This window comes from Prochlorococcus marinus str. MIT 9314, assembly GCF_000760035.1.
GTDB lineage: Bacteria > Cyanobacteriota > Cyanobacteriia > PCC-6307 > Cyanobiaceae > Prochlorococcus_A > Prochlorococcus_A marinus_B.
The window spans coordinates 1-56,875 of the sequence record NZ_JNAO01000008.1 but is presented as its reverse complement, the minus strand read 5'-3'; the positions used below and the strand labels follow the sequence as shown (position 1 = coordinate 56,875).

Below are 56,875 nucleotides of genomic sequence, written 5' to 3'. Positions count from 1 at the left end.
TTTACCCCGTATGCTCCTGATCCTAGATAAATATTATTTAAATATAATTTTAAAATTTGATTTTTGTTATATCTAAATTCAAGTATGAGTGATATAAATATTTCTTTGATTTTTCTTTGAAAACTTAAATCATTATTTAGAAAAAGTAATCTAGCAACTTGTTGTGTAATCGTACTTCCTCCCTCTTTAACATAACCACTTCTAATATTTTGAATAAGGGCTCGTGAAATACTTTTTAAATCTATTCCATTATGTTTATAAAATTTTTTATCCTCAGAAGATATAAAAGAATTTTTAAGAAAAAATGGAATTTTATGATAAGTATCATCTATTTCAAATTTGCGGCTTAATTTGCTTAGTATCTTATTATCAGAAGATGATATTACATAAGAATATTTGGTTTCCCGAAACTTTTTATTTTTAGATAAGTCAAACTTTAACGTGTTAAATAATAAGCTAAAAAGATAAAAAGATATTCCAGAAAAAATTAATATTGGAATTATTAAAACAAAAGATTTGAATTTAATCTTTTGCACCTTAAGCAACTAAAAAACTATGTCCTATCGCTAAAGCTGTAACTAACATTCCAGTTATAAGGAACGGCTGGGCACTGGCTTGATATTTGACATCAAACTTTAGGGGATCTCTTAGTAACCACATATCTTGAAATGTAATTTGTGGAATTACCAATAAAACCAAAATTACAGAGGCTAAATGTTGACCAATAATGACTAATACTACAACCATTGCTAATTGAAAAATGTCAATCAGTCCTGCACTTATTCTACTTGCATTTTTAATTCCAAATACTACTGGTAGAGAATTTAAGCCTAGCTTCGAGTCTCCTTCAACACTTTTGAAATCATTAATAACAGCAATTCCAAGTCCTGAGAGACTATAAGCAAGTGTTAGTATCGCAGTTACGATAGTTAATTTCCCAAACAAGGCTTGTCCTGCCCACCAAGGTAAAGCTATATAAGATGCTCCTAATGCATAATTCCCAAGCCAACCATTCTGTTTTAATTTGAGTGGCGGAGCCGAATATATATAACTAACAAAGGAACCTCCTGATGCCAAAAGTAAGACTGAGGGGAAGCTGTGCTTAGCATATAAATCTAATAGAAAAGCAACTACTAAACCCGCAATAAGTAATACCCAGATTTGTATTTTTACATCTTTAATTGAAATTTTCCCAGAAGGAATTGGTCTATTTGGTTCATTAATTGCATCAATTTCTTTATCAAAAAAATCATTTATGGTTTGGGTATAACCAGCCAGAAGTGGTCCACTCATAAGCATACATGCTAACGAAGCTAGAACATTACTAAATGTCCATTCAAAATTCCCACTTGCAGCTGCTCCACATATAACTCCCCATATCAAAGGGATCCACGTTATGGGTTTCATTAACTGTATACGGAGTTTCCATATACTTGATGTCTCTGAGGCGCCCTTAATTCCTAATAGTTGTTTTGGATCATTCACTTTACTCTTAACCTTTCTCAATTTCTTCTGGGAAAAACCAATTTTGCTCACCATTCTGAAATTTTGCGGTGATTCCAATACTTCTTCCGTCTGTCATTTTATAGCCTGTTATTACGGCTTTAGGATTCGAGGATATTTGATCGATTAATTTAGCTGGTAGTCTATCTTTTACTTTGTTAATGTTAATTTTGATTTTACTACCGATTTTAGGTAATAATTTTGTTTCAGCCATAAGAGGTAAAATGGAAGCTATTATGCAAGATTAACAGCATTTGGACAATTTTTACTAAAATGGTAGCTCTTCGTTTAATTCCTTGTTTAGATGTCGCCCATGGCAGAGTGGTTAAAGGTGTAAATTTTGTTAACTTGAGAGACTCAGGAGATCCTGTTGAATTGGCTTGTAGGTATTCTGATGAGGGCGCAGATGAATTAGTATTTTTAGATATTAGAGCTAGTGTAGAAAATAGAAATACATTAGTTGACCTTGTTTCTAGGACCGCAAAATCAGTAAAAATCCCGTTTACAGTAGGTGGAGGAATAGATTCTGTTTCTTCAATTAATGATCTTTTAAGAGCTGGAGCGGACAAAGTGAGTTTGAATTCTTCTGCTGTTAGAAATCCAGATTTAATTTCTAAAAGTTCTAGAGAATTTGGTAATCAATGTATCGTGATAGCAATTGATGCTAAAAGAAAAGTTAATAAAACTGATGAATGGGAGGTGTATGTAAAAGGAGGGAGGGAAAATACTGGAATAGATGTATTAAGTTGGGCAAAGAAAGTTGAGGAGTTAGGTGCAGGGGAAATTTTGCTTACTTCAATGGATGGTGATGGCACGCAGAATGGATATGATTTACATCTGACTGAATCTGTTACCAATATTGTTAACATCCCAGTGATTGCTTCTGGAGGAGCAGGTAGTTTAGAAGATATCTATGATGTTTTCAATGAAGGCAGGGCATCTGCAGCACTTTTAGCATCATTACTGCATGATCAGAAACTTTCTTTAAGAGAAATAAAGACTTTCCTCCTCGAAAAAAAACTTCCAATTAGACCATATGAATAAAAAATTAAATTTAATACCAAAAAGTAAAAAGTTAAAAATTTAAAAATGAAATTCACAAAAACTATCGAAGTCAAAAATATATTTAATAAAATTTCTCATAAATATGACTTTTTAAATAATCTATTAAGTTTTGGGCTGCACAGATTATGGAAAAGAAAATTAGTTAATTTATTGGAACCTTTAAATGGTGAAGATTGGGCTGATTTATGCTGTGGAACTGGAGATTTAGCATTTTTAATTTCTGAGAGAGTTAGTCCAAGGGGTTCAATTACTGGGATTGACAGTGCAGAGAATATCGTAAATATTGCAAAAAAAAAATCAGAGCTTAAAAAAAATAAATTTATTAAGTGGGAAATTAAAGATGTATTAGAAATTAATGATTATTCAAAAAAATTTGATGGGATTTGCATGTCATATGGACTTAGAAACTTGAATAATGTTGAAGAAGGAATAAAAAAAGTTTTTGATCTTTTGAAGGATAAGGGAAGGGCAGGATTTTTGGATTTTAATCACTCAACAAGAAACTCTTTATCCAATATTTTTCAGAAAATTTATTTGAGATTAATAGTAGTAACCATTTCGCGGCTTTTTAATTTAAGTCCAGAGTACGCATATATTGAAAAAAGTATTAGAAATTTTCCAAAAAAAAATATGCTTATAAATATTGCTAAGGAAGTTGGATTTAAAAAAGCTGAATATAGGACTATTGGGGGGGGGCAAATGGGAATACTAATTTTAACTAAATAAAGAATTTAGTTTTTTATTTTTCTCCAACAAAAAGAACACTTTCCCCATCTTTTGATTTCGCCCTCAGGAGTAGGGGAATTACAGAGAGTACAAATGCACATATTATTTTGATGAATTCTGCTTGGATGCTTTGCCCAAACTATCTTTGCATTACTAGCTTTGATATTTTTATTTTTAATTTCATAATTTTGTATTATTTTTATCTCATTCAAAGTTATTCCAATTTTCTCGATTCTCTCTTTTAATTTATGCTTGTTATAGATTAAAGCTTGGCGCCACTGTGGATGATTTACTGCAATAGTAAGTATTTTTTGTTCGATATTTAATGGTTTGCATTCTTGAAATAGTTCCAATCCGATTAAGTTCTTCCAATTTTCGTTGATTTTAGAAAGTTTATCTAAGTCTCCGAAGGATTTTTTGAAATTATCAAGACAATTTTTTAATGGATGTGGATTCCTTCTATTCACTATTGGCAAATACTGTTTGTCCAATTTGTAAAATTTACTTATTAAGACTAAAGTTAATCTAATCTTCAAAAAGATGCTCGTTGTTTTAATAAAGAATTTGTGAAAGTTTTTGGATCTGCAGCTAAGACAGTTTTTTGTTTAAAAAAAATTCAGGGTCAATATCCAACCTGGAGACTTCATTACAAAATAAAATGTAAAAGTACCGAAAATGAGCTCACAAACTTGCTTGAATATTCTGAAATAAAGAAAAACCAGCCAGTAGCGATAATCGCTAGAGAGCAGTTCTCAGGGGTTGGCCAAAATTCAAAAACTTGGGTTTCTCCAAAAGGCGGGATTTGGTTAAGTGCAGCTTACCCAATATTTTCAAAAGAATTTGCATGTCAAATATTTAATTTGTCTTTAGGGATTAAGTTATGTGAAATGCTTAGACAAGAGAATATAAATGTTTGTTTGAAATGGCCAAATGATATTTTTTTTGGTTCAAAAAAGTTGATTGGATTTTTACCAAGGGTAATAACAAGAGGCAAAGAAATTATCTATGTAAGAATAGGACTTGGCATGAATTTTTTAAATTACACTCCATCAGAAGGTATTTCACTATCAAAAATACTTCAAACTAAAAATATTAATCATCATTATTGGACAGCCAAAGTTCTTAAAGCTTTTAATGATGCAATTGAATGTAATAAGAAAAAAGAATATGTGATTAAATCTGCAAATAAGTTTCTTACTAAAAGTTTTTTACCTAGTGGTTATTGTCCTCATTCATGGATGATTAGAGATATTGACTCGAATGGGAATTTAAGAATTGAAAATGAAACTCAACTGAAGGTAATTAGAAGATTTTGAATTTAATTAACTTTTAATTCAACTATTCTTCCATCCTTAAATCTGGCTATTTTTTTTGCGCGATTTGCAACTTCATCTTCATGCGTAACTAAAACTATAGTTATTCCAGATTCATGCAGCTTGTCAAAAAGATCTAATACATCTTCAGTGGTTTTTGAATCTAGTGCTCCAGTAGGTTCGTCTGCTAACAAAATTGCGGGGTTATTGATAATAGCCCTCGCAATAGCAACTCGTTGTTGTTGACCTCCGGATAATTGGTTTGGGCGATTATTCATTCTTTCTGAAAGGCCAACTTTTTTTAAGGCATTCTTACCGCGCTCTAATCGTTTTTCAGGATCAATCCCAGCATAAATCATCGGCAAAGTTACGTTTTCAAGTGCAGTTGCGTCTGAAAGAAGATGAAATTGTTGAAAAACGAAGCCCAATTTTTGGTTACGTATTTCCGCAAGCTCATCATCAGATAAATTCTCAACAGGAATACCATTTAATTTATAAATACCTTCAGATGGTCTATCTAGACATCCAATAATATTCATAGCTGTACTTTTGCCTGAGCCACTAGCTCCCATTACAGCTAAATAATCACCTTTATAAATTTCTAAGTTTATGCTGTCTAAGGCTTTAACTGTTAGATCCTCTTTTCCATATGTTTTAGATATATTTTCTAAACTAGCAACTTTCTTAGACATTTATCGAAGAATTCTTCTATGTAATATTGTTTGCTGTCGCAATAATATCTTGTAAGAAAGGAGTTTCTGAAACTGCTGTATTAGCTAATTTAAAAAGAGGATTAGAAAGGATTCCTCCAAGAGCAGTTACTGCGACGCAAGTATAAAGTGCAATTCTCAAGGGAGGTAATCCTACAATTCCCCAATTAATTTCAGGATATGATTTGACTATTTCGGAAGCTTCCTGTGGCTCTTTAACTACCATCATCTTTATCACTGAAATGTAGTAATAAATAGATATTACTGAAGTTACTAATCCAATTATTACTAATAGATATTGATGATTTGCCCAACCTGCAAAGAACAAGTATATCTTTCCAAAAAATCCTAACATTGGAGGTAAACCTCCAAGAGATAAAAGACAAAGGCTTAAGCCTAATGTAATGAGAGGATCTTTTTGGTAAAGTCCTGAGTAATCAAGAATTCTGTCAGAACCAGTTCTTAGTGAGAAAAGAATTACACAAGAAAATGCACCCAAATTCATAAATAAATATGCAGCCAAATATAAAACAGCTGCTGATAAACCATCTTGTGTGCCAGATACTATTCCAATCATTACAAACCCGGCTTGCCCAATAGAACTGTAAGCTAGCATCCTTTTCATTGAGGTTTGAGCTAGAGCTACAACATTTCCTAGAGCCATGCTCAATATGGCCAAAATGGTAAATAAAAGTTTCCATTCTTCATCAAAAGAAGAGAAAGTTGTGCTTAATATTCTTATTGCAAATGCAAAGCCCGCTGTTTTTGAGCCGACAGATAAAAAAGCTACTACGGGTGTAGGTGAACCCTCATATACATCAGGAGTCCATTGATGAAAGGGAACAGCAGCAATTTTAAATGCAACTGTTGATAAAACAAATACAAGAGCCAGTGACGTAATAAAAGATGGCTTATTTATTATCTCTAAACCTATTGTCGCTAAGTTTGTTGAACCACTTAATCCATAAAGAAAAGAGGATCCATATAAGTAGACAGCAGCAGCAGCTGATCCAACAAGGAGGTATTTTAAGGCTGCTTCTGAACTTCTTGGATCTCTCTTGAGATAACCAGAAAGTAAGTAGCTTGCTACAGATAAAGTCTCTAAAGATATAAATACACTAATAAGGTCAGTAGATCCACACAAAAGCATTGCTCCAAGGGTGGCCGAAAGAACTATCGCAGCAAACTCGCCAATTGGGCTACCACTTTGTTCTGTATATCGCCAGCTTATAAGTAAAGAAACTAAGGTTGATAAAGAAATTATTGCTCTAAATGCGATTGCCAAATTATCTGAATTAAAAGAACCAAGGAATGCGCTTCCTACTGGATTACTCCATTGCAATGCCAAACCTACAAGAGAGCTTCCAATTGATAAGTAGCAAATTATTGGTGCCCATTTTGATGCAGTTTTTTCTCCAGCTAAATCTACAAGAAGTGTTCCAACAATACCTAGTAAAATAAAAGCCTCTGGAATAATGGCTTGTGCATTTAAATTAATTGTAAAGATTTCGTTGGGCACTTTATTAAATTGGATTAAATTAGATGTTTGATTGTAAGGGTCTAAGAGTTAATCTTAACTTGATTATAATTTGTGGGTATGAATTTTGAAATTTTCAGAAGAAATTACTTGAAAAAACTTCAAATAATCATAATATGCCCTAACTGAACAAAAACACCAATTTTTGAAATAAACCTTGGATCACACACTTGTTATTGTTGAAAGTCCCACCAAAGCAAAAACTATAAGAAAGTTTTTGCCTTCTAATTATGAAGTTCTAGCTTCAATGGGACACGTAAGAGATCTTCCAAAAGGAGCTGCTGAAATACCTGCGGCGGTTAAAAAGGAAAAATGGTCAAGGATAGGAGTTAATACAACAGAAGATTTTGAACCACTTTATATAGTTCCAAAAGATAAGAAAAAGGTTGTTAAAGAGTTAAAAGATGCATTGAAAGGTGCGACCCAGCTATTACTGGCAACTGATGAAGATAGAGAAGGAGAGAGTATTAGCTGGCATCTCCTGCAAATACTTAAGCCTAAAATACCAACTAAGAGAATGGTTTTTCATGAAATTACGAAAAAGGCAATTAATAAAGCTTTAGACCAAACAAGAGAAATTGATATGGAACTTGTTCAGGCTCAAGAAACAAGAAGAATCCTGGACAGGCTTTTTGGATATGAATTATCTCCTTTACTTTGGAAGAAGGTAGCCCCACGATTATCTGCTGGTCGAGTTCAATCAGTTTCTGTAAGACTTCTTGTTAGGAGAGAAAGAGAAAGAAGATCCTTTAAAAAAGCTAGTTACTGGGGAATTAAAGCTTCCCTAGTAAAAGATAATGTTACTTTCGAAACTAAATTGTTCAGTTTAAACGGTCAAAGAATTTCTAATGGTTCAGATTTCGATGAACAGACGGGCAAATTAAAACAAGGCAACAAATCTTTAATAATTGGAGAAGAAAAAGTAAATGATTTATTGAAGACTTTTTCCTCAGAAGATTGGTTAGTCTCAAAAATCGAAAAAAAGCCATCCATTCGTAAGCCAGTTCCTCCATTTACAACTAGCACATTACAGCAAGAAGCGAACAGGAAGCTTCGTTTGTCTGCAAGAGAAACTATGAGATGTGCACAAGGTCTATATGAGAGAGGTTTCATAACATATATGAGAACTGATTCGGTTCATCTTTCCGAACAAGCGACAAGAGCTGCAAGAGAATGTGTCAGTTCTATGTATGGAAAAGAATATTTATCTGACTCACCAAGACAATTTAGTTCAACTGCAAGAAATGCTCAAGAAGCACATGAAGCTATTAGACCGGCAGGCGAGGCATTTAAAACACCTAAGGAAACTAATCTAACTGGTAGAGACTTATCTCTTTACGATTTAATTTGGAAAAGAACTGTAGCTAGTCAAATGGCGGAAGCTAGGCTAACAATGATTAATGCTGAAATTAGCGTGGGGGACGGATTATTTAAATCGAGCGGGAAAAGTATTGATTTCGCAGGATTCTTCAGAGCTTATGTAGAGGGAAGTGATGACCCAAGTTCATCCCTTGAACAACAAGAAATTATTCTCCCGAACTTAACAACTGGAACATGTCTTGTAGTTTCTAATAAGGAATCTACTTTTCATGAAACTAAACCTCCTGCAAGATATACAGAGGCGGCATTAGTTAAAGTACTTGAAAAAGAAGGGATTGGAAGACCTTCTACCTATGCAAGCATTATTGGGACAATAGTGGATAGAGGTTATGCGAATATATCCTCCAATACTTTGGCTCCAACGTTTACAGCTTTTGCGGTTACTGCTTTATTAGAAGAACATTTTCCTGATCTGGTTGATACTACATTTACCGCAAAAATGGAATCTTCATTGGATGAAATATCTTCAGGTAATCTTGAGTGGCTACCATACCTCGAAACTTTCTATAAAGGTAAAAATGGTTTGGAGGTAAAAGTTCAGAAAACAGAGGGTGATATTGATGGTAAAGCTTATAGACAAGTTGATTTCGAAGACCTTCCTTGCGTAGTCAGAATAGGCTCTAACGGACCTTGGCTTGAGGGAACAAAAATTGATGAATCTGGTAATGAAATTCAGGCGAAAGGTAATCTTCCAATGGATATTACTCCTGGAGATTTAGATATAAAGCAAGTTGATCAAATTTTAAGTGGCCCATCAGATCTTGGAACTGATCCAAAAACTGGGGAGAAAGTTTTTTTAAGATTTGGCCCCTATGGACCTTACGTGCAATTGGGGAATAATGATCAAGATAAAGCTAAACCAAGAAGAGCTTCATTACCTAAAGAGTTGAAAACTGATGATCTAACTCTAGATGAAGCTCTTGTACTTTTAAGTTTGCCCAGATTGTTAGGAGTACATCCTGCAGGAGGAGTTGTTGAGGCTGATAGAGGAAGATTTGGCCCTTATATCAAATGGATTAAAAATGAAAATGAATCTGAAAACAGATCCTTAAAGAAAGAGGATGATGTTTTTACAGTTGATATAAATCGAGCATTAGAAATTCTTGCGATGCCAAAAATGGGTAGAGGTGGTCAAGAGGTACTTAAAGACTTTGGAAAGCCTAAAGAATTTAAAGAAAAAATTCAAATATTAAATGGAAGATATGGGGTCTATTTAAAATGTGGCAAAACTAATGTTTCGCTTGCAAAAGATACTGACTTAGAAAAATTCACCATAGATGATGCTATATCTCTTTTAGAAGAAAAACTAAAAGATAAAAAAGGCCCAATTTTAAAAAAAACAAAGATAACTAATAAAAAAACTAAAAGGAAAACGAAAAGTTAGAAAAACATGATTTTAAAAAAAAAAGATATTTTTTTATTTATTTTTTTAATTGTCTTACAATCGTGCTCTGGAGGGAGGATTGGAAATTTTCTTGATAGTAGTTTCAATGATTTAGAAAAAATAAGCAAAGATGAAGATTTACAAAATAATTTAGTAAATAAAAAAATATTAGTAAAAGAGAAAAAAGAGATTAATGATAAAAAAAACAAAAAAATAAAGAAAGTAGAAAAGCCAAAAACTTTTTCAGAAAATAAAAAAATATTAGTAAAAGAGAATAAAGAGATTAATGATAAAAAAAACAAAAAAATAAAGAAGGAAGAAAAGCTAGAAAATTTTATCGAAAATAAAAAAAATATAAATTCAGAAAAAATACCAAAACAAAAAAGTAATAAAATTAAGAATTCTTCAAAAAAAAGAAATATTGATCTTCAATCTTACAAAATAATATTCATCTTAAAAGATGTAGATCCAAAAGATCCTACTGAAGAATTAAGTTCCATATTAAGTAATTCTGAGGTAAATTTTGAAATAGAAAAGATTGAACGTATCGTAGATTCAAAAAATAAAAGTATGAATAAAAATTAACTAAAAATATTCAACAAAAAATGAAAATAACCACAAAAACTGAAGCATTAAATATTGTCGAGACCTCATATTTAGCATCTCTTTCGTCTTTATTGTGGGTGGCATTATATTATTTGCCAATAGGGGGAGCTTTATTAAGGTTGATTTTACCCCTCCCAATCATCCTGTTGCACTTGAGAAGAGGAACTAAAACTGCATTGGAAGGACTCCTAATACAATTTCTACTTTTATTCATAATTATGGGTCCTGTTAGAGGAACTTTATTTTTATTTCCATATGGGAGCTTGGCTTTTTGGTTGGGCTGGTGTTGGTTTAGAGAAAAAAGTTGGAGTTTTAGTTTAACTTTCGGAGTTATTATTGGAACACTTGGCTTTTTCCTACGAGTAATTGCATTATCTACGTTGGTTGGCGATAATCTTTGGGTTTTAATTACAAGAGCAAGTTATGGTCTAATAGAAAAGTTCATTGGATTATTAAATTTACCTTTTTCCCCCTCAATTTTAAGTATCCAATTAGGTGCAATTTTTTTAATAATTTTTCAAGAAATAGTTTATGTTTTAACAGTACATGTAGTTGCTTATTCTCTGTTTCCAAGATTTAAATTAAATATCCCAGATCCTCCAAGATTATTAAATAGCTTAATTGATTTAAGTAATTGAACAAAGTAAAAATGTATAGTACAGAATTAGGGATAAATTTATTTGGCAATGAATCCAATAAAAAAAGACAGCTAAATAAGATAGAAATACTGAGAAAAAATATTAATAACTTTAAAATATTTCTTTTAATTGCAGGTACTAATACATCTCAAATTCCAGGAATTTCCGCTGCAGGTATTAATGCAAAATCAAGGAGAACAACTGCGCTTGCAGATGCCGAATTTTTGCTTGAGGGTGCTTCAAAACATAATGAATATAAATTACCACTCCTCAATGCAGGAGTAACTCCGGCACTAATAAGTCATGTTTGTTCAAAGCTTATAAATATTTATCCAATTGTTGTTCCTCTGGGTATAGGAGCAAAGCCTTGTTTTAATCATTTGGTTGTAGAAGATAAAGATTTGGGCCCATCAAATTGTCTTACTACTGGTAAATCGATGACTAAAGAGAGAGTTTTAAATCTTTATGAAAAAGGTCTTGCGATAGGAAAATCATTAAAACAACCAGTTTTAATTTCTGAATCTGTACCAGGGGGCACCACAACTGCTCAGGCAGTAATGGAAGCTTTTGGTTTGCAGGTGTCTAATTTAGTAGGGAGTAGTTTATTTAAAGCTCCAAGAGAACTGAGAAGAAAAGTAGTTAAAAGAGGACTTTTCAATGCAAATTTCAAGACTGATTTCGACTCTTTTGATGTTTTAGCTGCGGTAGGTGATCCTTTCCAAGCTTTCTCAATGGGTCTATTAATTGGTGCCAGGTTAGCAAATCAGCCTGTCTTATTGTCTGGAGGAAGTCAGATGCTAGCGGTCATTTTACTTGCATTAGAATTCTTAGATGAAAAAAATAAAGATGACTTTATTGAAGATATTTTGATTGCGACTACTGGGTGGCTTTTGAAAGATAATTCTCTAAATGATTTATTAAATCTGATAAATGAAAAATATGATGTTAAATTATTAGGCTTAGGAAGTCCTTTAAATTTCAAATCTTCAAAATACAAAGAATTGAAGGATTATGAATTAGGTCATGTAAAAGAAGGTGTAGGCGCAGGTGGAATATCATTGCTTGCTTTCTTAGATGGATTTAAAAATGAAGAAATAGTTTCATTGTGTCAACAAAATCTGGAAATAATGAAGGGCCTAGGTCAAATTTCTTTAGAGAAGGATTGCTGAATGTTTTCAAAATTTGGAACAAGAAGAGAATTTTTAAATTATGGTAAGCTTTCGCTTTTATTTCTCTTAAACTCTTGCAGTAATCTTCCTAATAAAGTAAAAATTGCACTTCAAAATTCTTTTTATCCAGAATCTTTTAAAGATTCGATTCCAAAAGATTGGAAGCAGGAAAAAATTAATTTTGAAAATACCCAGCTACAAAAGAATAGAAACGCAATTTTAAATTCTGACTTTACTTTAATAAACGATGGATGGATTACTAGTCTAGATTTTGCAGAATTTAAAAAAATAAATGAATATCCATTGATCGAAAATTTGGATAAGAGATCGATAGATTTTTTGGCAAGTTTTAATCAAAGTCAGAGAAGTAAATTATTCCCTATCGGCGTAGTACCTTTTACAATTGTCATTAAAAATAATAAAGAATTAATAAATTCCGCCAGAACTTCTTGGGATTTTCTTCTTTCAAAAAAATTAACTGGGAAAATAATTTTTCCGCAAAGTCCCAGAATAATATTGTCAATTTCTCAAAAAATTAATTCATCTAATTCTTTAAAAAAACTCAAAAGCCAAGCAATGTTATTTGATGATAAAAATATGCTTAATTGGTTGATTAATTCTGATGCTTGTGTCGCAATAGTTCCTTATAGTATTTGCTCAAAATATTTAAAAATAGATCCAAGGCTTTCTTTAGTTTTCCCAAGCCAAGGCGTACCTTTGATGTGGCATTTCCTACTTAGTCGATCAAAACTAAATAATGCAATATTAATTAAATGGATTAAATCTTTAGAAAATAAATCAATAGTAGATAAATTAGTAAGCCAGGGTTGGTATCTACCCTTCAATAGTGATTATTTACAAAGTAAATATAAATCTGAGATGTTCCCCAACTCAGGCCCTTCAGAAAAATGTTGGGAAAATAGTTGGTCTTTCCCCGTCCTAACAAATGAACAAAAAATTAAACTTAAAAATTCATGGAATAAGTCTTTAACCCCATAATCTTTTTGTAGGAGTTTCAATTAATAAGTTGTGAGTTTCTTTTAATAAATTTGGTATATCTAATTGACTAGGACATTTAGGCAAACATTCATTACATGCTTTACAAAATGAGGAATTTTTTTCTTCCCACCAGTGGCCAGCTTTTCCTATTAGATTGTATCTTTCTTTTGAAAATTCTAATTGGCCATAACCAATAGATATATTCCTCAAACGAAGAATCTCTGGAATAGGTATTTCATTTGGGCATGGAAGACAAGATCTGCATTGTTCACATTTGGTTGAGCTTAATTTTTTATTAGCAACTTCCTCAATTTTATTCAGGGCACTTTTTTCAAGTTTTGTAAGCTTCTCGAATGAGTTTCTAAGTTTATTCGCAAATTCAAAATCTTTTTTATTTGTCGCCCCTAAGGATAAAGTCGTAATACCTTTTGCTAAGAGAAATCGATAGGCTAATTCTAATGGATGAAAAGGCTTAGAGGCCTCTAACAAAATATCACTTGGAGAATATAATCTACCGCCTTTATCCGCAGGCGATATTGCTAATACTCCCATACCTTTTTTTATAGCTTCCTCTGCCAAAGTAATTTTAGATTGATCTAAATAATGTAAATGTAGACTACAAAAACTAAAAACTTCACAGTTAATTGCTTCTTTAATTAATGAAAAACTTCCGTGTGAACTAAAACCAATTTGATCAACTAGTTCCTTCTCAAGTATCCATGATATGAATTTCTTACCCTCACCAGCTAGAACCCAATCTAGATGTTGTTTTAAGTTGAGACCGTGAATTGCAAGATTATTAATTTTCTTACGATTCAAATTTTTAAGAGACTTTTTAAAATTATTTTTTAAAAAGTCAAAATCACCATTTGGTAAAACTTTGGAAGTAATAACCCAATTTTTTTCTTCTATATTCTCCTCTATTGCAAGTTTTTTTATTGAATTTCCAATGAGTGATTCAGCATTACCATAAGAAGGCGCTGTTTCTATGTGGTTAATTCCTACATAATATGCATTTTTTATTACGCTATACATTTTTTCAAGACTTTCAGTTGCTCTCATTGTCCCTAAAGTGAATAAACTCACTTTCTCCCCTTTACCAAATGATCTTTTTTGTGAATTAATAATCATTTAAATATGATCAATTTCTTTTTATTTATTCTTTAATTTATTTATAGTTGAAAATCATTTAAAGTAAATTAAAGTAAATACAAAATTTTGCAAAAATTTTTTTCTTAAATCTATGTTCACAGGAATAATTCAATCAATTGGAAAACTAAAACAAGAAAAAAATATTTTAGAAATTGAAATTTTAGATAATTTGTTTGACATGGCAATCGGCGATAGCATAGCTGTTGATGGAATTTGTTTGACAGTTAAAGAGATTTTTCAAAATAAATTTACTGTTGATGTTAGTGAGGAAACATTAAAAAAAACAACTTTAGGAGTAAAGTCGAACCTATCTCAGATTGTTAATTTGGAGCCCGCTCTTAGAGTGTCTGACCGTCTAGGAGGGCATATAGTCAGTGGACATGTTGATGGCCTTGGAACAGTTGAGAATATAGAAAAATTAGAGAAATCCTGGCTTTTATCTATAAAGTGGAAAAATAATAATTTTTCGAAATATGTAGTTAATAAAGGCAGTATTTGTGTAAATGGTATTAGTCTTACAATTGCAAAATATGAGCAGGAAGGAGAAATATTTACTATTGCGATAATTCCTCATACTTGGCACAATACAAATCTGAATAAATTAAATGTCGGTGACTGCGTAAACCTTGAGGCAGATGCATTAATTAAATATGTGGAGAAATTACTTTTATTTAATAAAAATAGTAATCAAGATTTATCTTCAAAAAATATTTCTTCGGAATGGCTTAAAGAAAACGGTTGGTAAAAATATATTTTTTAATTTAATGGAATCAAATAAATTTTTTTTGAATCTTTTTTAAGATCGATTTTAAATTCCTGACCAGGTTTTAGACCTAATTTTTTGGTGTAGGCATTACCAATTAATAGGTTCCCATTGCCATGAACTTTAGTTTTGAATTCTGTTTGTCGGCCTCTTGAAGCTCTATTACCATTTTTCCCCTGGCGTCCATTAACTACCTTAAAACCCTTAGCTTCGATAAGCGCCCTATAAAAACTTTTTCTTAAGATTCTTCCGCTAGGACCTACGTACCCACAACCTTTTGCTATCTTATCTTCAGATTTTTTACTTAATAATTTTGCTTTTTCAAGAAGTTCTTTTCCTTCTAGCATTATCTGACAAATTTCTAACTATATATTCTTACTAAAAAGGAGAACTGTGGCAATATAAATTAATAAAAAATATATTTAATTTTTTAAAATTAATTTTTTATAAAAGATACAGAATAATAAATAAAATAACCCATATTCCATCTACAAAATGCCAGTACAATTCAACAGCTTCCAATGGAAACATATTTTGACTAGTTAATCTTCCACCATTGATTCTCGATTGCCAAGCAATAATTAAAATCATTAAAGTGCCTAAAGTGACATGTAATCCATGAAAACCAGTAAGAGCATAAAAAGTACTTGCAAATAAATTATCAGTTAATCCAAAAGGTAAATGAAAATATTCAAATAATTGACATATTAAAAATATAATTCCAAGAAAAGCAGTAAAAAATAACCATTTTTGGGAATCAGAATTTTTATCTTTTAAAAGTGCTTTACCTGCTTTATGGAAAGTTGCACTACTAACAAGTAATAAGATTGTATTGAGTGTAGGTATTGGAAGTTCTAATTCATAAATAGCACCATCAGGTAATGGATTTACTGCTTTATAAGTTAGATAAGCAGCGAAGAATCCTGCAAAAGTCATTCCGTCAGCAATTAGGAATGTTATAAGACCAAACATTCTGAAGTCTTCATGTGTTTCATTGACTTCAGAATTATTTTTTTGAATTTCTTTTGAGCTATCTAGTGTAGTCATATGTTTTTATTTCTGTTCAGAAATTTCTTTACCATAACCATATGGTTCTTCAACTAATGGAGCTTCTCCTTCCCAATTTTCAACTGGAGGTGGAGAAGATGTTAACCATTCAGGTGTAAGAGCATTCCAAGGGTTATCTCCAGCATTTTCTCCATTTCTAACACTAAGGAATACGTTAATTAAAAAAGGAATTGTACTTATAGCCATCAAAAGAGCTCCAAGGCTACTAATTTGATTAACTAACTGGAATTGAGGATCATATTCTGCAACTCTTCTTGGCATTCCATTTAAACCAAGCCAATGTTGAGGTGCAAAGCACAAGTTAAATCCAATAAAAGTTATGATAAAGTGTAAAATTCCTAATTTTTCATTGAGCATTTTCCCAGTCACTTTGGGGAACCAATGATAAATGGAAGAGAAAATAATAAAAACAGTCCCTCCATAAACTATGTAATGAAAATGAGCTACAACGAAATAGGTATCATGTACGTGAATATCGAAAGGTACCTGTGCCAACGCAACTCCTGTAATACCTCCAAAAACAAAATTTATAATAAATCCGCAAGAGAATAACATTGCACTATTAATGGAAATTTTACCTCCCCATAATGTTGCAACCCAATTGAAAAATTTTATGCCTGTTGGAACAGCAATAAATGCTGTGGCGATAGTAAAGAATAATCTCATCCAAGGGGGCGTTCCACTCGTAAACATGTGATGCGCCCAAACAACTAAACCTAAAACTACTATCCCCATTATTGAAAAAACCATTGTTGTATATCCAAACAGTGGTTTTCTAGCATGTACAGGAAGTATTTCGCTAACTAAACCAAAGGCAGGAAGGACCATAATGTATACAGCTGGGTGAGAATAAAACCAAAATAAATGCTGATAAACTACGACATTACCACCTAAAACAGGATTAAAAAAACCTGTATTAGCGATGATATCGAAACTAAGTAGAATTAAAGTGCCTGCTAAAACAGGAGTTGACAAAACAACTAATAGACTTGTTCCAAGCATTGCCCAACAATACATTGGCAATTGCATAAGTTTTAATCCTGGCCTTCTTAGTTTGATAATGGTCGCGATAAAGTTTATTCCACCAAATATAGAACTGCCTCCAAGTAATAGAACGCTCAGAATCCAAATAATTTGTCCCGATTGAGGAGTAGTTATGCTCAAAGGGGGATAAGCCGTCCATCCAGCTTGAGCAGCACCCTCAACAAAATAGCTTGCTACCAGCATCAAACCTGAAGGGGGAATTAACCAAAAAGCAACGGCATTTAATCTTGGGAATGCCATATCTCTCGCACCTACATAAAATGGAATTAAATAATTTCCAAAAGCACCATTAACTACAGGCACTATCCAAAGGAATATCATTATTGTTCCGTGTAGAGTTAAAACTTGGTTATAAACATCTCTCGGCATAAAGTCAGACATTGGACTAGCTAGTTCAATTCTTATAGCGCTCGCTAAGGTTCCTCCTATTAAATAGAAAAGAAAACCGCAGACTAAGTATTGTATCCCAATTACTTTATGATCAAGGCTAAAACTAAAGTATCTAAGCCAGCCTTTAGGTTGAAGGTTTTCATTATTAGTTTTTTGTGGATCAATTGATATTGTCATAAATTTACCTCTGGTTTTTTATTTTTGTTAAACCATTCGTTGTAATCAGATTCTTCTTCAACAATTATGGAGGCTCTCATTCCTCCATGATATGGGCCACATAATTCTGCGCAAATTATCGGATATTTTCCTACTTTTGTAGGAGTGAAATTTAGAATAGTAGGTTGCCCAGGAATAATATCCTGTTTAATTCTGAATTCTGGCACCCAAAAAGCATGAATGACGTCTTTAGATTCCATTCTCATTGATACTTTTTGATCAACAGGAACGTGTAATTCTCCTGATATGAAATTGCCCTTGGGATAATTGAATAGAAATGCAAATTGCATAGCTGAAACTTCAATTGATAAATTATTAATTGCTATTTCAGTATCAGAAGTTTGACTTATTCCAGCCCATATTTTTTCAGAATTAGAACTCATCATTTCATGGTTATGATTTAGTTCTTTCATCCCTCCCATTCGATCGTAGATGTTATAGCTATATAAACCTATTAACAAAACAATTATTGAAGGAATAATTGTCCATACAATTTCTAAGCTTAAATTCCCCTCTAAGGCTATACCATCTCCTATCTGATCATTTCTTTTCCTGAACTTAAATAAGCTGTAAATAACAGCTATTGTCATTCCTATAAAAATAATTAATCCAGTGATGAAAAGAATTTTAAAAAGTTCATCGTAAATTGGTGCATTAATACTTGCTTCCGCAGGAAGCAAATTTACATTAAAACCAATCCAAAAAGATATAGCAAAAACGAGTGAAATAATTAGTATTAAATAAATGTTTTTATTTAACAAGTGATCTCTAAAAATATGTTTTTTATATACTCAAGATATTCAATTTTTTTAATCCTGCATCCTTTGTTAAAAGAAAAACATTTAAATTCACAACTTCTTAAGATTTATGAAATAAAAGGCGTATTATTAATAACTTTTTAGAGTTAATTGTCAGGGAAAAAAGATTAAATTAGTAAATTATTTTTTAAATTAAACATATTAATTTTTAATTAATGTTTGGTTTTTGAATCTAATTTATTATGCAAATTAATAGGTTTTATCCATTTGATTAATAGCCAATTATATAAATCAAAATATCTGACAATTTTTAAAAGGTTGGGAATTCATAGTGTATTTGCACTTATCGCACTAATCGTAATTGGAGGAGCTACGAGAGTCATGGAGGCGGGACTTGCCTGTCCAGATTGGCCATTATGTTATGGATCTTTTTTGCCTTTTAACCATATGAACCTAAGAGTATTTCTAGAGTGGTTTCATCGTCTAGATGCTTTTCTGGTTGGAATATTAATTCTTTCTAAATTTGCGCTTTCACTTATTTGGAAAAATGAAATTCCAAATTGGTTACCTAAAACTTATTCATTATTACTTTTTCTCGTTATTGTCCAAGGATCCTTTGGAGCTTTAACAGTAATAAACCTGCTTGATTCATATACTGTTACTGGTCATCTTTTAATAGCTTTTTTACTTCTCATTACAACAATTTCAATAAATCAAAATTTAGAAAATGACGACATTGAAGAGCCATTAATTTGGTGGAGACTATTATTTTTTGTTCCACTTTTACTTACTCTGATTCAATCTTTTATTGGAGTAAGGCTTTCATCAACTTGGTCAGCAAATATTTGCTTGTCTTTTAATAAACGATGTCTAATTCTAGATACTCATAAATTATTTGCTTTTCCAATTACTTTCTCAATTTTATTGATTATTGCTATTGCAATTTATAAAAGAAGTTTGCTTAATGAAAATTGGAAATATCTCATAACACTTATTTTTCTCTTGTTTTCCCAAATTACTTTGGGTGTTTTAAGTCTTAAAACAAATTTGAATGAACCTATTTTTATTATCGGTCATCAACTTAACGCCTCCTTATTTATTGCGATATTAACAACATTAATTTTTAGAAATCCTTTTACCAAAAAAGGTCTAAACCACTCCCTTAATCCCCAAACGGTCGGTATCAACTCATGAACAGTAGTAACTTAGAAAACTTGAACTATAAATCTTCAATTAGGGATGAAGTTGTACCTTCAAGAAAAAGATTAACTTTACCACCTTGGCTTGAAGTAGCAAAACCTAGATTAATCCCACTTTTATTGGCAACAACTTTGGGAGGAATGGCTTTAACAGAAGAATGGCCTTTGTCTTCGCCGAAACTTATTTGTACTTTAGGAGGAGGAGCTTTGGCAGCAGCAGCAGCAGGAGCTCTTAATTGTTTGTGGGAAATGGAACTAGATAAGAGGATGACAAGAACTAGCAAAAGAGCCTTGCCAGCAGGAAAGTTGTCATCTGAAACTGTATTTTTAGCTGCAGTATCATGTACTTTGGCAGCTTCGATGCTTTTAGTAAGTGGTGTAAATTATTTGGCTGCGGGTTTAACTCTTCTTGGTTTATTTAGCTACGTAATTTTATATACAGTTATTTTGAAACCTCGTACAACAAAAAATATTGTTTTCGGAGGAGTTGCTGGCGCGATACCACCCTTAGTGGGAGCATCTGCTGCTACAGGGCATGTAGGTCTTAGTGGTTGGTGGTTATTTAGTCTAGTAATGTTATGGACCCCAGCTCATTTTTGGGCACTTGCAATTTTGTTGAAGGATGATTACGCATCTGTTGGTATTCCTATGCTCCCTTCTGTTAAAGGATCTGTTTTTACTGCTAAAGCGATTTCTCGTTACGGATGGGCAACAGTTTTAATGAGTATTATGGGAGTCTTTGCTTTACCTGAAGGGGGTCTCTTATACGGCATTATGTTATTACCGTTTAATGGAAGACTTTTGCAATTAATAAATGAATTAAAGAAATCTCCTGATGATCTTTCAAGAGCAAAGTCTCTTTTTAGGTGGTCAATTCTTTATATGTTTGGCATTTGTCTTTTGTTATTAATTTCTAGAACCCAACTATCCGTAGAATTTGAGGAGCAATCTATGCAAATATTTTCATCTATAGTGTTCCTGCTTAGTAATTAAATTAGATGTAAAATGTTTTTTAAGTAAATTGTAATTTTGATGATTTATATAAAAGTTAAAGGGCTCTCAAAATCTTATTTAGATATCAAAGCATTAAAAAATTTATCGTTGGAAATTGAAGCTGGCACATTATTTGGAATACTAGGTCCAAATGGTGCTGGTAAATCAACACTAATAAAAATACTCGCTACTTTAATTGAGCCTGATAGTGGAGAAGTTTTTATAAATAATGTTGATCTGATAAAAAATTCAAAGAAAATTAGAGAATTAATTGGTTATGTTGCCCAAGATATTGCACTTGATAAAATATTAACTGGACGAGAACTTTTGGATTTTCAATCAGATTTATACCACATTACCAAAAACAAAAAATTTGAAAGGATAAAGAAATTAATAGATCAATTAGAAATGAATGATTGGATTGATCGTAAGTGCGGAACTTATTCAGGGGGAATGAAAAGAAGAATAGATCTGGCAGCTGGACTTTTACATTTGCCCAAAGTATTAATTTTGGATGAACCTACAGTTGGTTTAGATATTGAAAGTAGAAATATCATATGGCAACTTTTGAAAGATTTGAGAAATAATGGAATGACTATTATTTTAAGCAGTCACTATCTTGATGAAATAGATAAATTGGCAGACAAATTAGTGATAATTGATGATGGAAGAGTTATAGCACAAGGGGCTCCTGGAGAACTGAAAAATAAATTAGGAGGAGATAGAGTAACTTTGAAAGTAAGAGAATTTAGTAATCAGGAAGAAGCAAAAAATATATGCCAAATTTTATCTTCAATAGATGGAATTAGTCAGATTATCATAAATGAAGCTCAAGGTTTCTCGATAAATTTTGTAGCAGATAAGGAAAAAGATTTACTCACGAAGCTCAAAGTGGAATTGGCCTTCTCAAAGTTTGAAATTTTTTCTCTTACTCAAAGTCAGCCAAGCTTGGATGATGTATATCTTCAGGCAACCGGGAAAACATTATTGGATGCCGAAATTTCTATGGCAGGTAAAAGAGACCTTAAAAAAGAATCAAAGCAATCAATGCGATAAAAAAATCTTGTTAACTAACTATAATGAGAATTAATTACTGCTAATTATGGAATTACAACAGTATAATTTATTTTTTTTATATCAAGAAACATTTGCCTTAACAAAGAGATTATTTATTCAATTAAAAAGAAGACCATCAACTCTTTTAGCTGGAATATTACAACCTATAATTTGGCTTTTTTTATTTGGGGCATTATTCTCTAAAGCTCCTGAAGGTTTTTTACCAGGAGTTGATTCTTATGGGAATTTTTTAGGAGCAGGACTTATTGTTTTTACTGCTTTTAGCGGAGCCCTAAACTCTGGTCTTCCTTTAATGTTTGATAGAGAGTTTGGATTTCTTAATAGATTACTTGTGGCTCCTTTAACCAGTAGATTATCTATAGTTTTATCTTCTTTTTTTTACATAACAATCCTGAGCTTTGTTCAGAGTATTGTAATAATGGTTGTTTCATACACTTTGGGATATGGATGGCCCAACTTATATGGTTTAGGAATTGTCTTTACAACACTAATTCTATTGGTTCTTTTTGTGACATCAATAAGTTTATGTTTGGCGTTTGTTTTGCCTGGACATATTGAATTAATCGCTCTTATATTTGTGATAAATTTGCCTCTTCTTTTTGCAAGTACTGCGTTGGCTCCAATTTCTTTCATGCCAAATTGGCTTGGGTGGATAGCTTCATTAAATCCATTAACTTTTGCGATCGAACCTATTAGGACTGCTTATACAGAAACTATGAATTTAGAATTAGTGGCTTTACATGCTCCATATGGTGATTTAACTTGTAAGAGTTGTATATCAATTTTATTTTCTTTAACAGTTTTATCCTTGATTATCATAAGGCCTCTGTTAAATAAGAAGTTAAATTAATAAATTTATGCTTTTAAAAAATCATCTAATAGAAGTTTTTAAAAAAGCCTCTTTAGAAAATAATTTTTTGCTTAAAGAAAATATTGTTCTTAAGTGGGTCCATAGATTTGGGATTGATTCTTTAAATGATTTATTAATTCATAGTCCAGTAAAAAAGGAAAATTATGAAGAAGAAAATGAAGAACAAATAACTTTAATTGATGAAAATTATGAAAAAGAAAATGAAGAACAAATTAAGCTTGAGTCTTTTAAAAATTTAGAAAATTTAGAAGAAACAAATTGTGAATCAAATTACTTAAAAATTTCTAAAAATAATCAAGTTTTTAATACTAAAAAAGATTCTAATCAAATAAATACATATATTAAAACCCCAAAATTACCACTTCCTAATATTAAAAATTTAAGAAAATGGATTAATAAAGATAAAAAAGCTAGTTAGCTTTTTACATCATACCTGGCATACCCATTCCGCCCATACCTGGCATACCCATTCCTCCCATACCTGGCATGCCCATGCCTCCCATTCCACCCATACCTGGCATACCCATTCCGCCCATACCTGGCATGCCCATGCCTCCCATTCCACCCATTGGATCTCCACCTTGCCCTCCTGGGGCTGCGGCTTCAGGCTCTGGAATGTCAGCCATCGCAACTTCTGTTGTGAGGAGCATAGCTGCAATAGATACTGAATCTTGAAGAGCTAATCTTATTACTTTGGTTGGATCTAATATTCCTGAATCTTTTAAATCCTCATATTTTCCTGAATTAGCATTGAAGCCTTTGTTCAGTCTTTTAATTTCAGCGACAACTACATCACCATTAAAACCTGCATTTTTGGCTATTTGTTTAGTAGGTTCCAAAAGGGCTTCTTTTACTATATTTATCCCTGTTCTTAAATCATCGGAAGATTTTTGACTTAAATTTAAAAGGTCATCTGATATTTCAATTAAAGTTTGTCCTCCTCCAGAGACTACACCCTCTTCAATAGCAGCTTTCGTAGCATTAAGGGAATCTTCGATTCTTAACTTTTTGTACTTCATCTCTGTTTCTGTTGCAGCTCCAACTTTGATAAGTGCTACTCCTCCAGCTAGTTTTGCTATCCTTTCATTGATTTTGTCCTGATCATACTCTGAGTCTGTAATTTCAACTTCTCTCTTTAATTTTTCTACTCGCGCTTTAACCAAATCTTTAGTGTCTTCGAAGGCAACTATCGTAGTTTTATCCTTCGTGATAGTTATTTTTTTTGCTTTGCCTAAATCATTAATTGATACTTTATCAAGTGTCATCGATTTATCTTCACTAATTAAGTTAGCTCCAGTAAGAATAGCAATATCTTCAAGGGCAGCTTTTCTTCTCTCGCCAAATAAAGGAGCTCTCACGGAAGCTACGTTTAACACTCCACTATTCTTATTCAAAACTAATGTGGTTAAAGCCTCTCCTTCGATATCTTCAGCAAGAATTAGCAAAGGGGAGCTTGACTTCTGAATTTCTTCAAGTATTGGAACTAGATCAACCAAAGTTGAAATTTTTTGATCAGTTATAAATATTTTAGGGTTTTCAAGTTCACAAACTTGTCTTTCTTGGTCTGTTACGAAATATGGAGAACTATAGCCTCTATCAAAAGACATTCCCTCAGTTATATCTAATTCTGTATCTAATGATTGAGATTCTTCGACAGTTATTACACCATCTGAAGTTACAATATCCATAGCTTTAGAAATTATAGATCCAATTTCTTCATCACCTCCAGCACTAACTGTTGCAACTTTTTGGATATCAGAACCACTTAATGAAATACTTTTGGAACTTAATTTTTCTAGAACAAAAGCTAGGCCTACCTCCATACCTTTTTTTAACTCCATAGGACTGGCACCAGAAGCAATATTTTTTAACCCCTCTTGAACCATCTTCTGAGTCAAAATGGTTGCGGTTGTTGTCCCATCTCCTGCACTCTCTTTTGTCTTGGATGCAACTTGTTCTATTAATTTCGCACCTAAATTAGAAATAGGGTTCTCAATCTCAATTTCTTTAGCAACTGTGGACCCATCTCTAACTATATCTGGCGAACCGAATTTTCTTTCTATTACTACGTTTTTTGCTTTTGGTCCAATAGTAACCTTTACCGCATTGGCCACGAAATTTACACCTTTTTCTAGCGCTTCTCTTGATTCATTAGAAAAACTTAACTGTTTAGCCATGTTTACTCAATCTTTAGTCTTATACTAATCTCCCATAGAATCATTTTTAAGGGATATTTAATTAAGTGGGGAAAGCCGAATTTCTTTTAATTAGACATACAAATTAACTCAAATAAGAGTATCTTTAAGTTATGGAAGAAACTAATAATTTTATTTTTGTTCTTACGGCAATCCTTGCGATTGCTATGACACTAATTTACTTTCCTTTAAGATTTTTCTTGACATTAACTGCTAGAAGTCGAAGACTAAAACTTTTACAAAAAATTAGAAGGTTGAGAGATGAATTAGGCCAGCCTTACAAAAGTACATAACTAAATACTCATACCCCCGTCTATACTAATTGTTTGACCTGTAATGTAACTTCCTGCATCACTTGAAACTAAGAATGACACTAAGTTTGCAATTTGAGTACAACTTCCTAATTTTCCTAAAGGAATAACCTTTAGGATCTCTTCAGTATTAAGTTTTTCAGTCATCTCTGTTTCTATAAAACCTGGAGCTATTGCATTAACATTTATACCTCTTGAGGCAAATTCTTTAGCGCAAGTTTTGGTAAATCCAATAACTCCAGCCTTGGCTGCAGAATAATTTGCTTGACCAGGATTACCAATTATTCCAACAATAGATGAAATATTTACGATGCTACCACTTCTTTTTTTCATCATAAATTTTGAAGCATATTTTGTACAAAGAAAAACTCCTTTTAAATTTGTATTTAGTACATCATCCCATTGTTCCGATTTCATTCTCATCAATAGTCCATCTCTAGTAATTCCAGCATTGTTGATGAGGATATCAATAGTGCCATTAATTTTGATTATTTCTTCAAAAGCTGAACTTACAGAATCCTCTTTTGAAACATCAAATTTTAATTTATGAGCTTTACCTCCTGAATTTTTTATTGAATTTACAACTTCTTCAGCTTTTTCATCAGAAGAAGAGTAATTAATGAAAACTTCTGCTCCTAAGCGGCTTAGTTCTAAAGCAATTTCTTTACCAATTCCTCTGCTAGCTCCAGTGATTAATGCAACTTTGCCTGATAATGAATCTGTATTGGACATTATGAAATTTTATAATTTTTAATCGTAGTACTATTTGTGTAAAGATATTGCTTTTATTTATAATTATCTAGAAAATATTAAGACCTTCTATTGTGCACTTTTTAATACCAGCTGCAGGTAGCGGTAGCAGAATGAAAGCTGGAAAAAATAAATTACTTATTGATTTAGAGGGAGAGTCTTTAATTTATTGGACACTTAAATCTGTATTTTCTGCAGGCTCAACAAACTGGGTTGGAATTATTGGGCAACCGAATGATAAAAATTTATTATTAAATTCAGCAAAAGATTTTGCCCAAAAAGTTCATTGGATTAATGGTGGTGACACCAGACAACAGTCAGTTTTTAATGGTTTAAAAGCTTTACCAAAAGATGCTAAAAAAGTTTTAATACATGATGGTGCTAGATGTCTAATTAATCCTGAATTGATAGACCTTTGTGCCAAGCAATTAGATGAAAATGAAGCTGTAATTTTGGCTACTAAGGTAACTGACACAATAAAGATTGTTGATAATGAAGGTTTTATTAAAGAAACACCAGATAGAAATTATTTATGGGCAGCGCAAACTCCTCAGGGCTTTTTAGTAGATAGATTAAAAAAAGCTCATAAGATGGCAATTGATAAAAAATGGAAAGTCACAGATGATGCCTCACTATTCGAAATGCTTAATTGGAAAGTGAAGATTATTGAAGGAACTTATTCAAATATAAAAATCACATCCCCTATAGATTTGAAAATAGCAAAACTTTTTGTGAAGAACCCCTAGTTAAAAAGGTGTATCGATACTAAGAATGCCATCATCACCATTTAAGGTGGCGTAGTAACCTAAAGGAATGCAAGCATTTCCCGATATGTGGCCTATTGGGAGGTCAAAAAGAATAGGAAAATCAAATTCTTTAAGTCTTTCAATAATGCAGTTTTTTAGTAAATCTTTCCATTCAAGGTCGCAAGAATCATTAGAAAAACTTCCGAATCCAATACCGGCAATTTCAGTAAGTGTTTTAGTCATCCTGAGGTAAGTCAACATGCGATCAATTTTATAAATATCTTCATTAATATCTTCAAAAATTATTATTTTCCCTTTGCAATCTGGAAAGTGAGGAGTACCAATTAAAAAAGTGGCAATAGTTAAGTTAGAAACAATAATTTCTCCTTTAGCTTTCCCACCTCTTAAAGGTATTCCTCTTATGTCCTCAACATATCCCTCAAAAAGTAAATTTCTTAATCTCTCAAGACTCCACTCTGGCTCTTTGAAAAGGCCAGTAACCATAGGCCCATGAATAGAACCTATAAATCCATGAGAATATTTAGAAAGTAATAGAGAACATGTATCTGAGAATCCAAGCATTAAACCATGCTGCCAAGAAGGTTCTTTTTCTAATACTCTTGCTGAACCCCAACCTCCTTTTGCAAAAATGATTAGCTTACTATTTTGTGCTTTTTCCAGTTCTTCAAATCTAGAAGAATCATCACCTGCAAAATAACCAAATTTTTTTGACAGGGAATTATTTTCATTAATTTTCAAGCCCCAGTTTTTTAAGATTTCTATGCCTTTTTGAAAATTTTCCTCTTCATCAATAAATGAGCCTGGAGCTAAAACATCTATTAGATCACCTTTTTGTAATAGGGAAACCATTTTTAGAATTTATGAGGCAATAATAATTCCTAATAAAAGGACTCCTCCATAAATTGATTGATTTTTGAAGTGATTCCCAATATTTTTTATTGATTGCTTTTCCTCAGGAAATACTTTTAGTATATCTCGCTGCATTAAGATTGCCGTCGTAAGCCAAATTGGCCAAAAAATAAAATCCATTTGATTAATAAATCCGCATAATGCGAGAAAAATAGAAGTTAAAAAATAACAAATTTGGATAGTTACTCTTGTATAGTTCTGGAGGTTAATAGCGGAACTATTTATTCCAATTTTGATATCATATTTTTTATCTGCTAAGGCATAAATCGTGTCAAAGCCAAAAGTCCAAAAAATAGTAGCTAGCCAGCAAAACAATAAAACAATACTATTCAAATTGCCTTCATTTGCGGCCCAGGGTATTAAGACAGCAAAACCCCAGCATATGGATAAGATTAATTGAGGATATATAAACCATCTTTTAGCAGAAGGATAAATTAAAATAATTGGCAAAGCTAAAAAAGCGAGTGAAATCGAAAGGATCCTGCCAGGTTGAGGTAGTGACAAAGTTAAAAAGAAACTACATAAAATTAAAAAGAAAAGAATTGAATAAGCCGTTTTAAGACTGATTTTATTTGCAGCTAGAGGTCTATTTTTTGTCCTAATAACTTCTTGATCAATTTTTTTATCCCAAATATCATTAACTACGCAGCCTAATCCACTTACTAATAGCCCTCCAAGGATTATTTTTAACAACATTAAAAATGTTGGATTAGCGCCAGGAGTTAAATATAAACTCCACCCAGCAGGTATAAGTAAGATCATTCTTCCAGTCGGCTTATTCCACCTTAATAATTCAAAAAAAGTCTTTAATCTAATTTGTCGATTTTTATTCTGCATATACCCTATTGTATATTTCATAACTTTAAATAATCTTACTAGTATTAAATGATTTCTATTATTTAATAATCAATCTTGGGTATATTTATTAATGGATTAAAGATATCTGCATCTCATAAAAAGAAATGATACAGAAACAAGATTTAAGATATTTTCAAGAAACGCAAATTTTAGTAGCTTCTATAGATATTGGAACTAACTCTACACATCTCTTGGTAGCAGAAATTAATCTAGAATTAAAATCATTTTCAATAAAATTCACTGATAAATCAACCACTCGTCTTGGAGAAAGAGATGATGAGGGAAATCTTACTGAAGAATCAATCCAAAGGGCATTAGTTACTCTTAAGCGATTTAAGGAATATTGTAAAAGTAATGGAGTAAAACAAATAGTAACAGCAGCAACAAGTGCAGTTAGGGAAGCTCCAAACGGTCAAGATTTTATTAGAAGAGTTCTTGATGAAACTGATATTCAAATAGAAATGATAAGTGGTTCTGAGGAAGCTAGATTAATTTACCTTGGGGTTCTTTCTGGTATGGCTTTAAAAGATCAGTCTTTTGTAATTATAGATATTGGAGGAGGATCTACAGAATTAATACTTGCAGATAAAAAAGATGCTATAGCTCTAACCAGTTCGAGAATTGGTGCGGTAAGACTTAAAAATGATTTTTTAAATAAAGAGTCTATAAATTCAGAAAGATTGAGTTTTCTAACAACTTTTATTAAAGGATCTTTAGAGCCCTCTGTTCGAAAAATAAAGAGTAGATCTAAGGGAGATAAGCCTTTATCTTTGATTGCAACCAGTGGCACTGCAACCTCATTAGGAAATTTAATTATAGATGATTTGGGAGAATCTAAACAAAAGTTGCATGGTTATAAATTTAACAGGGAAAATTTGCAAAATGTATTGGAAAAACTACTTAAATTGCCGGTTTCGGAAATAAAGAAAATACCGTCATTAAGTGAGAGAAGAGCAGAAATAATTATTCCAGGAGCATTGATATTAAACACAGCAATGGAGATGTTGAACTTTGATGAATTAATAATAAGTGAGAGGGCTCTTCGAGAAGGTTTAGTTGTAGATTGGATGCTTCGTAAAGGGATAATTAAAAATGAGTTAAATATTCAAGGCAATATTAGAAAAACAACTATAGTTCATCAGGCCAAAAAGTTTGGAGTAGACAATACAAGAGCTGAGAAAGTTATTGATATTGCCTTTCAAATCTATGATCAGACTAAAAATATCTTTCATAGCGATAATGACCCTAAAGCTAAAGAACTTCTTTGGGCAGCTTCTAATCTTTATAATTGTGGGAAATATGTGAATGTTGGTTCATATCACAAACACTCTTGGTACTTAATAAAAAATTGTGAGTTGTTGGGATATTCTGAAGCAGAAACAAATATTATTGCTTCAATTGCTAGGTACCATAGAAAGAATCTACCCAAGAAAAGACATGAGTCTTGGCAAAATTTAATATCCAAAGAAGATAAAACATTAGTTCTTGAAATGTCATTAATCCTGAGACTAGCAGCAGCTCTTGATCAAAGACCTGACAAGGTGATCTCCTCAGTTCAAATAAAATTGCAAGAAAATAATCTTACATTTCAACTTTTGCCATTAGATAGAAACCATGATCTTCTTCTTGAAAAATGGAACTTAGGATTATGCCGTAATGTAATAAAAGAACTAAAGAATTTGGAATTAAAAGTTATTTAGTTTTTTTAATAAGTTCTTGTTTTGGAGTTTGATTCTGAGAAGAATCTGAAAATAAATTGAAAATTAAAGACGAGGCGATTAGTCCGAGAAAGCCTGAAATTAAAATAAATATTAGGAATCCTAGTGGATTAAAGTTCTTAGATGGCCTAGATTTATAATTTTTTTTGGAAACCTCTTCAACTATTTCTTCAATTTTCACTTCTTTCCTCTCTGTCTTGAATTCATCCATTAAAAATTCTGTATCAAGTTTTAGCTTCTGTGAAATCCGTCTAATCATTGCTTTGATAAATACTTTTTCAGGTAGTTTTTCTTCATTACCTTCCTCTATGGCTTCAAGTTGATGAGCTCCAATTTTTAAATCAGAAGCCAATTCTTCAATTGATTGATTTTTACTTAACCTAGCCTCTTTAATGAAATTTCCGATTCTCTTTAAAGAGGAATCTCCTCCTTTATTGTTGATTCCCGAAACAGATTTTATTTCTTTCAAAGCAAATAAATTTTTACTAATTATAGTAATTAATATTTTTCTATCAACTTTAAGATTATTTATTCCTAAAGAGATGCTTATAAGATGGATTATAAAGATTAGATCTTTTTTGAGAATTACTAATTGCTGGGCTAATTATGTAAATGGTTGTTCTAATTAGTTTTTTCTCAATAGAAAATTTTTCCATATCTTTTAATTCTATTAATGATGTCCAACCATCATCCCAAGATACTCTAAATCCAACTATCACTTTAGTCTCTGGAGGGTAAAACTCTAGTAAAGTTTCTTGAGACCTTTTCACATGCCTAGCACTTAGATAAAGACATAAAGAGGAATTGTGTTTCGCGAGATCTTTAAGGGATTCTTTCTCGGGCATCCCTGTGCGCCCACCTGCTCTAGTTAAAATTATTGTTTGCGTTAATTCAGGGATGGTTAACTCAGCTTCATGATATGCTGCAGCAACTTGAAAAGCACTTACTCCAGGAACAACCTCGATTTCAATTTTTTCGTTTTTTAAAATTTCGATTTGCTCTCTAATTGCACCAAAAAGGCAAGGGTCTCCATCATGCAACCTTACAACAGTTTTCCCTGCCTGAAATTTTTCTATCATGATTGATGTGATTTGCTCTAAGTTGAGGGAACTCGTTTTTATTTTTTCAGAACCTTCTTTAGCAGAATCTAATATCTTTTCAGGAATTAGAGAATCAGTCCAAATAATAACATCTGCAATTTTTATCTTTTTTAATGCTTTTAAAGTTAATAATTCTGGATCGCCTGGACCAACACCAATAAAGGATATTTTGTTATCCATTCTTTCTATTTTTCCCACTATATGTTCTCAATCTTAAAAAAAATATTCCAATTAATCCAGAAGAAAATAGAAAAATACTTATAAATTGAGCCATTCTTATACCGCCATCACAAAAAGGTGGAAGTCCACCAATGCATAGTGGGTCAGTTCTTAAACCTTCAATCCAGAATCTTCCAAAGCTATAACTTATTAAATAAAGACAGCTAATAAAGCCAGGCCTGAAAAAATCTGTTTTATTTTGTTTATTAAAGGTAATAATAAGGACGATGAAAATTAAAAGATTCCACAATGACTCATATAGAAATGTAGGATGAAAAAATTCATAATTAATAAATTCTAAAGGCCTATTTTGGATAGGTATAAATAATTTCCATGGCAAATTTGTAGGAACTCCAAATGCTTCATTATTGAAAAAATTTCCCCACCTTCCTATTGATTGTCCAAGAATAATCGAGGGTATTAATATATCTATAAAAGTTTTTAAATTAATTTTTTTCGACTTACAGAAGTAGATAATAGATATTAATCCTCCAATTAGACCTCCATGGATTGCTATGCCTCCTTCCCAAACTGCAAGAAAAGAAGGTATTTGAATGATGTTTTTGAATAGTTCAAAAGAAGTAAAAAAGTTCTCTCCGCTATATTGCCTCCACTCAAAAATTACGTAATAAGCTCTAGCTCCAATTATTGAAGAGATTATTAATGATGGAAGTATTTCACTAATGTACTCTGGGTCAATATTTCTTGACTTTGCTAGTTTTTTAGAAACAAATAGGCCTATTAAAACTGAAACCGAAATAAGAAGTCCGTACCATCTAATAGTTATAAATCCTAAATTTAAAAAAGTTTCTCCTGGAGATTGTATAAAAGCTTGAAGTATAAGCATTTAGAGAAAGTTAGATACCCTCTGCTGCTTGCACTTTTTCTACTTGTTTTTTCTTTAATACCAAAAGTATTTGTGTTAAGCCTACACCAATGAAGAATGCAATCAATCCAATAACTCTATAAGGGCTCTGAAGTACAACCTCAGCATCTAATTGCCCAAAGCCACCAACGTTGGGATCATTAGTAAGAGGGTCACCTATATTAATTTTGTCTTGCTCTTTTACAATAAGTTGAGGACCAAGAGGGACTGCTTCAGTAGTTATTTCACCATTATCGTTTTCTATATTGACTTGATAGCTACCATCTTCAATTGTTTCTATTGAATTTATAGTTCCTGCGGTGGAAGAAGTGAATACTACATTATTGCTCTTATCTCCAGTTGGATATACCTGACCTCTACCTCTATTGCCTCCAATATGTAATGAGTATTTCCCATAGTGATATTCTTTATTAGTGGATGGGTCTGGGGAAAGTACAGGGAAAACGATTTCTTTATTGGTATCGCCAGGTAAAGGTCCGACGATAATGATATTATCTTTCTCCTCACTGTAATTAGTGAAATAAACCCCTTCTGTCTCCTCTTTTATTTCATCGGTCCATCTTTCTTGTGGAGCAAGTTTAAAGCCATCAGGTAGCATTACAACAGCACCAACTTGTAATGGGACTTCCGAACCATCAGCCCCTATCTCTTTTAAATCATTTTTGTAGGGTATTTTGACTACAGCTTTGAAAACGCTGTCTGCTCCAACAGATTGTGGAACCTCTGCAATTGTAGGCATCTGAGCTAGATGACAATTTGCACAGACTATCTTCCCTGTGGCTTCTCTTGGGGATTCGTAGTTTTGCTGAGCCCAAAATGGATAAGCAAAACTGATCTTTGGGTAAAACACAATGCTTGAAATGCAAAGCAAAGTACAGATAAATAAACTTGTTTTTTTCATGATTTGATTTTTAAGACCTTTCATTTTTTTATGCCCACCATGGATTTTCATTAGTTCTAAAGTCAGTTTCTGACCATTGTTTGACGAGTACAGCATCATCTTCAATATCGACATGAGCTAAAGCTAAAGATAAAGGCGCAGGCCCTCTTACTACCTTCCCGTTAGTATCGTACTGACTGCCATGACAAGGACATATAAATTTATTAGCACCACTATCCCATGGGACAACACAACCTAAATGAGTACAAATTGCATTTAAACCAAATTCTCCTATTTCCCCACCCTCATTAACTATTAAATAAGTTGGATCTCCCTTTAAACCCTGAACTAGACTTCTGTCTCCTGCTTGATGGGTAGCTAACCAACCTGTCTTAGTTATTGGATTCCCTAATTCATCTTTAGCAGAAGTTCCACCACCACCACCGCCTGCTCTTAGAGGCATGAAATAATTCGCTACAGGGTAAAGGGCTCCTAAAGCTACACCAGTTGCAGTACCAAATGTAAGAAGATTCATAAATTGCCTTCGACCCATAGAAGGGACATCATTGGAACTTAATTGAGTCATTCGCTACTTGGTTCTGTTATTTATTAGTTATTATGGATCAAATTGTTCATTTTCTGTTGCAAATAGATAGGACTTTTAATAATTTAAAGTAAAAGTTTAGGAAGTCTTAATTAATTGATTTAAATGAACCCATTGCTAGTAGATGAAGTTATACATTATTTGATTCATCGCTGGGGGAAAAAATATGATTTTAGACTCTTTAGAAGAGGAAAATTCGTTTATTTTCAAATGATGTGGGGATTTCTTGGACAGGAATCGTTCCCTTTAAGTGAAGATGAATATAAAAAATCAATAGCTGATAAAATCGAGATTTTAAATAGATGTGGATATTCAGAAGAAGTAAGGGAATGGCTAAAGAAAGTCAATGCTAAGCCAAGGTTAGGTAGAGCTGTCAGCTTGCAATTAGATCTTAATGAGAAGATGAAAGAGTTTTTGACTTAAGATTTTCTGATAAGTAAGTTAATCCAGTACCCACAAAAAATAAAAACACAATCGATATAGATAGTAATGACATAGTCAATGGGTCAGTTGAAGGGGTAATCACTGCAGATAATATTGCAGAGGAAATTACAACTATCTTCCAATTTGAAATCATTTTTTCTGTTGTGATTATTCCAAGAGAACCAAGGATAAATTGTAATACTGGCAATTGAAAAGCTATTGCAGTGCTAGACATTAATAAGAGAACAAAATCAAAATATCTTTCTATAGACCAAGTTGGTTCAACAATATCAGCACCAAAACTAATGAAGAAATTTATTGCTGCAGGGACTAATATCCACCATGAAAAAATTAATCCTAAAAAAAATAGAAGACCTGAACCAAAAACTGCAGGCAAGATAAGGCTTTTTTCTTGTTTTGTTAAACCAGGAGAAATGAATAATATTATTTGATAAAAAATATAAGGCATAGAAACTATCAATCCGCTGTAACCTGCAACTTTAATAGCGACAAATAAAAACTCTCCTGGAGCAAGTTGTAGTAAATGAATATCACCAGCTGGAATTTCTAAAAAAGATATTAATGGCTTTATGATGAGAAAACTAAAGAATATTGAAATAAGTATTGAGTAAATTGAGTTTAGTATCCTTCGACGAAGCTCCTCTAAATGATCACTAAAACTCATTGAATCTGATAATTTTTTTTCACTTTGACCTGTACCTTTCATTATTATTTGATAAAAATTGTGTAAGAAAAAGGTTTAAAACTACTATTGTCAAAGTCCAATTTATTGTTCGATTAACTTAATTATTTGCTTAATTTAGGATTTGTTGGATCTGGTAATAAAAAAGGAGGGGCATCATTTAAAGATGATTCACCATATGTTTCATATTCTCTATAACCACCCATTTTCCCATTTGTTTTCATTAAAGCGCTTACGAAGGCAAGTAGTAAGAAAACAGTAGGAGCTCCAATTATTAATGCGGCACCAAATAGATATCCAACAATAAATTCTGGAAAACTATGATTTCCTAAAAATTCATGAGTGCCTAAAAGAAAATCAAACATTTAGTTTTAAAAATTTTTTTTATTATAAACTAAATTTCTGTTTTAAGATTTTTTTTAATGTAATCTTCTCCTCTTGTAGGATTTCCCCAAATAATTTCTCCATTCTTAAAAGAAACGCAACCCGGTCCTCCGTTTTTGATTTTTTGCAAATCTTTAATCTTTACCAAATTAATTGGAACTTTAATGTTTCTTTTTGCCTTACTAAATAAAGCAGCTAAATCTGCAGCTATTTGAAGATCTTGTTCAGATGCTACTTGAGATGAAGACTTCAAAACTACATGACTTCCTGGTGATTCCTGTGCATGAAACCATAAATCGCCTTTTTTTGAGAACTTAAAGCTTATTAAATCATTTTGCCTCATATTTCTCCCTACCTGAAGCTTTAATCCTGTGGGAGTGTCAACTTGAATTGGTGAAGACTCTATCTCATATGTACTTTTCTGATCTTCTCTTTGCTTTTTGATATTGATATTAAACTCGTTACAAATTTCTTCCATAATTTCTTCTAGCAGTTTGATTCTCATAGAAAGTTTTTCATGATTTAAAGAATTTAAATTTTCTAGAAGCGTAGTGAATTCGTCTAATCTCTCTATATTTGTTTTGTAAATACTTAATCTTTCTTTTATTAATTCTCTAGATCTCTTTAGTTTTTTTGATTTTTTATATAGTTTTTGTCCCTTTGTAATATCTTGTTTTTTAATTTCATGTGAGGCGAATATATTATCAGCTTTTTCTTTATATATCTCGTAGTTTTCTGATTTTGTCAGAAGATCATATTGAATATTTAAATTCTTTTTCTCAGTATTGGTCTGTTTAAAAATTATCCCTTCAATTTTCTTTTCCAATAATTCAAGCTTTTTTTGTTTCAGATGATAATCATAATAATTCTCTAAACTTGTGCATAAATCTATTTTATTTTCGCAATTAATTTCCTTATTAAAAAACCAAACGCAATAAAAATCTTTGTTGAATGTAGAAAAATAAAAGTTATTGTTTTTAAACCTATTTATCCAAATCTTCCAATTTTTAAATATCTCCTTTAAGTCTGAGTTGCTAATGAAATCAATATTTTTTTCCATTATTTCTGAATTAACAGTTGCGCTAAAAACCTCTAATTGTTTTGTGAGGATAGGGCTTACTCCTTGATAGGTATTTATTAAACAGTATTTCAATGACTCAGGCACTATTGAAATTGAGTCTTTCCATGATTGAAAAGACTCATCTTCTCTAGGTTGTTTTTTGAGATTGACTGGAGGGCCAGAATAAATTGATCCTGTTGAAATTGTTCTAAAACTAGATTGACTTGATTTAATTTGTTTACCAACGGCAATTATTTTTTGTTTATTATCCAGATAAAAAATATTACTATGTTTTCCCATTAATTCAAAAATTAAATACTTATTAATTTCATCTCCAGGTTTTTTCGCAAAACTAAATTTTATAACTCTCTCGAAATCATCTTGATCAATCGAAATTAAAGCCATATACTTTAATCCATATCTTATTTGTTTAGAAAGTGTGCTTTCTCTCCCAATCTTTTCTGGCTTATTTATCTTTAGTATTCTAGGAGAGTCTCCATTCCATGAAACTTCTAACCATGTTTGAGAATCAACTCCTCTGAAACATAATTGAATTGTATTGGGCTCTGGTTGTTGGGCAGTTTCAAACTTTGTAGGTAAGATATTCCTTGTCAAATAATGCAAGACAGATCTAATAGATGTAATGTCCATTATCTGTGGAACACCTTTTTGCATTATTCCTTCTTAATTCACAAGACGTTTATTTTACTGTAAAAAATTTAATATGAAAAATCAAAAAAAACTTATTATCCTTACTGGACCCAGCGGGGTAGGTAAAGGAACAGTTATTAAAGAAATATTAGGTAAAGAAAAAAATTTTTGGCTTTCAATATCTGCAACTACTCGAGAACCTAGAGATGGAGAGAAGGAAGGAGAAAATTACTACTTTTTAAATCAAGAAAAGTTTAAAGAAATGATTGAACGAAACCTGTTCCTTGAATGGGCTCAATTCGCTGGAAACTACTATGGAACGCCTTTGTCTTCTGTTAATGAGAAAATTGAAAAGGGATTTACCGTACTACTTGAAATTGAAGTAGAGGGTGCAAGGCAAATAAAAAATAAGTTTCCTAATTCACTGTCAATATTTTTACTTCCTCCGGATAAAGAAGAGTTAGAGAGAAGAATAAGAAATAGAGGTACAGAAAAAGAAGAGGCAATTAAAAAAAGACTCTTAAGGGCTAATTATGAGATTTCAGTATCAAATCAATTTGATTTTGCATTAACAAATAACAATGTTGATGAAACAGCAAAAAAAATAATCAAGTTAATAAAAACTTGATTATTTTCTCTTTTTCAACTCATTGGATGGAATAATAAATCTGGGAAAAACCTATTAAATTCAATAATTATTCCAGCTGTAAGGCTTAGCCAAATAGCTGCTACCACTGGAGCAGATCTGACAAATTTTGTGTTTAGAATTTTGAACATTTTTTTTATGAAAGTTTAAAGATTTTTAGCGAGGACCATTAAGTGTAATATTGTTATCTTTCTCTCTTAAATCACCATTTCTACCTTGTTTATTAGCAAGAAGAGGCCATTGCGCTCCTTTTACAAGACATTTTCTCGCTAAGTCTAGGTCAATAATGATCTCAAGATCTGCTGGATTCTTAGTCTTTTTTGATTCAATTAGATACTCTCTTCCTGACCAACCTATAATTCCAGCAATGTAAATGAACAATATTCCAGGAATAAGTAAATCTCCTTCATGACCTCTATTTAAAAGTGCTCCCCAAGGCTCAAGAGGAGGACCAATTATTAAATGTGGAAGACCATCATCTCCGCATGATGCTTTTCCGTATCTTTCAAATCTTGCGATGTCTTTTTGTGTAGTAGCAGAACTTGCTCTCTCAATGAATTTGGGATTTTCGGCGCATTTTGTGAGGGCTGAAGCAGTATATTCTGTGCTAGCTCTATCTGCGTTTAAGGCAGGCCCATTTGCAGCTAGAGCGACTGGAGTAATTCCGAGGAACAGAAAAACTGAGGTTATGATTGAAAAAAAGAATTTCATAAGTTGCAATCTTTAATTCCTTAGTAGTGTGTTAAGTAAGAAATTAATATTAAAATAGAACAAGTTGAATCAAAAATGCATAAAGTTTTAGCTATTGAAACAAGTTGTGATGAGACATCTGTCTCAATAGTTTCTAATATTGGCGATACTTTCAGAATACATTCAAATATTATAGCTTCTCAAATTGAAGATCATTCAAAATGGGGAGGAGTTGTGCCTGAACTCGCAGCTAGAAAGCATTTAGAATTATTACCTCTTGTTTTGGATGAGGCTTTAGAAGAATCAAAAATCAAAATTGAGGAAGTCGATTATATTGCATCAACTGTAGCTCCTGGATTAGTTGGTTGTTTAAGAGTTGGCTCTATAACTGCAAGATCACTTTGCATGTTACATTCAAAACCATTTTTGGGAATTCATCATTTAGAGGGGCATTTATCTTCAATTCTTTTTTCAGAAAACTATCCAAAGAAATCTTTTCTTACACTACTTGTTAGCGGCGGGCATACTGAATTGATAAAAGTTGATGATAGAAGGGGAATGCAAAGACTTGGGAAAAGTTTTGATGATGCTGCTGGAGAAGCCTTTGATAAAGTTGGCAGACTATTAGGTCTAAGTTATCCAGGAGGACCGGCAATTGAAAAGATTGCTAAAAAAGGGGACCCAATGAAATTTAATTTACCAAAATGTAGGATTTCTGATAAAAAAGGTGGATTTCTTAAATATGATTTCTCTTTTAGTGGTTTAAAAACTGCCGTACTAAGATTAATTGAGAGAATAAATTTGGATGGGAAGACCGTTCCAATTCCTGATATTGCTGCAAGTTTTGAGAGAGTAGTGGCAGAGGTCTTGGTAGAGAGAACAATAAAATGCGCAGAAGACTATAGCTTGGATAATGTTGTTTTGGTTGGGGGAGTGGCTGCTAACAATACATTAAGAAAAATGATGATTAGTGAAGCTAGTAAAAAATCTATTAAAGTTCATTTAGCTCCTCTTAATCTTTGTACAGATAATGCTGCAATGATTGGAGCGGCGGCGTTGTTCAGGATCAAATTTAAGGATCATTTAAGTTCCCTTAAATTAGGTGTCGCAGGAAGACTATCAATTGAACAAGCAAATACCCTTTATGAAGAAAATCCTCCTTTTTAACTTCAATGAACAAACAACCTAAAATCGAGATTAAAGAGACAAAAAACTTCGTTGATAAAAAGGAACTGAATTTGTGGAAAAGAGGTTTTACCCCTCAAGCTGAAATATGGAATGGAAGGATGGCAACTGTTGGTATAGGAATTATTTTTATAATTATTGCTTTAATAAGCCAGTTTTCTTAATAGAAATAAAATTCATTTTCTTAAAAGTAGTTTTGAACGATTTAATAAAAATTACTTTTGTTCAGCCAATAAATTAAATTAAAAAGTATTGTATTTATTGGACTAGAGATAAGATTATTGATTTAATCAAAATAGGTAATATTTTTATTATTTATAATTTTATATGACGCCTGAAAGGCTTGGATTACTGTGGGGGATAACTGTATTTGCAGGTGCTTGCGCTCGATTATTTTCTTCTTTTACAGGATTCCCAAGTGTTGTTATTTTATTGCTTTCTGGATTATTTATTGGAAGATCAGGATTAGGACTCGTTGAGCCTTTAGATCTTGGGCAAGGTCTTGAAACTATTGTGGGGCTTTTGGTCTGTTTGGTTCTTTTTGAAGGGGGATTAAATTTAAAATTGCCTGAGGGTAATATAAGAAATACTGTTTTGAAAATTTCATTAGTAAGACTTTTTATTTCATTATCAGCTGGAATTTTTATTGCTCATTTGCTGGCTGGCCTATCATGGCAAGTCGCAGGAATATATAGTGCCATAGTTCTAGCTACTGGACCAACAGTTGTCTCTCCATTAGTGGAACAAATAAAATTAGCTTCCCCACTCTCGGAAGTTTTAAAAGCTGAAGGGTTGTTGCTTGAACCAATTGGTGCAGTACTAGCATTACTGCTTTTAGAACTGACTTTAGGGGACCTTCGTGGGATTAATGACGTATTTATAGCATTAATGCAGAGATTAGGGGGAGGAGTCTTAATTGGATTAAGTGCAGGATGGCTACTATCAGAAATTTTAAAAAAAATAAAAAATGAAGCCTCATTTGGTATTGAGCTTCAAGTTACCCTTGGATTTATTTTCCTTGTGTATGGAATTTGCGAATATTTTTTACCAGAATCAGGCTTGCCGGCTTCAGTCGCGGCAGGTTTTATTGTAGGAAAAAGAGAAGTTATAGATAAAGATAGATTGGATAATCTAATAGGTGAATTAGCTCAATTAGCAATAACAGTTCTTTTCCCTCTTTTGGCCGCTGACGTTTCTTGGGGTGAATTAAGTCCGCTTGGCTGGGGAGGGGTTGTTTGCGTTTTTATGTTGATGGTAATTGTTCGACCAATCTCTATCTGGATAGCAACAATGGGAAGAGAATTGAACTTAAAAGAAAAAATATTTTTAGCCTGGTTAGCCCCTAGAGGTATTGTTACTGCAGCTGTTGCTTCTCTTTTTTCTATCAGATTAGAGCAGGCTGGTATCCTTGGGGCTGGCCGTCTCCAAGGTTTAGTTTTTCTTACTATATTAATGACAGTAGGAATACAAGGCCTTTCAGCTAAACCTTTGGCAAATAAGCTTGAATTAGGCCAAAAAAATAATTTAGATTGATTAAATACATCTTTCAATTCGAGTTCTATCACTTTTACTCTCAGCAAAAAGCTCCCAACTTTGAATTAGGTCTGGACCACTGAGAGATCCAAAAAAAGCTACTCTTAATGATTTCATTAATATCCCTTTTTTAATATTATGCATTTTTGAGATTTCGTTTATTATTTCTTTGGCTTTCTCTTTATTAAGTTTTATAGTGTGATGCTCAATTAAATAATTTAAGATTAGTTTTAGAGATAATTTGCTATCATCGCTTTTCAGAAAATCTTGACCTTCTTTTTGAATTGTAGGTATTAAGAAAAATGGTTTTGATTGATCAATTGAATCTTTCAAAAGAGTCATAGAGTCTCTAAGCAAAATTGCTAGTTTATAACCCCATTCTTGAGATGGCGGCACCCAACCATTATCATTCCAGTATTTCATCATGATCTCACTTAACTTTATTGTTTCCATATTTTTTATATGTTGAGAATTAATCCAGTTGAGTTTTTCCCAACTGAATTTGGCTCCGGCTTTATTAATTTCTGATAATTCAAAAATTTCAGATATCTCTTCAAGTGAAAGAATTTCTCTTTCGGCAGATTTTGGAGACCAACCTAAAAAGGCCATATAATTAGATAAGGCCTCAGGTAAATATCCCATTTCTCTAAATTCGTCGATTGAAGTAACGCAATCTCTTTTAGATAATTTTTTCCCTTCGCTATTTAGTATTAAGGGTGTATGCGAAAAAGTTGGCAAATTAAAATTTAATGCTTTATAAATCAATATTTGTTTTGCAGTGTTCGAAATATGGTCTTCACCCCTTACAACATGAGAAATATTCATAAAATTGTCATCAACTACAACTGCAAGATTATACAAAGGATCTCCAATCTCATATCCCTTTGCCCTTCTTGACAAAACTAAATCACCTCCCAAATCCTTCCCATGCCATTTGATTTCACCTCTTATTTGATCTACCCATTTTATTTCAATTTTTTCATCAATCTTAAACCTTATTACTGAAGTCTTCCCTTGAGAAATGAACGTTTCTATTTCTTTTTTTGAAAGACTTCTGTGCCTATTATCATGCTTTGGAGGTAATCCTTTCTTATTTTGTTCTTCTCTTAATTCAGATATTTCATCTTCTGTTGTAAAGCACCTATATGCTGCTCCACATTCCAATAGCTTTTTGATATGACTTTTGTGAATCAAAATTCGTTCACTTTGCTTTATAGGCTCTTCATCCCATTTAAGCCCAAGCCATTTCAAGCCCTCTAATATATTTTTTGTATATTCAGATTTAGATCGAAGGAAATCTGTATCTTCTATTCTGATAAGAAATTTCCCACCTATTTTTTTTGCATACAACCAGTTGAATAGTGCTGTCCGCGCTGTCCCAATATGAAATAAACCCGTTGGACTTGGGGCTAGTCTTAAACGTTTTTCCAAATTTCTTTTAGAAAAAACGGGACCGACGGGATTCGAACCCGCAACTTCCGCCGTGACAGGGCGGTGCTCTAACCAGTTGAACTACGGTCCCAGAGTTTTGTTCTAAATTTATTTAGAACTCCATTCTTAAAATTATCAGATCATAATACTTAATTTATTGGGTTGTAATAAAAAAAATTTATTAATTTGAGGATTTACATAAATAATTAGTTTTTTACCTGTTTCAGTATAAACAACTATTTATTTTTGAGGCCTAAAACCAGCAGGTTCTATCAACCTAACCTGATTGCCTCTAGCAGTAAATTCTCTGCCTTGGTCACTTTGTACGACAACTCTCCCACCAGACTTAACTCTGATAACTCTTGCACGAACCCATCCTAAAGCTGCTGATTCGAGGACTTTAACTACGTCCCCAGGTTGAAGATCTGACTCCATCTTATGAAAAAGTGATTTACATAATGTTGATCAAACGCGTCGTGGAGGACTTGAACCCCCGACATCAGGTTTTGGAGACCTGCGTTCTACCAACTGAACTAACGACGCATTTAAATGATTATAAGCGTCTTTGTGACCAATAAGTTGATTAATTTACAACTTTATCGATCAAAGCGTTGTTTTACGCGAGTAGCTTTTCCTACTCTATCTCTCAGATAGAATAACTTAGCTCTTCTTACTTTACCTCTACGTTCAACTTTTAGAGAGGCAACCTGTGGACTATGTAGCATAAATACTCTTTCAACACCTATACCCTGAAAAATTCTTCTAACTGTAATAGTCTGGTTAATACCTCCATGCCTTTTTGCTATGACAACGCCTTCATAAGGTTGGACTCTTTCTTTATTACCTTCTGTAATTTTTACTCCAACTTTAACAGTGTCCCCAACATATATTTCAGGTAATTCTTTTTTTAATTGTTCATTCTCAAATTCCCTAATAAGATTTGATGCGCTTAAGGTTTGCTTAGTCTCAGAAACCGTATTTTTTTCTTTTTGTTTAACTGCTACATCAACTGATGAGTCAGCTTTAATACTGGTTTCTAATTCGTTCTCTTGTTTCTCTTTGGCCATTTTGGTCTTTATTGTCCTACAAGTTTTATATCTTAACCTTTTGACTCGCCTTTAGTAACCTTTTTGGTAAATGAAATTGTTTTTGAAAACATTTGAAATCCTGTTACGAGCATCCATAAAACTCCAAGGGAATTCAATATTACGTATATAAGTTCTCCATTATCTCCAAGCCATTCGCCCTCATGGAGAGACATTAACCAATGGACTTCTTCTCTAGAGTAACCTAGTAAATCTTTTGAAACCCTATAAAGAAGACCAGTAATTGAAGATATAAATAATGGAAGAAAAACCCAAGGCGCCAAAGCCTTATGAAATTGCCTAGAATTAAATAAAGTTTTCATTTTCGTTCCTTTCCCATTGTTATTGATAGATTTAAGGTAGCCGAGACCATAAAGGCTATTTTGAAGATATTTACCTATTACTATTATTTATTCCAATGAGACATTTTGCAGATCTTTTGTTAAAAAAAAATAATTCCAAAGCTAATGATCAAGTTCCTTTTATTCAGAGGAGGAGAGGAATCGAAATAAAGTCTTCACGGGAAATAAATTTAATGAAAAAATCTAGCAGGATTGTAGCAACTGTTTTGAGGGAAATAAATGATTTAATTAAACCTGGAATGACTACAAAAGATTTAGATGATTTCGCAGAAAAGAGGATAAAAAGTTTTGGAGCTGTCCCAAGTTTCAAGGGCTACCATGGATTCCCTTCTAGTATTTGTTCTAGTATTAATAATGAGGTTGTCCACGGGATTCCAAGTAAAAATAAAATAATTAAAAATGGTGATTTGGTTAAAATTGATACAGGGGCATATTTAGATGGTTTCCATGGAGATAGTTGTATATCAATTTGTGTAGGAGAAGTTAGTCCAAAAGCTCAAAAACTTAGTGAAATAGCTTATAAAGCATTGTATGCGGGGCTTTCAAAAATTAAAGCTGGTAATACACTCTTAGATGTTGCTGGAGAAATCGAGGATATTGTTTTAAAAAATGGTTTTAGTGTTGTTGAGGATTATACAGGTCACGGAGTAGGAAGAAATCTCCATGAAGAACCATCGGTATTTAATTTTCGGACCAAAGAATTGCCCAATGTGGTACTTCGTGAAGGAATGACATTAGCTGTGGAACCAATTGTTAATGAAGGGACTAAATTTTGCAAAACTTTAAATGATAGATGGACCGTAATAACAAAAGATGGAAAATGGTCAGCCCAATGGGAGCATACAATAGTTGTTTTAAAAGATGGTATTGAAATATTGACAGATAGAGATTTCTAAAAACTATTATTTGTACTTATAGATAATTTGGCAATACAAAAAATTAAAAAACTCTTTTAATGGAAAAAGTAGGTATGTTAAGGGATTTGGACTAATTATTATTAAATATTTTTTTGAATTAGCTAAATTATAAATTTTTTTAGAAACGAATTTGGGGCTCATTATTCCGATAGGATTTAGTTCTGATTTGAAAGGCCCTAATATGATTTTTTTAATTATGAATTTTTTCTTTGTATTTTTATCCATAAGATTTTTTTTGAAAGAAACTAATTGACCAATGAGGGACTTGCTAATCTCATATGAGGGATTTAGGGCTGGTAATATTTCTGCTTCAGATGTGTTTATCCAAATTTCTTTTTTTATAAGTGAATCATTGCTTAGAGCAATATCTTCAAATAAATTTAAAAATTTGAATTTGCTTAATGCATTAATTTCTATTGAGTTTTCAAAATTGGAATTTTCTCTACTCAAATCATAGATACCATGGTTCAAAATTAAAATGTCTATCTTCTCTAATTGTTTTTTTAATGAAGACTCCCTTCCACATTCCCATTTAATCCATTCATTTGGAGATTCAAGATTTATTTCATAATTAGTTTTACTATGAGTAAATCCAATCACCTTATATCCTTTTTGGCGAAACAACTTTGTTAATTCTTTCCCTAGCGCACCTGAGGCTCCAGTAATACCTATAGTTTTTACGTTTTTGGTTGAATTTATCATTTGCTTGATTTTGATGAGATACCAAAGAACTAAGATAAATTTACCAAAAAAAGTTATTTATATTTTTTAAAAACTCATAAATAAATATTTGTTTAGTTCTTAAAAAAATATTATCTTAAACCTATTGATAAATTATTTTACTAATTATGAGCGATATATTATTAATTGGTTCATGTGAGCCATTTAGTGGTAAGTCTGCAATGGTTCTTGGGATAGCAAAAAAACTTTTACAGAAGAAAAAAAAAGTACGCATTGGAAAACCACTAGCAACATGTATTGAACTTACTAATCTTCCTTCAATGTCTTATGAAGGATTAATAGATGATGATGTTAAGTTTATTGGATCTACATTAAATATCGAAGAGGAGAATTTAATTTCCTCAGTAGGATTATTGGATAATATATCAGCTGAAAAAAGAATCTTTAATAAAGACTTACTCCCAGGAAAAGGTTTTGATCAGATTGAAGAGTTGCTTAATGATGATTTTGAAGGTCTGAATATTTTGGAGGCAGCTGGAAGTCTGCATGAAGGTATGATTTATGGCTTAAGTCTCCCACAATTAGCAAAGGATTTAGATGCGAAAGTTTTAATAGTGAATTTATGGGAAGATTGTAAAAGTGTGGATGCATTACTTGATGCGAAAAAACAATTAGGGGAGAAATTGGCAGGAGTTGTATTGAACGGGGTTTTGCCACAAGAAGTCGAAAAAGTAAAAAATGAAATAATACCTTCTCTTAAAGATCTGGATATTGAAGTATTTGGTGTAATGCCTAAATCACCACTTCTTAGAAGTGTCACAGTTGGAGAGCTTGTAAGAAGACTAGATGCCCAAGTAATTTGTTGCCCTGAAAAAGATCAATTGCTTGTTGAAACATTAAGTATTGGTGCAATGGGAGTGAATTCCGCTATGGAATTTTTCAGGAGAAGACGAAATATGGCTGTAGTTACTGGAGCTGATAGAACTGATATCCAACTCGCTGCTTTGGAGGCTTCTACTCAATGCTTAATTTTAACTGGTATAGGAGACCCCTTGTCGCAATTAATTCATAGAGCGGAGGAATTGGAGGTGCCAATTTTAAAAGTGGAATTAGATACTCTTTCCTCCGTAGAAATTATTGAACAAGCTTTTGGTCATGTCAGAATACATGAATCAATCAAAGCTTCTTATGCTATTCAATTAGTTCAAGAGAATGTAAATCTACAAAGAATTCTCGAAAAGATAGATTTTCCCTGCAATTTTTCAGATAAATGCTAATTTCAAATATAGGAACTATATTATTTTGAGTCGCTCTTTAGATCTACCGGCAACTGAAGGCGTTGATGCCTTAGCTCAAGAACTTGCAAAACTCCAAGATAATGGGAAAAGGAGAATTGCTTTTTTGGGCAGTAGGCATGTACCAGTTGTCGATATCCACTTAATTGAGTTGATAGCAAGGTCGTTAGCAGATGAAGGACATAATATCCTTACTTCTGGATCACAAGGTGTCAATGCGGCTGTTATTCGAGCTGTCTTAGATATTAATCCATCATTATTAACTGTTTTATTACCACAAAGTCTTGATAGACAACTACCCGAAATAAAGGTTCAACTCGAAAGGGTTATGCATTTGGTTGAAAAAAGTGAAAATGATGAATTGCCTTTGCCACTCGCAAGCAGTCTTTGTAATCAAGAAATTATTACTAGGTGCGATCAATTAATATGCTTTGCCTTTCACGATAGTGAAACTTTGTTAAATAGTTGTAGATGCGCGGAAGAAATGGGGAAAGTGGTTAGTTTGTTATTTTTTGATTAAATAAATCCATTTCCCCTTATTAAAAGATGATTTATGGTAATAATAATTAGCTATTAATAATTTACTATGGCAGAAAGTTTTTCATTTGATGTAGTTTCTGATTTTGATAGACAGGAATTGGTCAATGCTTTGGATCAAGTAAAAAGGGAAATTTCTCAGCGTTACGATCTTAAAGGAACAGACACTTCAGTTGATTTAGATAAAGAAAATATTTTTATAATCACCAACAGCGAATTAACCTTAAATGCTGTTAATGACATAATTAGACAAAAGGCAATAAAAAGAAACTTATCTTTAAAAATATTTGATTACGGTGAAATTGAAATGGTTAGTGGTAATAGAGTAAAACAGACAATTTTATTAAAACAAGGAATCAAACAAGAAATCGCAAAAAAAATCAGTAAAAATATTAGAGATCAAATAAAGAAAATTAATGTCAGCATCAATGGAGAAACACTCAGAGTTGCAAGTAAGAGCAAAAATGATCTTCAATTAGCAATTAAGCTTGTTAGTGAGTTGGAAGAGTCTTTAAACATTCCTCTAAAAGCTAATAACTTTAGATAAAATCTTCAGTAAGAGCATTTTTAAAGCATGACAGATTATTCAGAATCTCTCATTAAATCATTGATTAAGAAAGTACAAGAATATCCTCGCTTTTCAAAAGAAGAAATAGAGAAATATTGTTGGATGGCAGTACATGAGCATAAGCATGGTGTTCTACCCTCTGAATATGACATAAGAGAAATAGATGAAGACCTTTATTTAGAACTTTTGCAAGAATTTAAATAGAATATCTAGTAAATATTATTTATATTAAATCTTCAATTATTAAAAAAATATTTTAATTAAATGTCTTATCAATGCACTAATTAGTCTATTTAAATATGATTAATTAAAAGAAAAAATTTAATGTCAACGTCTTTTAAAAATGTAACACCAACAGGTCCAGGTGGAACAGCAACATTATTGATCGTACTGTCATTTACCGGCTTTCTTTTGCTCACCCAATCTCTCTTCGTTGTCCCTTCTGGACAAGTTGCAGTTGTAACAACATTAGGGAAAGTAAGTGGCCCCTCAAGGAGAGCTGGTTTAAACTTTAAACTTCCATTTGTTCAGTCTGTTTATCCATTTGATATAAAAACTCAGGTTCAACCCGAAAAATTTGAAACTTTAACTAAAGATCTTCAAGTGATTAGGGCTACAGCTACCGTTAAGTACTCAGTAAAACCTAACGAAGCAGGAAGGATCTTCGCAACAATTGCAAGTAGAAATAGCGATGTTTATCAAAAAATTGTTCAACCATCTTTGCTAAAAGCTCTAAAATCTGTGTTTTCTCAATATGAGCTAGAAACAATTGCCACTGAATTCGCAGTAATTTCTGAAAAAGTTGGAGATACAGTTGCTCAAGAACTAAATTCGTTCGATTATGTAGATGTTAAAAGTTTAGATCTTACTGGATTAGAGATTGCTGAAGAATATAGAGCTGCGATTGAACAAAAACAAATAGCAGGTCAGCAATTATTAAGAGCGAAGACAGAAGTTGAAATCGCTGAACAAGAAGCCCTTAGATATGAGACATTAAACAGAAGCCTTGACGATCAGGTGCTTTTCAAATTATTTCTAGACAAATGGGATGGCAGCACGCAAGTTGTACCTGGTTTACCAGGTTCAGAAGGGGGAAGTCCACCAGTAATAGTCGGTGGTAAGAGATAACTATTTAAAATATAACCCTTCTAAATAATTTTAATAATTTACATTTTTTTCATCGAGTTTAAAAATGTAAATTATTATTGTTTTATTGCGTTAAATGATTCGTCAAAAGCTTCGATAGTTTTGTCAATTTCCTCTTCGCTGTGAGCTAGAGATGTGAAACCAGCCTCGAATGGACTTGGCGCTAGGTAAATTCCTCGTCTAAGCATTTCTCTATGCAACTTACCAAAAAGTTTCGCATCATTTGTTTTGGCTTCATCAAAGTTTCTGACTGGCCCATCACATAAGAAAAATCCAAACATTGCGCTTACATTTCCACCGTTAATAGCGATACCGTTATTTTCTGCAGACTGAATTATCCCTTCAATTAATCTAGAGGTTGTTGAATCAAGTTTATCGTATGTACCATCTTGTTTAAGTAGTTCAAGAGTTTTTATTCCAGCAGTCATTGCAAGTGGATTACCGCTCAAAGTTCCTGCTTGGTAAACCGGTCCTGAAGGAGCTACCATTGACATTATTTCTTTCTTACCTCCATAAGCTCCAACAGGTAGGCCTCCACCAATTACTTTCCCAAGGGTTGTTAAATCAGGAGTAACTCCAAACTTTTCTTGAGCGCCTCCATAACTTATTCTGAATCCAGTCATTACTTCATCAAAAACTAATAAGGATCCATTCTCAGTGGTTAGTTCTCTTAATCCTTCCAAGAATCCAGGTTCTGGAGTAATAAAACCAGCATTACCTACAATAGGCTCAAGTATAACTCCCGAAATAGCATCAGGATTTTCTGAAAATAATTTTTTCACTGCTTCAAGGTCATTGTAGGGAGCAGTGAGTGTGTTGGCAGTTGTTGTCCGAGGAACTCCAGGAGAATCAGGTAAACCTAGAGTGGCAACACCTGATCCTGCTTTAACTAAAAACATATCTGCATGACCGTGATAGCAACCATCAAATTTAATAACTTTATCTCTTCCAGTAAATGCTCGCATTAGTCTCAAAACAGCCATGCATGCCTCTGTTCCACTATTAACAAATCTGACCATTTCTACAGATGGGACTGCATCTATGACCATTTCAGCAAGTTGGTTTTCTAGAACGCATGGAGCGCCAAAGCTCGTTCCTTTCTCGAGTGCTTCCTGTAATGCCGTTGTAACTTCAGGGTGTGCATGTCCACATATAGCCGGCCCCCAACTTCCTATATAGTCAATATATCTATTTCCATCAATATCCCAAGCAAAAGGGCCTTTGACCCTATCAAAAACTATTGGCTGGCCACCTACGGACTTAAAAGCTCTGACTGGAGAACTAACTCCTCCTGGCATTAGTTGTTGGGCTGCAGAGAAAATTTCTTCAGATTTTGTGTAATTTAATATGTCAGTCACAATTTAGCTAAATGATGTTTTGAGAAAAATCTTGTCATGTTCTAAATTAGAAATAAGTAAAAATTTTGTCAATCAGAATGAAATTCTACATTATGATATTTTTATTGCGATAGTTTGGATTGTAACTTATTAATTTTAAAGAAATCATGATAAAAAACAATCTTACTTTATACAACTCTTTATTAATAGGCGTTTTCAGGCATTGAAAAAATTCAATTTATTTTATTTATATTTCGAAGAGATCATCCTCATCCTCGAAAAAATCTACATTTATGCCGTTTAAGTTAAGATCTATCATTACTGGGGCATGATCACTTGGACGCGAATTACCCCTTGGTGAGCTGTCTATGACACAACTTTTAAGTTTTGATGACAGTTCTTTGCTGATATAAATATGGTCTATTCTCCAACCTTTATTTAATACAAATGCGTTATTACGGTAATCCCACCAACTCCAATGACCAGTATTTTTTTCAAAAATCCTGAAAGTATCTATTAATCTTTTTTTCAGAACATTATTTAATGCATTTCTCTCTATCTCAGAAGCCATTATTCCTCCTTCATATTTCTTTGGATCATGAATATCAAGGTTAAACGGAGCAACATTAAAATCACCCATAAGACAAATTATTTCTCCTTTTTTTTCTCGCTCATCTAAAAATGAAGCTAAACAATTTAACCAATTAATTTTGTATTCGAACTTACTAGACTCTAGAGAAGATCCATTTGGCACGTAAACATTTATGATTTTAATACCATTAATATCAGCAGAAATTAATCTTTTTTGATCTCGGAAAATTTCGATATTTTGATCAAAGTCATTACAACCGTAAAATCCTTTTTTGACATTTTCCGGCTTTATTTTAGAAATAATAGCTACACCATTGTATGATTTTTGCCCGTAGACCTCTACTGAGTATCCTAATTTTTCAAAAGGTGCAATAGGGAAACTATCATCCATTACTTTTGTTTCCTGCAAACATAGAATATCTGGATTGGCTTTATTAATCCAATCTATTATTTGTGAAAGTCTGGATCTTATAGAGTTAACATTCCAAGTTGCTATTAACAAATTTCTACCAAATTATGTAAAATTAAAATAGCAAAAATTTTTTGGTGTTTAAGAATTTTGAAATTAAATAAAATGAAAGATTATTTTTGCAAAAGCCTGCCTAGAACAATAACTTTTGTATTTTTTTTTACTTCATTAATTTTCTTAAAAGGGGCATATCTAAATGCTGAATATTTATTTGAGGAATTGGAAATTGATACCTCAACTAAAACAGAAGATGATAGTTCAGTTCTTCCAACTAATCCTTTTGAACTTGTGGAAATGATACGCAGACAAAATAGTATGAACGATGCGACCGATCCCTCTGATGCAATTGACGATGCCTTAAACTCATTTAATAGTCAGGAGGGGAATCAGGAAATTTAATACGATAAATTTTTATTTCCAAATTTTTAATATGTTAAAAAATCCTATCCCAAAAGTTACTAACCAATTACAGCATAGAGCAATCGGTATTATTAATGGTAAATTTACTCCCCTCAGTAGTGAGCAATTAAATAGAGGCTTTTTAATCGATAATAAAGACGAAAAAATTGAAACAGTAGTACTAGGTAAAGCCTTATCACTTTTAAAAAAGCATATTGATTTAAAGAAAAGTTACTATTGGATCGTTTATCCAAAGAATAAAAATACTCAAAACTTGCATTTACAGGTTGCAGGTATCTGGGATCCCTACCAACTTAATGATTTCCCTAATGATTCTTCAAAAACAAACTTCTCAAAATTACTAGAAGAATTAAATTTAAAAGACAATTATTTTTCTGTTAGAGGAGAATTAGTGTTTGTCAACACTAAAAAGAAGGAAATTGTTATTAAAATATGTTCTGCTGTAAAGTCAAAAAATTTAAAAAATAAAAATTTTAAATTAGTCATTAAAGGAGAGATTTCTCTTGAACTTCTGCATAGCTTTGTAAGTTTAGATATCAACAGAGATGGAAATTCTTTGAAACTTATAAATTACGAAGTGATTGAAAAAAATCTTTCTAAAAATAATTAGAATGAAAGGTTGATTTCCACTGCAATTTTACCAATCAAGAAATCTTTGATTTATGGATGATGTTTTAATTGAATGTTCTCCTGGTATCTCTGGAGATATGTTGTTAGGAGCTTTTTATGATTTAGGGGTGCCTAAAAAAGTTATTGAAAAGCCACTTATTGATCTTGGATTACAGGATTTATATCAACTAGACTTTAAGGAGTCAAAAAGTTTTTCAATTCGAGGCATCAAGGCAAAGGTTGAGAATACTGATTGTAGTCCTTGCAAAAGAACTTGGAGAAGTATTAAGGAAATTATTTTAAATGGTCACTTAGAAGATAAATTAAAAAAAATAATTTATGAAGTATTTGAATCTTTAGCAATTGCGGAAGGAAAAGTTCATGGCATTAAATCTGATGATGTTCATTTTCATGAAATTGGAGCCATAGATTCATTGGTGGATATCATTGGGGTGTGTGCTGCATTGAATTACTTAAATCCAAGGAGGGTTTATTGTAATGAACCAATGTTGGGGAAAGGTTTTGTCCAAACTGAACATGGAAAATTATCTGTACCACCTCCAGCTGTAATAGAGTTAATAAGACAAAAAAATATTAAGGTTTTATCAAACCGTGACTCAATAGAGGGTGAACTCTCAACACCAACTGGCATTGCTCTACTAGCTAATTTAGTCGACTATCTAGAACCTCCTTTAAAATTTTCTATTAACTCTTATGGAGTAGGCATTGGTAACCTCAAATTTCCATTCCCTAATTTGGTAAGAGTTTATAAAATTACTTCATATGAGGATTCTTCTATTAACGATAATGAACAAATTAGTCCAAAGTGTGAAGAGATATCTATTCAAGAAGCATGGATTGATGATCAAACACCCGAGGATATATCTAATTTTGTGGAGAAACTTAGAATTGAGGGGGCTTACGACGTTTCCTATCAAGCTATAAATATGAAAAAAAATAGGATTGGATTTTCAATTCAAGCAATCTTGCCCATTGATAAAAAAGAATTTTTTAGACGATTATGGTTTGATTATTCCAACACTATTGGGGTTCGTGAAAGGACCCAATCTCGGTGGATATTACTTAGACGTAGAGGAGAATGTTTAACAACTTTTGGAAATATAAAAGTTAAACAAACTTTGAAACCCGATGGATCAATAAATATGAAACCAGAAAATGATGAGGTTTTGAGATTAAAGTTAAAGCATAAAATATCAACTCATGAAATAAGAAAAATAATAAAAGAGTCAAGTAAGAAATTTAAAGCATTTGAAAACTGGAAATGAGATTTAATACAATCAATCAACCATATTTCAAATTCCTTAAAAAAATTAAATTTGGTAATTTCAAGAGTATTTTCTTTATTTCAAGCTTATTATATTTTTGCATATATTTTTTTTATAATATTGATCAAATTTCTTTTGATATCAATTTAGAAAGAAATGGAATAAATCTATCCTTATCATTTTTATTTTGTGTTTTAAGTATTTACCTAAACGCTTATGCATGGAAATATATTGTTAAGTGGTTTGGGAAAGAATTTAAAAGTAATAATCTAGTCTCTTTTTATGTTTTAACCAATATTCTTAAATATGTTCCAGGAGGGATTTGGCATTTTGTAGAAAGATTTAATTTTTTAAAAAAAATAATTAATCCGCAAATTGCTTTGTATTCGACTCTTATAGAACCTTATTTTATGTTAAGTGGATCTTTTCTATTGGCATCGCTGGGATTAATTTTTTCACCAATTTATTTTTTTTTAATTTTTCCTTTAGTATTTTTAAACAGGAAATTAATCTATCTTGTATTAAAAAGAATAGGGTCCATTAAAGGAAAAGTATTTGAGGTATTGAGATTTCCAAAATCAAAAGACCTATTTGAAGAGAGAATAAATATTATTTCTTTTTTCCCTACTAGAGCTTTAATACTTGAAATTGGGTTTGTTTTATCTAAATTTATAAGTTTTTATATTTGCTTAAAAACTTTTGATACAAGTAATACTCTCAATAGCATATTTTTATTAGTAATCTTTTCTTTGTCATGGTCTTTAGGATTGGTAATCCCAACAGCTCCTGGAGGCGTAGGTGTTTTTGAGACCTGCTTCCTTTTTTTTGTTGGCAAAAGTATTCCACAAAATATAATTCTCATTTGCTTAATTTATTTTAGGGTTATATCAACCTCGGCAGATTTGTTGTTAAGCTTACCTTTTTTAATAAGAAAACTATCTAAAAGAATTTAGTTTTTTTTCTCTAAACTTGGTATCAATGTCATTGATGCGATAAGGCCCAATATCATAATAAGAATTGCTGGTAATATTGCCTCTACCATTCTTTCATCTCCAGCATATTGATATATTCTCACAGATAATGTATCAAAATCGAATGGTCTTAAAATAAAGGTTATGGGTAATTCCTTTATCGTGTCCACAAAAACTAAAAGTGAGCCTACGAATATTGGTCCTTGGAGAAGAGGTAGATGAACTCTTTTGATGATACCCAGCCAATCCTCTCCTAGTCCAAGTGCAGCTTCATCAAGACTAGGAGAGATTCTTTCAAGACTTGAATCAATAGAACCCTTAGAAATAGTTAGAAATCTGACAAGATAACCCCAAATTAGTAAGCAAATAGCGATAAAATTAAAACTTGAAGAAGAAATGCTTATTAAAGATAAAGCTAATACAGTGCCTGGGATTGCGTAACCTATTCCCGCAAGGTTTGTTATTATTCCTAGTAATAAGCTTTTATTTGGGCGTCTTGCTAAGGAAATTACTAGAGAGAATAGCATAGTTATTAATGCAGTAAAAAATCCTAGGCTTATTGTTCTCAATGATAGGTTAAGTAATTCTATAGATAACCCTTTTTGAATTTGATCGATATTAAGCAGAACCCAAAAACATGGAATTCCAAAAGAGAAAATTGGAGGAAATAAAGATATGGTTATTGCTAAAAGAGCTCTAGTTTTTTTTAATTCCCAACCTTGAGAATCTTTTGATGCAGGATTTTCACTCCACCTCTTTGATTTTCTTCTCGAGAATTTTTCAAAAATAATTAAAGTAAAAATTATTAATAATGCTACCAAAGATAGTCCAATAGCACTTTTTGGATTACCCTCAATTATCCAATTTTCGGCTATACCTGTAGAAATACTTGGAATATTTAATAATGCAAATGTACCTAACTCATTCATTACTTCCATACACATTAAACTGATTCCTGTTATTAGTGCTGGTAACGCCATTGGAAGAGCGATTTTAAAGAAGCTCCTCCATGGTCCAACTCCTAATCCTCTACTAGCATTGATTTGATTAACTCCAAATTTATTAAAACTTTCGTTAGCAAGAATGAATACATATGGATAAGTAGAAATTGAAAGTATTAATACCCCCCACCATAAACCTGTTACTTGATACCCAAAAATACTTGCTAAATCCTGCAAAACAGCTGTCATTAGATATGCTGGGGCAGCAAGTGGAACTAGCTGACAAATTCGGAGAACTTTTCTGAACTTAAAATCACAATTTGAAAGTAACCATCCATTCAAAGTGCCTAATCCTCCTCCAAAAAAACTTGTTAGTACTAAAACTTTTAAAGTCTCTAATACCTCTTCTCCTCCAGCAATACCTAATGAAAAATTCCCACTAATAACATATTGAACTCCTTCAAGAAGAAAATTGGAAATTGGAATGATAACTAGGAATGCAACAATAAACGAAGTAAAATAAAAAAGTTTTAATTCGGTTACTGCTTTTTTAAATCCTTTAATAAGTATTTTCAAAAATTAATTAAACCCTAATATGCATAATCTAATCTTTACTAAATCTACATGATGAAAGTTGATTCTTTATAGTTTGATGATCTAAATTTTTCCCAATTAACACTATCTTGTTTGATTTTTCTTTGGTCCATTCTTCATCATCTAGAGAAAATCTTTTTCCAGATAGGTGAAAAATGTGTTTTCTTTCACTTTCCATAAACCATAATATTCCTTTGGCCCTAAATACATTTTGTGAGATTTGATTATCTAAGAAATATTGAAACTTCCTTAAGGAAAATGGTTCAAAAGTCTCATAAGAAACTGATGTAAAACCCTCTATATTATTGATCAAATCGTGTGAATGTGAAGAATGATCGTGTGAATGTGAAGAATGATCGTGTGAATGTGAAGAATGATCGTGTGCATGTGAAGAATGATCGTGTGAATTGTCTTCTACATCTTCTTTATCCTTATCGTATTTAAAAGTATCTGTTTCAAATAGACCTACACTCATTATTGTTTGTAATCCAACTTCACTATTGGTTGATCTCAATATCCTTGGTTCTTTTTTTATTTTATTAATGAATTTTTCGACTTTCTTTAATTGTTCTTCGTTGACTAAATCACATTTGTTTAGTAAA

66 protein-coding genes and 2 tRNA genes (1 of these 68 cut by a window edge) are annotated in these 56,875 nt (G+C 32.2%); 32 read left to right on the top strand and 36 right to left on the bottom strand.

Annotation, left to right across the window (positions count from 1 at the left end; all coding sequences use genetic code 11):
• The 3 genes in view from EU98_RS05455 to petP are tightly spaced (at most 7 nt apart) and all read right to left on the bottom strand, a layout consistent with a single transcriptional unit that may run on beyond the window.
• A protein-coding gene (locus EU98_RS05455) for a transglycosylase domain-containing protein (protein WP_032515729.1) crosses the window boundary here: on the bottom strand, positions 1-536 show its start. The gene continues 1,234 nt to the left of window position 1, outside the view; 536 of the gene's 1,770 nt are visible here — the first part of the coding sequence; its start codon is at positions 534-536; its stop codon lies beyond the left edge, outside the window.
• 1 nt (position 537) lies between these two features.
• Positions 538-1,485 (bottom strand): chlorophyll synthase ChlG, encoded by a 948-nt coding sequence (gene chlG / locus EU98_RS05460; protein WP_032515728.1) that lies wholly within the window; start codon positions 1,483-1,485, stop codon positions 538-540.
• Positions 1,486-1,492: 7 nt separating this feature from the next.
• On the bottom strand, positions 1,493-1,717 hold the full coding sequence (petP, locus tag EU98_RS05465; protein WP_011375988.1) for a cytochrome b6f subunit PetP: 225 nt from the start codon (positions 1,715-1,717) through the stop codon (positions 1,493-1,495).
• Between the two features lie 59 nt (positions 1,718-1,776).
• Between petP and hisF the strand changes: the two genes are divergently transcribed.
• On the top strand, positions 1,777-2,547 hold the full coding sequence (gene hisF / locus EU98_RS05470) for an imidazole glycerol phosphate synthase subunit HisF (RefSeq protein WP_032515559.1): 771 nt from the start codon (positions 1,777-1,779) through the stop codon (positions 2,545-2,547).
• Positions 2,548-2,592: 45 nt separating this feature from the next.
• Positions 2,593-3,294, top strand: coding sequence for a bifunctional demethylmenaquinone methyltransferase/2-methoxy-6-polyprenyl-1,4-benzoquinol methylase UbiE (ubiE, locus tag EU98_RS05475; protein WP_032515558.1), 702 nt, complete (start codon positions 2,593-2,595; stop codon positions 3,292-3,294).
• A 5-nt stretch (positions 3,295-3,299) separates the two neighbouring features.
• Here ubiE and EU98_RS05480 read toward each other — a convergent pair whose 3' ends face one another.
• Positions 3,300-3,785: a DUF721 domain-containing protein gene (locus EU98_RS05480; RefSeq protein ID WP_241466384.1), complete on the bottom strand. Its 486-nt coding sequence runs from the start codon at positions 3,783-3,785 to the stop codon at positions 3,300-3,302.
• A 75-nt stretch (positions 3,786-3,860) separates the two neighbouring features.
• Between EU98_RS05480 and EU98_RS05485 the strand changes: the two genes are divergently transcribed.
• Positions 3,861-4,610, top strand: a complete 750-nt coding sequence (locus EU98_RS05485) for a biotin--[acetyl-CoA-carboxylase] ligase (protein WP_032515556.1) — start codon at positions 3,861-3,863, stop codon at positions 4,608-4,610.
• A 2-nt stretch (positions 4,611-4,612) separates the two neighbouring features.
• Here EU98_RS05485 and EU98_RS05490 read toward each other — a convergent pair whose 3' ends face one another.
• Both EU98_RS05490 and EU98_RS05495 read right to left on the bottom strand, forming a co-directional pair.
• The gene (locus tag EU98_RS05490) at positions 4,613-5,299 is read right to left on the bottom strand and encodes an ABC transporter ATP-binding protein (protein WP_032515555.1); all 687 of its coding nucleotides are present in this window, start codon (positions 5,297-5,299) and stop codon (positions 4,613-4,615) included.
• Positions 5,300-5,315: 16 nt separating this feature from the next.
• Positions 5,316-6,836 (bottom strand): NAD(P)H-quinone oxidoreductase subunit N, encoded by a 1,521-nt coding sequence (locus tag EU98_RS05495; protein WP_032515554.1) that lies wholly within the window; start codon positions 6,834-6,836, stop codon positions 5,316-5,318.
• Positions 6,837-7,011: 175 nt separating this feature from the next.
• Here EU98_RS05495 and topA point away from each other — a divergent pair, with 175 nt between their 5' ends.
• Genes topA through EU98_RS05520 form a run of 5 tightly spaced genes read left to right on the top strand, consistent with a single transcriptional unit; the run spans position 7,012 to position 13,030 of the window.
• Positions 7,012-9,618: a type I DNA topoisomerase gene (gene topA / locus EU98_RS05500; RefSeq protein ID WP_032515553.1), complete on the top strand. Its 2,607-nt coding sequence runs from the start codon at positions 7,012-7,014 to the stop codon at positions 9,616-9,618.
• 6 nt (positions 9,619-9,624) lie between these two features.
• On the top strand, positions 9,625-10,203 hold the full coding sequence (locus EU98_RS05505; protein WP_032515552.1) for a hypothetical protein: 579 nt from the start codon (positions 9,625-9,627) through the stop codon (positions 10,201-10,203).
• A 20-nt stretch (positions 10,204-10,223) separates the two neighbouring features.
• On the top strand, positions 10,224-10,862 hold the full coding sequence (locus EU98_RS05510; RefSeq protein WP_032515550.1) for a DUF2232 domain-containing protein: 639 nt from the start codon (positions 10,224-10,226) through the stop codon (positions 10,860-10,862).
• An 11-nt stretch (positions 10,863-10,873) separates the two neighbouring features.
• The gene (locus EU98_RS05515; protein WP_032515727.1) at positions 10,874-12,031 is read left to right on the top strand and encodes a nicotinate-nucleotide--dimethylbenzimidazole phosphoribosyltransferase; all 1,158 of its coding nucleotides are present in this window, start codon (positions 10,874-10,876) and stop codon (positions 12,029-12,031) included.
• Positions 12,032-13,030, top strand: a complete 999-nt coding sequence (locus EU98_RS05520) for a hypothetical protein (protein WP_032515548.1) — start codon at positions 12,032-12,034, stop codon at positions 13,028-13,030. It abuts the gene before it with no gap.
• On the opposite strand, the gene EU98_RS05525 is transcribed toward EU98_RS05520, so the two are convergent.
• The gene (locus tag EU98_RS05525; protein WP_032515546.1) at positions 13,019-14,161 is read right to left on the bottom strand and encodes an aldo/keto reductase; all 1,143 of its coding nucleotides are present in this window, start codon (positions 14,159-14,161) and stop codon (positions 13,019-13,021) included. The genes EU98_RS05520 and EU98_RS05525 overlap by 12 nt on opposite strands.
• A 112-nt stretch (positions 14,162-14,273) precedes the next feature.
• Between EU98_RS05525 and EU98_RS05530 the strand changes: the two genes are divergently transcribed.
• Positions 14,274-14,927 (top strand): riboflavin synthase, encoded by a 654-nt coding sequence (locus EU98_RS05530; protein WP_032515544.1) that lies wholly within the window; start codon positions 14,274-14,276, stop codon positions 14,925-14,927.
• Positions 14,928-14,938: 11 nt separating this feature from the next.
• On the opposite strand, the gene EU98_RS05535 is transcribed toward EU98_RS05530, so the two are convergent.
• The 4 genes from EU98_RS05535 to coxB all read right to left on the bottom strand — a co-directional run bounded on the left by EU98_RS05535 (position 14,939) and on the right by coxB (position 18,424).
• Positions 14,939-15,292 (bottom strand): AbrB family transcriptional regulator, encoded by a 354-nt coding sequence (locus EU98_RS05535; RefSeq protein WP_032515543.1) that lies wholly within the window; start codon positions 15,290-15,292, stop codon positions 14,939-14,941.
• A gap of 97 nt (positions 15,293-15,389) precedes the next feature.
• Complete coding sequence (locus EU98_RS05540; protein ID WP_032515541.1) at positions 15,390-15,992, bottom strand: cytochrome c oxidase subunit 3; 603 nt, start codon at positions 15,990-15,992, stop codon at positions 15,390-15,392.
• Positions 15,993-15,998: 6 nt separating this feature from the next.
• Positions 15,999-17,624: a cytochrome c oxidase subunit I gene (ctaD, locus tag EU98_RS05545; RefSeq protein WP_032515539.1), complete on the bottom strand. Its 1,626-nt coding sequence runs from the start codon at positions 17,622-17,624 to the stop codon at positions 15,999-16,001.
• On the bottom strand, positions 17,621-18,424 hold the full coding sequence (gene coxB, locus EU98_RS05550; protein ID WP_032515537.1) for a cytochrome c oxidase subunit II: 804 nt from the start codon (positions 18,422-18,424) through the stop codon (positions 17,621-17,623). The genes ctaD and coxB overlap by 4 nt, the downstream gene beginning before the upstream one ends.
• A 264-nt stretch (positions 18,425-18,688) precedes the next feature.
• Here coxB and EU98_RS05555 point away from each other — a divergent pair, with 264 nt between their 5' ends.
• The 5 genes from EU98_RS05555 to EU98_RS05575 are packed head-to-tail and all read left to right on the top strand — an operon-like array spanning position 18,689 to position 22,979.
• On the top strand, positions 18,689-19,615 hold the full coding sequence (locus EU98_RS05555; RefSeq protein ID WP_032515726.1) for a COX15/CtaA family protein: 927 nt from the start codon (positions 18,689-18,691) through the stop codon (positions 19,613-19,615).
• Complete coding sequence (locus EU98_RS05560) at positions 19,612-20,613, top strand: heme o synthase (RefSeq protein WP_032515535.1); 1,002 nt, start codon at positions 19,612-19,614, stop codon at positions 20,611-20,613. The genes EU98_RS05555 and EU98_RS05560 overlap by 4 nt, the downstream gene beginning before the upstream one ends.
• Positions 20,614-20,652: 39 nt before the next feature.
• Positions 20,653-21,669 (top strand): ABC transporter ATP-binding protein, encoded by a 1,017-nt coding sequence (locus EU98_RS05565; protein ID WP_032515534.1) that lies wholly within the window; start codon positions 20,653-20,655, stop codon positions 21,667-21,669.
• 46 nt (positions 21,670-21,715) lie between these two features.
• Positions 21,716-22,540, top strand: coding sequence for an ABC transporter permease (locus tag EU98_RS05570; RefSeq protein WP_032515533.1), 825 nt, complete (start codon positions 21,716-21,718; stop codon positions 22,538-22,540).
• A gap of 7 nt (positions 22,541-22,547) precedes the next feature.
• The gene (locus tag EU98_RS05575; protein WP_032515532.1) at positions 22,548-22,979 is read left to right on the top strand and encodes a hypothetical protein; all 432 of its coding nucleotides are present in this window, start codon (positions 22,548-22,550) and stop codon (positions 22,977-22,979) included.
• 4 nt (positions 22,980-22,983) lie between these two features.
• On the opposite strand, the gene groL is transcribed toward EU98_RS05575, so the two are convergent.
• Positions 22,984-24,738: a chaperonin GroEL gene (groL, locus tag EU98_RS05580; RefSeq protein ID WP_032515530.1), complete on the bottom strand. Its 1,755-nt coding sequence runs from the start codon at positions 24,736-24,738 to the stop codon at positions 22,984-22,986.
• A gap of 131 nt (positions 24,739-24,869) precedes the next feature.
• Between groL and EU98_RS05585 the strand changes: the two genes are divergently transcribed.
• The gene (locus EU98_RS05585; RefSeq protein ID WP_032515529.1) at positions 24,870-25,049 is read left to right on the top strand and encodes a hypothetical protein; all 180 of its coding nucleotides are present in this window, start codon (positions 24,870-24,872) and stop codon (positions 25,047-25,049) included.
• Here EU98_RS05585 and fabG read toward each other — a convergent pair whose 3' ends face one another.
• Positions 25,050-25,799 (bottom strand): 3-oxoacyl-[acyl-carrier-protein] reductase, encoded by a 750-nt coding sequence (gene fabG / locus EU98_RS05590; protein ID WP_032515527.1) that lies wholly within the window; start codon positions 25,797-25,799, stop codon positions 25,050-25,052.
• 92 nt (positions 25,800-25,891) lie between these two features.
• On the opposite strand from fabG, the gene ispD reads away from it, so the two are divergent.
• Positions 25,892-26,563: a 2-C-methyl-D-erythritol 4-phosphate cytidylyltransferase gene (gene ispD, locus EU98_RS05595; protein ID WP_032515526.1), complete on the top strand. Its 672-nt coding sequence runs from the start codon at positions 25,892-25,894 to the stop codon at positions 26,561-26,563.
• On the opposite strand, the gene EU98_RS05600 is transcribed toward ispD, so the two are convergent.
• Both EU98_RS05600 and EU98_RS05605 read right to left on the bottom strand, forming a co-directional pair.
• Positions 26,564-27,433, bottom strand: coding sequence for an LD-carboxypeptidase (locus EU98_RS05600; RefSeq protein ID WP_032515524.1), 870 nt, complete (start codon positions 27,431-27,433; stop codon positions 26,564-26,566). It lies immediately after the preceding gene.
• Positions 27,434-27,442: 9 nt separating this feature from the next.
• Positions 27,443-28,330: a 4-hydroxybenzoate polyprenyltransferase gene (locus EU98_RS05605; RefSeq protein WP_193743004.1), complete on the bottom strand. Its 888-nt coding sequence runs from the start codon at positions 28,328-28,330 to the stop codon at positions 27,443-27,445.
• 125 nt (positions 28,331-28,455) lie between these two features.
• Between EU98_RS05605 and EU98_RS05610 the strand changes: the two genes are divergently transcribed.
• Positions 28,456-30,051, top strand: coding sequence for a Ppx/GppA phosphatase family protein (locus EU98_RS05610; protein WP_032515520.1), 1,596 nt, complete (start codon positions 28,456-28,458; stop codon positions 30,049-30,051).
• On the opposite strand, the gene EU98_RS05615 is transcribed toward EU98_RS05610, so the two are convergent.
• Genes EU98_RS05615 through petC form a run of 5 tightly spaced genes read right to left on the bottom strand, consistent with a single transcriptional unit; the run spans position 30,044 to position 33,740 of the window.
• Positions 30,044-30,538: a helix-turn-helix domain-containing protein gene (locus EU98_RS05615; protein ID WP_032515519.1), complete on the bottom strand. Its 495-nt coding sequence runs from the start codon at positions 30,536-30,538 to the stop codon at positions 30,044-30,046. The genes EU98_RS05610 and EU98_RS05615 overlap by 8 nt on opposite strands.
• Before the next feature lie 55 nt (positions 30,539-30,593).
• On the bottom strand, positions 30,594-31,349 hold the full coding sequence (gene cobM / locus EU98_RS05620) for a precorrin-4 C(11)-methyltransferase (protein WP_032515724.1): 756 nt from the start codon (positions 31,347-31,349) through the stop codon (positions 30,594-30,596).
• On the bottom strand, positions 31,342-32,235 hold the full coding sequence (gene lgt, locus EU98_RS05625) for a prolipoprotein diacylglyceryl transferase (RefSeq protein ID WP_032515518.1): 894 nt from the start codon (positions 32,233-32,235) through the stop codon (positions 31,342-31,344). Before lgt ends, cobM begins: the two co-directional genes overlap by 8 nt.
• Positions 32,236-32,245: 10 nt before the next feature.
• Positions 32,246-33,178 carry a cytochrome f gene (gene petA, locus EU98_RS05630; RefSeq protein ID WP_413353150.1) on the bottom strand — a complete coding sequence of 311 codons (933 nt, stop codon included), beginning with the start codon at positions 33,176-33,178 and terminating at the stop codon, positions 32,246-32,248.
• A gap of 25 nt (positions 33,179-33,203) precedes the next feature.
• Entirely contained in the window at positions 33,204-33,740 is a 537-nt protein-coding gene (gene petC, locus EU98_RS05635) for a cytochrome b6-f complex iron-sulfur subunit (RefSeq protein WP_011817974.1), read from the bottom strand.
• A 123-nt stretch (positions 33,741-33,863) separates the two neighbouring features.
• On the opposite strand from petC, the gene EU98_RS0108885 reads away from it, so the two are divergent.
• Positions 33,864-34,181, top strand: coding sequence for a DUF3067 family protein (locus EU98_RS0108885; RefSeq protein WP_025890486.1), 318 nt, complete (start codon positions 33,864-33,866; stop codon positions 34,179-34,181).
• Here the strand turns inward: EU98_RS0108885 and tatC are convergent.
• From tatC to EU98_RS05650, 3 genes are all read right to left on the bottom strand, one after another.
• Complete coding sequence (gene tatC, locus EU98_RS05640) at positions 34,150-34,908, bottom strand: twin-arginine translocase subunit TatC (RefSeq protein WP_032515517.1); 759 nt, start codon at positions 34,906-34,908, stop codon at positions 34,150-34,152. The two genes, EU98_RS0108885 and tatC, sit on opposite strands and share 32 nt — an antisense overlap.
• 80 nt (positions 34,909-34,988) lie before the next feature.
• The gene (locus tag EU98_RS05645; protein WP_011376025.1) at positions 34,989-35,249 is read right to left on the bottom strand and encodes a hypothetical protein; all 261 of its coding nucleotides are present in this window, start codon (positions 35,247-35,249) and stop codon (positions 34,989-34,991) included.
• A 29-nt stretch (positions 35,250-35,278) separates the two neighbouring features.
• On the bottom strand, positions 35,279-36,979 hold the full coding sequence (locus tag EU98_RS05650) for an Rqc2 family fibronectin-binding protein (protein ID WP_032515721.1): 1,701 nt from the start codon (positions 36,977-36,979) through the stop codon (positions 35,279-35,281).
• A 73-nt stretch (positions 36,980-37,052) separates the two neighbouring features.
• Between EU98_RS05650 and gmk the strand changes: the two genes are divergently transcribed.
• A complete protein-coding gene (gene gmk / locus EU98_RS05655; RefSeq protein WP_032515516.1) occupies positions 37,053-37,607 on the top strand; it encodes a guanylate kinase in 555 nt (184 codons plus the stop codon).
• A 14-nt stretch (positions 37,608-37,621) separates the two neighbouring features.
• Here gmk and psaJ read toward each other — a convergent pair whose 3' ends face one another.
• The gene (gene psaJ / locus EU98_RS05660; protein WP_011862490.1) at positions 37,622-37,756 is read right to left on the bottom strand and encodes a photosystem I reaction center subunit IX; all 135 of its coding nucleotides are present in this window, start codon (positions 37,754-37,756) and stop codon (positions 37,622-37,624) included.
• 25 nt (positions 37,757-37,781) lie between these two features.
• The gene (locus tag EU98_RS05665; protein ID WP_032515515.1) at positions 37,782-38,336 is read right to left on the bottom strand and encodes a photosystem I reaction center subunit III; all 555 of its coding nucleotides are present in this window, start codon (positions 38,334-38,336) and stop codon (positions 37,782-37,784) included.
• Between the two features lie 75 nt (positions 38,337-38,411).
• Here EU98_RS05665 and tsaD point away from each other — a divergent pair, with 75 nt between their 5' ends.
• The 3 genes from tsaD (at position 38,412) to EU98_RS05680 (ending at position 41,033) form a co-directional block, all read left to right on the top strand.
• Positions 38,412-39,482, top strand: coding sequence for a tRNA (adenosine(37)-N6)-threonylcarbamoyltransferase complex transferase subunit TsaD (gene tsaD, locus EU98_RS05670; RefSeq protein ID WP_032515514.1), 1,071 nt, complete (start codon positions 38,412-38,414; stop codon positions 39,480-39,482).
• A 5-nt stretch (positions 39,483-39,487) separates the two neighbouring features.
• Positions 39,488-39,664, top strand: coding sequence for a high light inducible protein (locus tag EU98_RS05675; RefSeq protein ID WP_025933243.1), 177 nt, complete (start codon positions 39,488-39,490; stop codon positions 39,662-39,664).
• 163 nt (positions 39,665-39,827) lie between these two features.
• Positions 39,828-41,033: a cation:proton antiporter gene (locus EU98_RS05680; RefSeq protein WP_032515513.1), complete on the top strand. Its 1,206-nt coding sequence runs from the start codon at positions 39,828-39,830 to the stop codon at positions 41,031-41,033.
• On the opposite strand, the gene gltX is transcribed toward EU98_RS05680, so the two are convergent.
• From gltX to EU98_RS05710, 6 genes are all read right to left on the bottom strand, one after another.
• Positions 41,034-42,464 carry a glutamate--tRNA ligase gene (gltX, locus tag EU98_RS05685; protein ID WP_032515720.1) on the bottom strand — a complete coding sequence of 477 codons (1,431 nt, stop codon included), beginning with the start codon at positions 42,462-42,464 and terminating at the stop codon, positions 41,034-41,036.
• Between the two features lie 17 nt (positions 42,465-42,481).
• Positions 42,482-42,555: transfer RNA gene (locus EU98_RS05690), tRNA-Asp, on the bottom strand.
• 149 nt (positions 42,556-42,704) lie between these two features.
• Positions 42,705-42,899, bottom strand: a complete 195-nt coding sequence (locus EU98_RS05695) for a hypothetical protein (RefSeq protein WP_032515512.1) — start codon at positions 42,897-42,899, stop codon at positions 42,705-42,707.
• A gap of 35 nt (positions 42,900-42,934) precedes the next feature.
• A tRNA-Trp gene (locus EU98_RS05700) sits at positions 42,935-43,007 on the bottom strand.
• A gap of 53 nt (positions 43,008-43,060) precedes the next feature.
• Positions 43,061-43,531 carry a 50S ribosomal protein L19 gene (gene rplS, locus EU98_RS05705; protein WP_032515511.1) on the bottom strand — a complete coding sequence of 157 codons (471 nt, stop codon included), beginning with the start codon at positions 43,529-43,531 and terminating at the stop codon, positions 43,061-43,063.
• A gap of 32 nt (positions 43,532-43,563) precedes the next feature.
• On the bottom strand, positions 43,564-43,872 hold the full coding sequence (locus EU98_RS05710) for a PepSY domain-containing protein (protein WP_032515510.1): 309 nt from the start codon (positions 43,870-43,872) through the stop codon (positions 43,564-43,566).
• Positions 43,873-43,967: 95 nt separating this feature from the next.
• Here EU98_RS05710 and map point away from each other — a divergent pair, with 95 nt between their 5' ends.
• On the top strand, positions 43,968-44,807 hold the full coding sequence (gene map, locus EU98_RS05715) for a type I methionyl aminopeptidase (RefSeq protein ID WP_032515509.1): 840 nt from the start codon (positions 43,968-43,970) through the stop codon (positions 44,805-44,807).
• Positions 44,808-44,813: 6 nt separating this feature from the next.
• Here map and EU98_RS05720 read toward each other — a convergent pair whose 3' ends face one another.
• Complete coding sequence (locus EU98_RS05720; RefSeq protein ID WP_032515508.1) at positions 44,814-45,530, bottom strand: SDR family oxidoreductase; 717 nt, start codon at positions 45,528-45,530, stop codon at positions 44,814-44,816.
• A gap of 146 nt (positions 45,531-45,676) precedes the next feature.
• Between EU98_RS05720 and EU98_RS05725 the strand changes: the two genes are divergently transcribed.
• The 5 genes from EU98_RS05725 to EU98_RS05745 all read left to right on the top strand — a co-directional run bounded on the left by EU98_RS05725 (position 45,677) and on the right by EU98_RS05745 (position 49,037).
• Positions 45,677-46,786: a phosphotransacetylase family protein gene (locus tag EU98_RS05725; protein WP_032515507.1), complete on the top strand. Its 1,110-nt coding sequence runs from the start codon at positions 45,677-45,679 to the stop codon at positions 46,784-46,786.
• A gap of 25 nt (positions 46,787-46,811) precedes the next feature.
• A complete protein-coding gene (locus tag EU98_RS05730; protein WP_032515506.1) occupies positions 46,812-47,324 on the top strand; it encodes a DNA recombination-mediator protein A in 513 nt (170 codons plus the stop codon).
• Positions 47,325-47,390: 66 nt separating this feature from the next.
• A complete protein-coding gene (locus tag EU98_RS05735; protein ID WP_032515505.1) occupies positions 47,391-47,888 on the top strand; it encodes a YajQ family cyclic di-GMP-binding protein in 498 nt (165 codons plus the stop codon).
• 27 nt (positions 47,889-47,915) lie between these two features.
• Positions 47,916-48,113, top strand: coding sequence for a hypothetical protein (locus EU98_RS05740; RefSeq protein WP_032515504.1), 198 nt, complete (start codon positions 47,916-47,918; stop codon positions 48,111-48,113).
• Positions 48,114-48,233: 120 nt separating this feature from the next.
• Complete coding sequence (locus tag EU98_RS05745; RefSeq protein WP_025952478.1) at positions 48,234-49,037, top strand: prohibitin family protein; 804 nt, start codon at positions 48,234-48,236, stop codon at positions 49,035-49,037.
• A gap of 74 nt (positions 49,038-49,111) precedes the next feature.
• Here EU98_RS05745 and hemL read toward each other — a convergent pair whose 3' ends face one another.
• Together hemL and xth are read right to left on the bottom strand one after the other, a co-directional pair.
• Positions 49,112-50,413 carry a glutamate-1-semialdehyde 2,1-aminomutase gene (gene hemL, locus EU98_RS05750; RefSeq protein ID WP_032515503.1) on the bottom strand — a complete coding sequence of 434 codons (1,302 nt, stop codon included), beginning with the start codon at positions 50,411-50,413 and terminating at the stop codon, positions 49,112-49,114.
• A gap of 226 nt (positions 50,414-50,639) precedes the next feature.
• Positions 50,640-51,485, bottom strand: a complete 846-nt coding sequence (xth, locus tag EU98_RS05755) for an exodeoxyribonuclease III (RefSeq protein WP_032515502.1) — start codon at positions 51,483-51,485, stop codon at positions 50,640-50,642.
• A 72-nt stretch (positions 51,486-51,557) separates the two neighbouring features.
• On the opposite strand from xth, the gene EU98_RS05760 reads away from it, so the two are divergent.
• From EU98_RS05760 to EU98_RS05775, 4 genes are read left to right on the top strand one after another with little or no spacing between them, the layout of a single operon-like run.
• A complete protein-coding gene (locus tag EU98_RS05760) occupies positions 51,558-51,851 on the top strand; it encodes a hypothetical protein (protein ID WP_032515719.1) in 294 nt (97 codons plus the stop codon).
• 31 nt (positions 51,852-51,882) lie between these two features.
• Complete coding sequence (locus EU98_RS05765) at positions 51,883-52,482, top strand: hypothetical protein (protein ID WP_032515501.1); 600 nt, start codon at positions 51,883-51,885, stop codon at positions 52,480-52,482.
• A 52-nt stretch (positions 52,483-52,534) separates the two neighbouring features.
• On the top strand, positions 52,535-53,767 hold the full coding sequence (larC, locus tag EU98_RS05770; protein WP_032515500.1) for a nickel pincer cofactor biosynthesis protein LarC: 1,233 nt from the start codon (positions 52,535-52,537) through the stop codon (positions 53,765-53,767).
• Positions 53,764-54,720, top strand: coding sequence for a lysylphosphatidylglycerol synthase domain-containing protein (locus EU98_RS05775; protein ID WP_032515499.1), 957 nt, complete (start codon positions 53,764-53,766; stop codon positions 54,718-54,720). Before larC ends, EU98_RS05775 begins: the two co-directional genes overlap by 4 nt.
• Here EU98_RS05775 and EU98_RS05780 read toward each other — a convergent pair.
• Together EU98_RS05780 and EU98_RS0108880 are read right to left on the bottom strand one after the other, a co-directional pair.
• Positions 54,717-56,255: an ABC transporter permease gene (locus EU98_RS05780; protein WP_032515498.1), complete on the bottom strand. Its 1,539-nt coding sequence runs from the start codon at positions 56,253-56,255 to the stop codon at positions 54,717-54,719. The two genes, EU98_RS05775 and EU98_RS05780, sit on opposite strands and share 4 nt — an antisense overlap.
• A 28-nt stretch (positions 56,256-56,283) precedes the next feature.
• Positions 56,284-56,875, bottom strand: a 592-nt coding sequence (locus tag EU98_RS0108880; RefSeq protein ID WP_032515497.1) for a GTP-binding protein, incomplete at its 5' end; no start/stop codon positions are given.

Coding starts and splice junctions, on each gene's coding strand:
- petP (WP_011375988.1), bottom strand. CDS start 1,717: ATGGCTGAAACAAAATTATTACCTAAAATCGGTAGTAAAATCAAAATT.
- hisF (WP_032515559.1), top strand. CDS start 1,777: ATGGTAGCTCTTCGTTTAATTCCTTGTTTAGATGTCGCCCATGGCAGA.
- ubiE (WP_032515558.1), top strand. CDS start 2,593: ATGAAATTCACAAAAACTATCGAAGTCAAAAATATATTTAATAAAATT.
- EU98_RS05490 (WP_032515555.1), bottom strand. CDS start 5,299: ATGTCTAAGAAAGTTGCTAGTTTAGAAAATATATCTAAAACATATGGA.
- EU98_RS05505 (WP_032515552.1), top strand. CDS start 9,625: ATGATTTTAAAAAAAAAAGATATTTTTTTATTTATTTTTTTAATTGTC.
- EU98_RS05510 (WP_032515550.1), top strand. CDS start 10,224: ATGAAAATAACCACAAAAACTGAAGCATTAAATATTGTCGAGACCTCA.
- EU98_RS05515 (WP_032515727.1), top strand. CDS start 10,874: ATGTATAGTACAGAATTAGGGATAAATTTATTTGGCAATGAATCCAAT.
- EU98_RS05520 (WP_032515548.1), top strand. CDS start 12,032: ATGTTTTCAAAATTTGGAACAAGAAGAGAATTTTTAAATTATGGTAAG.
- EU98_RS05525 (WP_032515546.1), bottom strand. CDS start 14,161: ATGATTATTAATTCACAAAAAAGATCATTTGGTAAAGGGGAGAAAGTG.
- EU98_RS05530 (WP_032515544.1), top strand. CDS start 14,274: ATGTTCACAGGAATAATTCAATCAATTGGAAAACTAAAACAAGAAAAA.
- EU98_RS05535 (WP_032515543.1), bottom strand. CDS start 15,292: ATGCTAGAAGGAAAAGAACTTCTTGAAAAAGCAAAATTATTAAGTAAA.
- EU98_RS05540 (WP_032515541.1), bottom strand. CDS start 15,992: ATGACTACACTAGATAGCTCAAAAGAAATTCAAAAAAATAATTCTGAA.
- ctaD (WP_032515539.1), bottom strand. CDS start 17,624: ATGACAATATCAATTGATCCACAAAAAACTAATAATGAAAACCTTCAA.
- EU98_RS05560 (WP_032515535.1), top strand. CDS start 19,612: ATGAACAGTAGTAACTTAGAAAACTTGAACTATAAATCTTCAATTAGG.
- EU98_RS05565 (WP_032515534.1), top strand. CDS start 20,653: ATGATTTATATAAAAGTTAAAGGGCTCTCAAAATCTTATTTAGATATC.
- EU98_RS05570 (WP_032515533.1), top strand. CDS start 21,716: ATGGAATTACAACAGTATAATTTATTTTTTTTATATCAAGAAACATTT.
- EU98_RS05575 (WP_032515532.1), top strand. CDS start 22,548: ATGCTTTTAAAAAATCATCTAATAGAAGTTTTTAAAAAAGCCTCTTTA.
- groL (WP_032515530.1), bottom strand. CDS start 24,738: ATGGCTAAACAGTTAAGTTTTTCTAATGAATCAAGAGAAGCGCTAGAA.
- EU98_RS05585 (WP_032515529.1), top strand. CDS start 24,870: ATGGAAGAAACTAATAATTTTATTTTTGTTCTTACGGCAATCCTTGCG.
- fabG (WP_032515527.1), bottom strand. CDS start 25,799: ATGTCCAATACAGATTCATTATCAGGCAAAGTTGCATTAATCACTGGA.
- EU98_RS05600 (WP_032515524.1), bottom strand. CDS start 27,433: ATGGTTTCCCTATTACAAAAAGGTGATCTAATAGATGTTTTAGCTCCA.
- EU98_RS05605 (WP_193743004.1), bottom strand. CDS start 28,330: ATGCAGAATAAAAATCGACAAATTAGATTAAAGACTTTTTTTGAATTA.
- EU98_RS05610 (WP_032515520.1), top strand. CDS start 28,456: ATGATACAGAAACAAGATTTAAGATATTTTCAAGAAACGCAAATTTTA.
- cobM (WP_032515724.1), bottom strand. CDS start 31,349: ATGGATAACAAAATATCCTTTATTGGTGTTGGTCCAGGCGATCCAGAA.
- lgt (WP_032515518.1), bottom strand. CDS start 32,235: ATGCTTATACTTCAAGCTTTTATACAATCTCCAGGAGAAACTTTTTTA.
- petC (WP_011817974.1), bottom strand. CDS start 33,740: ATGACTCAATTAAGTTCCAATGATGTCCCTTCTATGGGTCGAAGGCAA.
- EU98_RS0108885 (WP_025890486.1), top strand. CDS start 33,864: ATGAACCCATTGCTAGTAGATGAAGTTATACATTATTTGATTCATCGC.
- tatC (WP_032515517.1), bottom strand. CDS start 34,908: ATGAAAGGTACAGGTCAAAGTGAAAAAAAATTATCAGATTCAATGAGT.
- EU98_RS05645 (WP_011376025.1), bottom strand. CDS start 35,249: ATGTTTGATTTTCTTTTAGGCACTCATGAATTTTTAGGAAATCATAGT.
- EU98_RS05650 (WP_032515721.1), bottom strand. CDS start 36,979: ATGGACATTACATCTATTAGATCTGTCTTGCATTATTTGACAAGGAAT.
- gmk (WP_032515516.1), top strand. CDS start 37,053: ATGAAAAATCAAAAAAAACTTATTATCCTTACTGGACCCAGCGGGGTA.
- psaJ (WP_011862490.1), bottom strand. CDS start 37,756: ATGTTCAAAATTCTAAACACAAAATTTGTCAGATCTGCTCCAGTGGTA.
- EU98_RS05665 (WP_032515515.1), bottom strand. CDS start 38,336: ATGAAATTCTTTTTTTCAATCATAACCTCAGTTTTTCTGTTCCTCGGA.
- tsaD (WP_032515514.1), top strand. CDS start 38,412: ATGCATAAAGTTTTAGCTATTGAAACAAGTTGTGATGAGACATCTGTC.
- EU98_RS05675 (WP_025933243.1), top strand. CDS start 39,488: ATGAACAAACAACCTAAAATCGAGATTAAAGAGACAAAAAACTTCGTT.
- EU98_RS05680 (WP_032515513.1), top strand. CDS start 39,828: ATGACGCCTGAAAGGCTTGGATTACTGTGGGGGATAACTGTATTTGCA.
- EU98_RS05695 (WP_032515512.1), bottom strand. CDS start 42,899: ATGGAGTCAGATCTTCAACCTGGGGACGTAGTTAAAGTCCTCGAATCA.
- rplS (WP_032515511.1), bottom strand. CDS start 43,531: ATGGCCAAAGAGAAACAAGAGAACGAATTAGAAACCAGTATTAAAGCT.
- EU98_RS05710 (WP_032515510.1), bottom strand. CDS start 43,872: ATGAAAACTTTATTTAATTCTAGGCAATTTCATAAGGCTTTGGCGCCT.
- map (WP_032515509.1), top strand. CDS start 43,968: ATGAGACATTTTGCAGATCTTTTGTTAAAAAAAAATAATTCCAAAGCT.
- EU98_RS05720 (WP_032515508.1), bottom strand. CDS start 45,530: ATGATAAATTCAACCAAAAACGTAAAAACTATAGGTATTACTGGAGCC.
- EU98_RS05725 (WP_032515507.1), top strand. CDS start 45,677: ATGAGCGATATATTATTAATTGGTTCATGTGAGCCATTTAGTGGTAAG.
- EU98_RS05735 (WP_032515505.1), top strand. CDS start 47,391: ATGGCAGAAAGTTTTTCATTTGATGTAGTTTCTGATTTTGATAGACAG.
- EU98_RS05740 (WP_032515504.1), top strand. CDS start 47,916: ATGACAGATTATTCAGAATCTCTCATTAAATCATTGATTAAGAAAGTA.
- EU98_RS05745 (WP_025952478.1), top strand. CDS start 48,234: ATGTCAACGTCTTTTAAAAATGTAACACCAACAGGTCCAGGTGGAACA.
- EU98_RS05760 (WP_032515719.1), top strand. CDS start 51,558: ATGAAAGATTATTTTTGCAAAAGCCTGCCTAGAACAATAACTTTTGTA.
- EU98_RS05765 (WP_032515501.1), top strand. CDS start 51,883: ATGTTAAAAAATCCTATCCCAAAAGTTACTAACCAATTACAGCATAGA.
- larC (WP_032515500.1), top strand. CDS start 52,535: ATGGATGATGTTTTAATTGAATGTTCTCCTGGTATCTCTGGAGATATG.
- EU98_RS05775 (WP_032515499.1), top strand. CDS start 53,764: ATGAGATTTAATACAATCAATCAACCATATTTCAAATTCCTTAAAAAA.